Source organism: Agrobacterium sp. 5Ca50 (assembly GCF_055381905.1).
In genome coordinates, this window is sequence record NZ_AP026439.1 from 864,559 (window position 1) to 921,770 (window position 57,212).

55 protein-coding genes and 1 pseudogene (2 of these 56 only partly in view) are annotated in these 57,212 nt (G+C 53.8%); 27 read left to right on the forward strand and 29 right to left on the reverse strand.

Features of this window, described 5'->3' with window-relative positions; translation table 11 throughout:
• Positions 1–830: the beginning of a DUF4139 domain-containing protein gene (locus ACZ5FM_RS21450; protein WP_464040704.1), read on the reverse strand. It extends 1,111 nt beyond the left edge of the window; only the first 830 of its 1,941 coding nucleotides appear in the window; its start codon is at positions 828–830; its stop codon lies off the left edge, out of view.
• 240 nt (positions 831–1,070) lie between these two features.
• Here ACZ5FM_RS21450 and ACZ5FM_RS21455 point away from each other — a divergent pair, with 240 nt between their 5' ends.
• Together ACZ5FM_RS21455 and ACZ5FM_RS21460 are read left to right on the forward strand one after the other, a co-directional pair.
• On the forward strand, positions 1,071–1,382 hold the full coding sequence (locus tag ACZ5FM_RS21455; protein WP_464040705.1) for a hypothetical protein: 312 nt from the start codon (positions 1,071–1,073) through the stop codon (positions 1,380–1,382).
• A gap of 260 nt (positions 1,383–1,642) precedes the next feature.
• Entirely contained in the window at positions 1,643–2,716 is a 1,074-nt protein-coding gene (locus ACZ5FM_RS21460) for a cell wall hydrolase (protein ID WP_464040706.1), read from the forward strand.
• An 88-nt stretch (positions 2,717–2,804) separates the two neighbouring features.
• Here the strand turns inward: ACZ5FM_RS21460 and ACZ5FM_RS21465 are convergent, their stop codons facing one another.
• The 4 genes from ACZ5FM_RS21465 to ACZ5FM_RS21480 form a co-directional block, all read right to left on the reverse strand.
• Positions 2,805–3,545: a GNAT family N-acetyltransferase gene (locus ACZ5FM_RS21465; protein ID WP_464040707.1), complete on the reverse strand. Its 741-nt coding sequence runs from the start codon at positions 3,543–3,545 to the stop codon at positions 2,805–2,807.
• Between the two features lie 124 nt (positions 3,546–3,669).
• Entirely contained in the window at positions 3,670–4,143 is a 474-nt protein-coding gene (locus tag ACZ5FM_RS21470) for a nuclear transport factor 2 family protein (RefSeq protein ID WP_464040708.1), read from the reverse strand.
• A gap of 1 nt (position 4,144) precedes the next feature.
• The gene (locus ACZ5FM_RS21475; protein ID WP_464040709.1) at positions 4,145–4,762 is read right to left on the reverse strand and encodes a pyridoxamine 5'-phosphate oxidase family protein; all 618 of its coding nucleotides are present in this window, start codon (positions 4,760–4,762) and stop codon (positions 4,145–4,147) included.
• 119 nt (positions 4,763–4,881) lie between these two features.
• Positions 4,882–5,868, reverse strand: a complete 987-nt coding sequence (locus ACZ5FM_RS21480; RefSeq protein ID WP_259147388.1) for an MBL fold metallo-hydrolase — start codon at positions 5,866–5,868, stop codon at positions 4,882–4,884.
• Positions 5,869–6,167: 299 nt separating this feature from the next.
• Here ACZ5FM_RS21480 and ACZ5FM_RS21485 point away from each other — a divergent pair, with 299 nt between their 5' ends.
• Both ACZ5FM_RS21485 and ACZ5FM_RS21490 read left to right on the forward strand, forming a co-directional pair.
• A complete protein-coding gene (locus tag ACZ5FM_RS21485) occupies positions 6,168–8,069 on the forward strand; it encodes a PAS domain-containing sensor histidine kinase (RefSeq protein WP_259147033.1) in 1,902 nt (633 codons plus the stop codon).
• Positions 8,059–8,679: a response regulator transcription factor gene (locus ACZ5FM_RS21490; protein ID WP_312951339.1), complete on the forward strand. Its 621-nt coding sequence runs from the start codon at positions 8,059–8,061 to the stop codon at positions 8,677–8,679. Before ACZ5FM_RS21485 ends, ACZ5FM_RS21490 begins: the two co-directional genes overlap by 11 nt.
• 147 nt (positions 8,680–8,826) lie before the next feature.
• On the opposite strand, the gene ACZ5FM_RS21495 is transcribed toward ACZ5FM_RS21490, so the two are convergent.
• From ACZ5FM_RS21495 to ACZ5FM_RS21515, 5 genes are all read right to left on the reverse strand, one after another.
• Positions 8,827–9,228, reverse strand: coding sequence for a response regulator (locus tag ACZ5FM_RS21495; protein WP_259147037.1), 402 nt, complete (start codon positions 9,226–9,228; stop codon positions 8,827–8,829).
• A gap of 269 nt (positions 9,229–9,497) precedes the next feature.
• Positions 9,498–9,854: a hypothetical protein gene (locus tag ACZ5FM_RS21500; RefSeq protein WP_464040710.1), complete on the reverse strand. Its 357-nt coding sequence runs from the start codon at positions 9,852–9,854 to the stop codon at positions 9,498–9,500.
• Between the two features lie 189 nt (positions 9,855–10,043).
• Entirely contained in the window at positions 10,044–10,277 is a 234-nt protein-coding gene (locus ACZ5FM_RS21505; RefSeq protein WP_464040711.1) for a hypothetical protein, read from the reverse strand.
• Between the two features lie 208 nt (positions 10,278–10,485).
• Positions 10,486–10,707: a hypothetical protein gene (locus ACZ5FM_RS21510; protein WP_250984899.1), complete on the reverse strand. Its 222-nt coding sequence runs from the start codon at positions 10,705–10,707 to the stop codon at positions 10,486–10,488.
• A 197-nt stretch (positions 10,708–10,904) separates the two neighbouring features.
• On the reverse strand, positions 10,905–11,156 hold the full coding sequence (locus tag ACZ5FM_RS21515; RefSeq protein WP_192489141.1) for a glycine zipper domain-containing protein: 252 nt from the start codon (positions 11,154–11,156) through the stop codon (positions 10,905–10,907).
• 447 nt (positions 11,157–11,603) lie between these two features.
• Between ACZ5FM_RS21515 and ACZ5FM_RS21520 the strand changes: the two genes are divergently transcribed.
• Positions 11,604–13,019, forward strand: coding sequence for a phospholipase D-like domain-containing protein (locus ACZ5FM_RS21520; protein WP_259147046.1), 1,416 nt, complete (start codon positions 11,604–11,606; stop codon positions 13,017–13,019).
• Between the two features lie 162 nt (positions 13,020–13,181).
• Here the strand turns inward: ACZ5FM_RS21520 and ACZ5FM_RS21525 are convergent, their stop codons facing one another.
• The 7 genes and pseudogenes from ACZ5FM_RS21525 to ACZ5FM_RS21555 all read right to left on the reverse strand — a co-directional run bounded on the left by ACZ5FM_RS21525 (position 13,182) and on the right by ACZ5FM_RS21555 (position 20,035).
• On the reverse strand, positions 13,182–13,577 hold the full coding sequence (locus ACZ5FM_RS21525) for a c-type cytochrome (RefSeq protein WP_259147049.1): 396 nt from the start codon (positions 13,575–13,577) through the stop codon (positions 13,182–13,184).
• A gap of 68 nt (positions 13,578–13,645) precedes the next feature.
• Positions 13,646–14,203 carry a gluconate 2-dehydrogenase subunit 3 family protein gene (locus ACZ5FM_RS21530; protein ID WP_464040712.1) on the reverse strand — a complete coding sequence of 186 codons (558 nt, stop codon included), beginning with the start codon at positions 14,201–14,203 and terminating at the stop codon, positions 13,646–13,648.
• Positions 14,203–15,888, reverse strand: a complete 1,686-nt coding sequence (locus ACZ5FM_RS21535; RefSeq protein WP_464040713.1) for a GMC oxidoreductase — start codon at positions 15,886–15,888, stop codon at positions 14,203–14,205. Before ACZ5FM_RS21535 ends, ACZ5FM_RS21530 begins: the two co-directional genes overlap by 1 nt.
• Before the next feature lie 132 nt (positions 15,889–16,020).
• Positions 16,021–16,875: a sugar phosphate isomerase/epimerase family protein gene (locus tag ACZ5FM_RS21540; protein ID WP_464040714.1), complete on the reverse strand. Its 855-nt coding sequence runs from the start codon at positions 16,873–16,875 to the stop codon at positions 16,021–16,023.
• A 736-nt stretch (positions 16,876–17,611) separates the two neighbouring features.
• Positions 17,612–17,743, reverse strand: a pseudogene (locus ACZ5FM_RS21545) (phosphonate ABC transporter, permease protein PhnE); the annotation flags it as partial.
• Between the two features lie 29 nt (positions 17,744–17,772).
• Positions 17,773–18,954: a YeeE/YedE family protein gene (locus tag ACZ5FM_RS21550; RefSeq protein WP_464040715.1), complete on the reverse strand. Its 1,182-nt coding sequence runs from the start codon at positions 18,952–18,954 to the stop codon at positions 17,773–17,775.
• Between the two features lie 151 nt (positions 18,955–19,105).
• Positions 19,106–20,035: a sulfurtransferase gene (locus ACZ5FM_RS21555; protein WP_464040716.1), complete on the reverse strand. Its 930-nt coding sequence runs from the start codon at positions 20,033–20,035 to the stop codon at positions 19,106–19,108.
• Positions 20,036–20,440: 405 nt separating this feature from the next.
• Between ACZ5FM_RS21555 and zigA the strand changes: the two genes are divergently transcribed.
• Positions 20,441–21,670 carry a zinc metallochaperone GTPase ZigA gene (zigA, locus tag ACZ5FM_RS21560; RefSeq protein WP_464040717.1) on the forward strand — a complete coding sequence of 410 codons (1,230 nt, stop codon included), beginning with the start codon at positions 20,441–20,443 and terminating at the stop codon, positions 21,668–21,670.
• A gap of 27 nt (positions 21,671–21,697) precedes the next feature.
• Here zigA and ACZ5FM_RS21565 read toward each other — a convergent pair whose 3' ends face one another.
• The 5 genes from ACZ5FM_RS21565 to ACZ5FM_RS21585 all read right to left on the reverse strand — a co-directional run bounded on the left by ACZ5FM_RS21565 (position 21,698) and on the right by ACZ5FM_RS21585 (position 27,100).
• Positions 21,698–22,612: an SMP-30/gluconolactonase/LRE family protein gene (locus tag ACZ5FM_RS21565; RefSeq protein ID WP_250984908.1), complete on the reverse strand. Its 915-nt coding sequence runs from the start codon at positions 22,610–22,612 to the stop codon at positions 21,698–21,700.
• A gap of 48 nt (positions 22,613–22,660) precedes the next feature.
• Positions 22,661–23,608, reverse strand: coding sequence for an ABC transporter permease (locus ACZ5FM_RS21570; RefSeq protein WP_250984909.1), 948 nt, complete (start codon positions 23,606–23,608; stop codon positions 22,661–22,663).
• Positions 23,605–24,546 carry an ABC transporter permease gene (locus ACZ5FM_RS21575; protein WP_250984910.1) on the reverse strand — a complete coding sequence of 314 codons (942 nt, stop codon included), beginning with the start codon at positions 24,544–24,546 and terminating at the stop codon, positions 23,605–23,607. The genes ACZ5FM_RS21570 and ACZ5FM_RS21575 overlap by 4 nt, the downstream gene beginning before the upstream one ends.
• Positions 24,546–26,006, reverse strand: coding sequence for an ATP-binding cassette domain-containing protein (locus tag ACZ5FM_RS21580; RefSeq protein ID WP_464040718.1), 1,461 nt, complete (start codon positions 26,004–26,006; stop codon positions 24,546–24,548). Before ACZ5FM_RS21580 ends, ACZ5FM_RS21575 begins: the two co-directional genes overlap by 1 nt.
• An 83-nt stretch (positions 26,007–26,089) precedes the next feature.
• The gene (locus ACZ5FM_RS21585) at positions 26,090–27,100 is read right to left on the reverse strand and encodes an ABC transporter substrate-binding protein (RefSeq protein WP_192489130.1); all 1,011 of its coding nucleotides are present in this window, start codon (positions 27,098–27,100) and stop codon (positions 26,090–26,092) included.
• Between the two features lie 298 nt (positions 27,101–27,398).
• Between ACZ5FM_RS21585 and ACZ5FM_RS21590 the strand changes: the two genes are divergently transcribed.
• The gene (locus tag ACZ5FM_RS21590; protein WP_464040719.1) at positions 27,399–28,637 is read left to right on the forward strand and encodes a sensor histidine kinase; all 1,239 of its coding nucleotides are present in this window, start codon (positions 27,399–27,401) and stop codon (positions 28,635–28,637) included.
• Entirely contained in the window at positions 28,638–29,360 is a 723-nt protein-coding gene (locus ACZ5FM_RS21595) for a response regulator transcription factor (protein WP_250984914.1), read from the forward strand.
• 183 nt (positions 29,361–29,543) lie between these two features.
• Here ACZ5FM_RS21595 and kduD read toward each other — a convergent pair whose 3' ends face one another.
• The 4 genes from kduD to ACZ5FM_RS21615 form a co-directional block, all read right to left on the reverse strand.
• Positions 29,544–30,299, reverse strand: a complete 756-nt coding sequence (kduD, locus tag ACZ5FM_RS21600) for a 2-dehydro-3-deoxy-D-gluconate 5-dehydrogenase KduD (protein WP_250984915.1) — start codon at positions 30,297–30,299, stop codon at positions 29,544–29,546.
• 10 nt (positions 30,300–30,309) lie between these two features.
• Positions 30,310–31,158: a 5-dehydro-4-deoxy-D-glucuronate isomerase gene (gene kduI, locus ACZ5FM_RS21605; RefSeq protein ID WP_464040720.1), complete on the reverse strand. Its 849-nt coding sequence runs from the start codon at positions 31,156–31,158 to the stop codon at positions 30,310–30,312.
• A 21-nt stretch (positions 31,159–31,179) separates the two neighbouring features.
• Positions 31,180–31,851, reverse strand: coding sequence for a GntR family transcriptional regulator (locus tag ACZ5FM_RS21610; protein WP_312948597.1), 672 nt, complete (start codon positions 31,849–31,851; stop codon positions 31,180–31,182).
• A 148-nt stretch (positions 31,852–31,999) separates the two neighbouring features.
• The gene (locus ACZ5FM_RS21615; protein ID WP_464040721.1) at positions 32,000–32,962 is read right to left on the reverse strand and encodes a helix-turn-helix domain-containing protein; all 963 of its coding nucleotides are present in this window, start codon (positions 32,960–32,962) and stop codon (positions 32,000–32,002) included.
• A gap of 165 nt (positions 32,963–33,127) precedes the next feature.
• Between ACZ5FM_RS21615 and ACZ5FM_RS21620 the strand changes: the two genes are divergently transcribed.
• From ACZ5FM_RS21620 to ACZ5FM_RS21675, 12 genes are all read left to right on the forward strand, one after another.
• The gene (locus ACZ5FM_RS21620) at positions 33,128–33,499 is read left to right on the forward strand and encodes a family 4 glycosyl hydrolase (RefSeq protein ID WP_464040722.1); all 372 of its coding nucleotides are present in this window, start codon (positions 33,128–33,130) and stop codon (positions 33,497–33,499) included.
• Positions 33,496–34,380 carry a carbohydrate ABC transporter permease gene (locus ACZ5FM_RS21625; RefSeq protein ID WP_192489122.1) on the forward strand — a complete coding sequence of 295 codons (885 nt, stop codon included), beginning with the start codon at positions 33,496–33,498 and terminating at the stop codon, positions 34,378–34,380. Before ACZ5FM_RS21620 ends, ACZ5FM_RS21625 begins: the two co-directional genes overlap by 4 nt.
• Before the next feature lie 2 nt (positions 34,381–34,382).
• Entirely contained in the window at positions 34,383–35,288 is a 906-nt protein-coding gene (locus ACZ5FM_RS21630; protein ID WP_464040723.1) for a carbohydrate ABC transporter permease, read from the forward strand.
• Positions 35,289–35,292: 4 nt separating this feature from the next.
• Positions 35,293–36,402, forward strand: coding sequence for an ABC transporter ATP-binding protein (locus tag ACZ5FM_RS21635; protein WP_464040724.1), 1,110 nt, complete (start codon positions 35,293–35,295; stop codon positions 36,400–36,402).
• A gap of 41 nt (positions 36,403–36,443) precedes the next feature.
• On the forward strand, positions 36,444–37,715 hold the full coding sequence (locus ACZ5FM_RS21640) for an ABC transporter substrate-binding protein (RefSeq protein WP_275642199.1): 1,272 nt from the start codon (positions 36,444–36,446) through the stop codon (positions 37,713–37,715).
• Between the two features lie 62 nt (positions 37,716–37,777).
• On the forward strand, positions 37,778–39,289 hold the full coding sequence (gene pglA / locus ACZ5FM_RS21645; RefSeq protein WP_464040725.1) for a polygalacturonase PglA: 1,512 nt from the start codon (positions 37,778–37,780) through the stop codon (positions 39,287–39,289).
• Positions 39,286–40,410, forward strand: coding sequence for a glycoside hydrolase family 88/105 protein (locus ACZ5FM_RS21650; RefSeq protein ID WP_464040726.1), 1,125 nt, complete (start codon positions 39,286–39,288; stop codon positions 40,408–40,410). Before pglA ends, ACZ5FM_RS21650 begins: the two co-directional genes overlap by 4 nt.
• 294 nt (positions 40,411–40,704) lie before the next feature.
• A complete protein-coding gene (gene ytfQ / locus ACZ5FM_RS21655) occupies positions 40,705–41,664 on the forward strand; it encodes a galactofuranose ABC transporter, galactofuranose-binding protein YtfQ (protein WP_464040727.1) in 960 nt (319 codons plus the stop codon).
• A gap of 260 nt (positions 41,665–41,924) precedes the next feature.
• Complete coding sequence (locus ACZ5FM_RS21660; RefSeq protein ID WP_464040728.1) at positions 41,925–43,457, forward strand: sugar ABC transporter ATP-binding protein; 1,533 nt, start codon at positions 41,925–41,927, stop codon at positions 43,455–43,457.
• Positions 43,457–44,497: an ABC transporter permease gene (locus ACZ5FM_RS21665; protein WP_464040729.1), complete on the forward strand. Its 1,041-nt coding sequence runs from the start codon at positions 43,457–43,459 to the stop codon at positions 44,495–44,497. Before ACZ5FM_RS21660 ends, ACZ5FM_RS21665 begins: the two co-directional genes overlap by 1 nt.
• Complete coding sequence (gene yjfF, locus ACZ5FM_RS21670) at positions 44,494–45,474, forward strand: galactofuranose ABC transporter, permease protein YjfF (RefSeq protein WP_076846325.1); 981 nt, start codon at positions 44,494–44,496, stop codon at positions 45,472–45,474. Before ACZ5FM_RS21665 ends, yjfF begins: the two co-directional genes overlap by 4 nt.
• Before the next feature lie 149 nt (positions 45,475–45,623).
• Positions 45,624–46,523: a LysR substrate-binding domain-containing protein gene (locus ACZ5FM_RS21675; RefSeq protein ID WP_464040730.1), complete on the forward strand. Its 900-nt coding sequence runs from the start codon at positions 45,624–45,626 to the stop codon at positions 46,521–46,523.
• A 102-nt stretch (positions 46,524–46,625) separates the two neighbouring features.
• On the opposite strand, the gene ACZ5FM_RS21680 is transcribed toward ACZ5FM_RS21675, so the two are convergent.
• Positions 46,626–46,892, reverse strand: a complete 267-nt coding sequence (locus ACZ5FM_RS21680; protein ID WP_192489112.1) for a CBU_0592 family membrane protein — start codon at positions 46,890–46,892, stop codon at positions 46,626–46,628.
• 241 nt (positions 46,893–47,133) lie between these two features.
• On the opposite strand from ACZ5FM_RS21680, the gene ACZ5FM_RS21685 reads away from it, so the two are divergent.
• The 5 genes from ACZ5FM_RS21685 to ACZ5FM_RS21705 all read left to right on the forward strand — a co-directional run bounded on the left by ACZ5FM_RS21685 (position 47,134) and on the right by ACZ5FM_RS21705 (position 54,177).
• Positions 47,134–48,696: an ABC transporter substrate-binding protein gene (locus tag ACZ5FM_RS21685; protein ID WP_464040731.1), complete on the forward strand. Its 1,563-nt coding sequence runs from the start codon at positions 47,134–47,136 to the stop codon at positions 48,694–48,696.
• The gene (locus ACZ5FM_RS21690) at positions 48,696–49,643 is read left to right on the forward strand and encodes an ABC transporter permease (RefSeq protein ID WP_192489110.1); all 948 of its coding nucleotides are present in this window, start codon (positions 48,696–48,698) and stop codon (positions 49,641–49,643) included. The genes ACZ5FM_RS21685 and ACZ5FM_RS21690 overlap by 1 nt, the downstream gene beginning before the upstream one ends.
• Positions 49,640–50,464: an ABC transporter permease gene (locus tag ACZ5FM_RS21695; protein ID WP_464040732.1), complete on the forward strand. Its 825-nt coding sequence runs from the start codon at positions 49,640–49,642 to the stop codon at positions 50,462–50,464. The genes ACZ5FM_RS21690 and ACZ5FM_RS21695 overlap by 4 nt, the downstream gene beginning before the upstream one ends.
• Entirely contained in the window at positions 50,461–52,077 is a 1,617-nt protein-coding gene (locus tag ACZ5FM_RS21700) for an ABC transporter ATP-binding protein (protein ID WP_464040733.1), read from the forward strand. The genes ACZ5FM_RS21695 and ACZ5FM_RS21700 overlap by 4 nt, the downstream gene beginning before the upstream one ends.
• 96 nt (positions 52,078–52,173) lie before the next feature.
• Positions 52,174–54,177 (forward strand): CocE/NonD family hydrolase, encoded by a 2,004-nt coding sequence (locus ACZ5FM_RS21705; RefSeq protein WP_464040734.1) that lies wholly within the window; start codon positions 52,174–52,176, stop codon positions 54,175–54,177.
• Between the two features lie 43 nt (positions 54,178–54,220).
• On the opposite strand, the gene ACZ5FM_RS21710 is transcribed toward ACZ5FM_RS21705, so the two are convergent.
• A complete protein-coding gene (locus ACZ5FM_RS21710; protein ID WP_464040735.1) occupies positions 54,221–54,838 on the reverse strand; it encodes a nuclear transport factor 2 family protein in 618 nt (205 codons plus the stop codon).
• A 71-nt stretch (positions 54,839–54,909) separates the two neighbouring features.
• Complete coding sequence (locus tag ACZ5FM_RS21715; protein ID WP_464040736.1) at positions 54,910–55,746, reverse strand: tetrahydrofolate dehydrogenase/cyclohydrolase catalytic domain-containing protein; 837 nt, start codon at positions 55,744–55,746, stop codon at positions 54,910–54,912.
• A 126-nt stretch (positions 55,747–55,872) separates the two neighbouring features.
• Between ACZ5FM_RS21715 and ACZ5FM_RS21720 the strand changes: the two genes are divergently transcribed.
• The gene (locus ACZ5FM_RS21720) at positions 55,873–56,454 is read left to right on the forward strand and encodes an NAD(P)H-dependent oxidoreductase (RefSeq protein ID WP_192489105.1); all 582 of its coding nucleotides are present in this window, start codon (positions 55,873–55,875) and stop codon (positions 56,452–56,454) included.
• Positions 56,455–56,493: 39 nt separating this feature from the next.
• Positions 56,494–57,212: the 5' portion of an ABC transporter ATP-binding protein gene (locus ACZ5FM_RS21725; RefSeq protein ID WP_464040737.1), read on the forward strand. Its footprint extends 61 nt past the window's final position; the window shows 719 of its 780 coding nt (coding positions 1–719); the start codon lies at positions 56,494–56,496; the stop codon falls past the right edge of the window.

Here is a 57,212-nt window from a genome sequence, read left to right on the forward strand (position 1 = left end):
ACTGGCACCTCTATGCGCTCATGCATGAAGTGCCGATGGAGCGCCTGTTTGAGAGTGACCGGCTTGCCGGACGACAGCGTGACGCCAACACTGTTCCAGTCCTCTCCGGAGGCATTTTCAAACACCGCCCACGCCTGTAGGCGCACCTCACCTTCCTTGCTGGTGACAAGGCGATAAGATGTCTTCCAGATGGGCGCTGGCACGACATAGGAGATATCAACCTCCCTTTGGGCTGCGCCATCCAGTTTCAGGGTCACGGTTCGCGCGCCATCCGTGTTGCCCTTGGCAATCACATCCATTGCGGTCTTGAGTTTGTCTTTGACGGCAGCATCGAGAATTTCAACCTTGGTGCCGGGTATCGCCGCCATGGCGATTTCGCCGTCATCGGTCATCAGTGATAGTTGCCAGCTCTTTGCCGTCTTTTCATTTTCACTAGCCGTGACACCAAGAACAACGCCCTGTTTGTCGCCGGCCCTCACCCGCGTTCCCTTGATGGCATCCAGTAGCTTCGGCATGGAGGAGAGATCGGATGCCTTGAACGGCAATGTGCGGAAGGTTTCTTCTAGTGGGTTCGGGCCAGCCAGCGACAGGTTCTTGACCCTGCCCTCCTTGTCCCGAACCACAAGGCTTTTGAGAACATCATCGATCTGGTCGAGCGGCACCTCAATGGTGATCTCAGAATCCTGCCCCACCTCAGCGGACCGGACAATTTCCGCCAGTCCCCCGGACGACAGCGTCACTGACTTGACGGGTCCATTGACGGCAGCAAAGGCTGTGGTTGAAACAAGTGCGAAAAAGACGACTGGAAGAATGCGTTTGGTGGCGATCATAAAAACTCCCCGACTGTGATTATGGCAAAAAGCCACGCAGCTCCCAGCTGCATTCATCCCATATGATTGTAGGTTTTGGCGCAATTTGAGGCAAATAAAACCGCAAGCAGCTGTCATCGACCTGTTTTGATAACATAGCATTGGTGCTCCTGCGCAAAGAGAGCTGCAGCGGTACAACCGGTGGAACAAATCGGTCGAAATTGCCGTTCTGTTTGGTGATAATTCCTTTGGAGACATCAGATGAAACTGAAGCTTGTTTTAAGCGTGGTATTGGGTGTTGGCCTTTCGGCAGCAGCGGCTCAGGCGCACAACAACTGGCATCTCTACGGCGCTGTTCCGGTGGCGGGTGATCCAGTGCTTGAAGCCGCCTATCGCGCCGCTCTCGACCACTGCAGCTATGAGGGATATTACAGACATCAACGGGTTGGTTTTTACGGTGGAGACTACGGTTCTGCCGAGATACGCCGGTGCATGTCGCGCAAGGGCTTCATTCTGCAAGATGGCCAGCCCCACGCCTACCCCGCAAGTAAGGCATCCTACCACGTGAGGTAAAAAACCACGTAGTTTGTGGTTTTGCATCTTCAGGCGTGTCACACTTCTCCGAAACGTATGCCACGTTTGGGCAGCAATAGTGTGGTTGCGACAGTGTCGTTCCGCTCATTTATAGACTCATCAAATAGTTGCAGCATGATGACGCGGTTCGATCTCCATAAGTCGGGCGAACTTCTTAAGGGAATGGAATTTCAGATATTTTTGCGTTTCTGGTAGGGCATTGATAAAGTTTTAGCTTTTAGGTATGTTATTCCTACCACGTGTATATTCTGAAATTTTTGGGCGGCACGATGATAAAGTTACAGACGGCTGTTGCCAGGGCAGCTTTATGCCTTTCGACAGCAATGCTGCTTTCTGCATGCACGAGCGCACAGACCGTTTCTGTGGACACCAGTCACCAGTCGACCAAGCTGCCCGTTGAGGGTCAAAAAACGGTTTACAGCTATACGAACAAAGATCGTGAATGTTTGAAGCGCGCGATGTACTTCGAGTCGAAACGGTCAAGCGAGAACGGGTTCCTTGCTGTCGGTAGCGTCATTATGAACCGGCTCACATCCGGCATCTATCCTGAGAGCATCTGTGGCGTTGTCAGCCAGAAGAATCAATTTGCACCTGGTGTGATGACACGCAAAATGGATGAGTCCACCGCACCCAGCCTCAACATTGCTGCAGATGCTGTTCTTAAGGGCGCCCGCCATCCTGACGTGAAGAATGCCATGTTCTTCCATACCGAGGGGTACACTTTCCCCTATAACAACATGCATTACGTTGCTGCAGCAGGCGGTAATGTATTCTACGAGAAGCGAGACGAAGACGGCAATCTGCAAACCGTAGCGCCCAAGCCTGCCAACAGCTACATACTTGCCTACTCGTCCAATGATCCAGAGCAGAACCCTGCCCTATCTTCATCGATCATTGCAGAAGCGTCAGCTGCAGCCACGACAGGGACACAAGTGGCGAGCGCGTCGGTGACACCGACCCAGACACAGGCAGTGACACCACTGGAAAACAATGCTTCTGCTGATGCTGATGCTGATGCTGTGCAGGTCGCTTCTGCATCACCGAATCCAGCGGCGGCGCCGGTCATTACCGAAGAAATTATACGTTCAGGCATAGAAGAGACTTTTGCGACCGATCACGCAGTGCCGCAGAATTCCTCCTATAATTCTGGTGGACTTCGTCAGGTCAGCCTTCAGAGCGGAGCACGCGTTCCATTGCCGGCAGCACGCCCGGATGCGCAGAACCGGCCAGTTGCGGGAAGCGCAGCGGCAAATGGTTCACCACGCCTTAGTCAGGCAAATTGGGCTTTACGCACAAGCAACAGCTGGCAATAGACTCACACCGTCTTCTATCGTGGCTTGAATGTGTCTTCGTCGTTGTGCTTCAAGACTGACGTGTTCTGTCAGGACGGTCAGTTCTGAACTACAGCTTGAAATTCTTACGATCGTATGCGTGTCGAAATCCAATTTTTCTCAGGTTTTCATAGGAAATGTTGGGTCTGCCAATTGATGGCGCCTCTGTTTCAACCACGAATGTAGACACGCCATTCGCGATACCCTCGTTAATGCGAGCCGCGATGAGCGCCTTTTGAGCGCCGCGATTTCGAAACTCAGGCACTGTCGTACCTCCTCCCAACCATGCATATGAACCTGACACATAGATGGCGCCGGTGCCGACAGGCGTTTCACCGTCCAGGGCAAAAAAACACAACCATCCTTCTTTCCCGACGATGGCCGACCAAAAGGCCGACAGAGTCGGTGGAAAGCTGAACCCGCTACACATCATTGATCCGAACTGCGGAGCTTCGGCGGCGCGCACCGTTCGGGTGCTGACACGAACTGGCATATCGATGCTGTGTAATGACGCGTCTAGGGTAAGCTTCGACCAGCCGGGACCATGTTCATGAAGTCCCTTTGTGCTCACCCAGCTTCTCACATCATCCGCAACGGCTTCAAGGTTCAATTGCAGATACCTGTTGCCGGCCCTGCCCTGCATCCAGTCATATGCCTTATCCAGATCATTGACCGTACCCAAGCCGAGAATACGATTGAGACCTATTGCAGGGGCATTTGGCAGAGAGATTGCGCATCCGCCGTTGATGGTGATGCAGTCAAAAACTTCCCTGGCACGGAAACTGTTCGGTGAGAGCTTGTGCAGGCTCAAGAAGGCCGCGGCCTCGATAGCCTCTTCAGCCGTTGGGACAAAGCTTTTTGAAGACTGAAAATTCAAGACAGGCTCCTTAAGCCGTAACGATTGGGGTCATATGAGCGTTAGCAGGGTACTTCGATTAAAAGCCAAGTTCACTGAGACTGGGATGGTCATCGGGTCTTCGGCCGAGTGGCCAGTGAAAGCTGCGGTTCTGGATGCTGATCGGCAGGTCATTGATGCTGGCGTAGCGTTTTCGCATCAAGCCACGATCATCGAACTCCCAGTTCTCATTGCCGAATGATTGGAACCAGTTGCCACTGTCGTCATGCCACTCGTAAGCAAATCTAACTGCGATCCGATTATTGTCGAAAGCCCAGAGTTCCTTGATCAATCTGTAATCAAACTCTCTCCGCCACTTCGTCGCTAAAAACGTCTGTATTGCATCCCGGCCAGTCACAAACTCGGCACGGTTCCGCCACCGGCAGTCAACGGTATAAGCCAGTGAGACCCTGACAGGGACTCTGCTGTTCCAAGCGTCTTCAGCCAACCTGACTTTCTGGGCCGCACTTTCTGATGTAAACGGAGGATTAGGTGGTCGTTCAGCGTCGCTCATCTCAAAGGTCCTCCAGACGTGCCCGCAAGGCGGCGTTCTCCGCTTCCAGTTGCTGCAGTCGGTCGCGAAGTGGAGCGATTGCTTGTCCGACCTCGTGCTCGGTGTAGCGCGGGGTGATGTGCTGCGGGCAGTTCCAATCAAAGGCCTCAAGTCGCAGCTTGAAGATACGCTCTGCCCTACCCCTGTAATCCGGATCGGACACAAGTTTTGTGAGTTGCTGGTCCGCATCCAGTTCCACTTGCTCCACATAGGCATAGATTTTGAGCCGGGCTCTCCGGACATAATCCATTAGAAACAGGCAGGTGCGATCATTGGCTGCAAAATTGCCAGCACTGATGTACTGGCGATTTCCGCGATAGTCTGCGAATGCCATGGTCTGCTGGTCGACGACCTTTAGGAAACCGGCTTTGCCTCCTCGATGCTGAACATATGGCCAGCCCGTTTCGGAGACGGATGCCATATAGAAGCTGTCTCGTGTCGCGATGAAAGCGATTTCGGCGTCTGTCAGGATATCTGAAGGGCGGTCATGAGACCCCAGCCAGATCTGATCCGCGCCCATGTCAGCCTGAACTGCCCTGACACTCGGTGTCACGGCAACCTCAAGGAAATGATATGGCATGCCTGATCTCCCTGTTCGGCCAGGCACGTATCGATTTAGAACGATGCGTGCCTGGATATGTCTTTCGGCAACGCCTCTCGTTACGTACTTTCTGTCCTCCGAGGCTCCGAAAACAAAGATTACTCCTGCAAGGCCCAGTCCGCCACCTGCCAACGCATCTCCCCACGATCAGCCACGACGCGACCGAGACCGGGAAAAGGCATGTGGGTTGCGGCGATAAGCGCACCCTCCGATGCCACAAGCGGAAAGAAACGATCGCGCATGGCTTTTGCTGCGACACGGTCCTGCTCAAACAGGAAGAACACATCGGTAGCGGCGGGATGTACAACCGGGAAAATCATGTCCGAAACCATGATCAGGCTCTTGCCGCCATCTTCGATCCGCACGCCGATGTGGCCCGGCGTGTGGCCGGTCAGGTCAACAATCGAAACGCCCGGTGTGATCTCGCGCTCTCCATCTATTGCCTGGAGTTTCGGATAAAGCCGCACCACCTCTTCTGCCATGTTGAAACTTGGCTGCAGAAAATCAGGAGCACCGTTTTTCTTCGCTGGGTCGGTCCAGTGGGTAACGTCGCGACGATCTATAAAGAGTTCGGCGTCAGGGTAGTTGTTCTTGCCTGCCAGTACCAACCCGCCCATATGATCCTGGTGCATATGTGTCACGATGATTGCGTCGATCTGATCGGGTCGAAGACCATAGTTGGCGAGCGCTTGTGGCAGTTTTCCTGTCTGGCCGATAGAGCCCGCCGCACCGGCGTCAATCAGGATGCGGCGCTCACCATCTTCGACGAGATACTGATTGAAGAGGAACCGTACCCCACTTGGTCTGGCGGTAAATTGTGCGCTTGCCGCTTTCTCGACATCCGGGGCTGACCGTCCCGGGAAGTAGTCATAGGGCATATCGGCATATCCATCCGTCAGCGCCGTGACAGTGAAGCGACCGATCCGTATCTGTGCTGTTGGGGTTATGGCAGCAGGAGGTTTGTCGGCTGCCTGCGTCGCGGCTTGGACAGACGAAACACTAACCAGCCCCCCGCCGAGAAGACTTCCTCCAACGAGGCCAAGAGGCAAGGCACTGGCAAATGCACGGCGTGAAAGTTGAGGCATGGCGTCTTCCTTCATATCGATTGATGATGTCGTGGCGTCGCCGAATGTGCCGGTATATTGGCTGCGATCGGTAAACGGGTTTTCGCCCAAGCCGTCATTGTTCGGCTCCAGGTTCAACCATCCTGTTTTATGAATATGTCGGTTCAAGCCCGCCCTCAATTGCGATCTAGGTCGCAGCAAACTAGACCAAGGCAGTGCGAAAATAGACCATCGTCTATCAATCTCGCCTAACACGGTGGCGAGAAACAGCGTAACCTGAGATGGGGCGTTTACGCTCAGCGAAATGGTAGGGGACCAAGTTGGACAAGCATAAGGACACCGATGCGATCATCGACCTTATCCCTGCAATGGCGTGGTCGACGACGTATGACGGCATGCTCGATTTTGCTAATCAGCATTTTCTCGAATATGTCGGTTTGCCGCTTGCAGACATTGCTGGTGAAAATTTTTACCGGCTATTCCACCCCGATGACACAACTCGGCTTGCTTCCGAGTGGCGCGCTATCATGATCTCCAAAATAGGGAGGGAAGTCGAAGGCAGGTTGAGGCGTGCCGACGGCGAATATCGCTGGTGTTCGCTTCGGCAAAAACCCCGGTTCGATTCTGACGGAGATGTCATCAAATGGTACGGTGTCGTTCTCGATATAGAAGATCGGAAACAGGCTGAAGACTCTCTCAGAGAGACCAAATCTGCGCTTGCTGCAAGTGAAGAGAACCTGAGGCTTATCATCAATTCGCTTCCAGTCCTTGTCTGGTCCGCACGCCCAGATGGAAGTGCGGATTTCGTGAACCAGAATTGGCTTGATTATGCCGGATTACCAGCCGCCGAAATTCTCGAATGGGGCTTTCTGGACCTCTATCATCCCGACGATATTCCAGAGATGGTGGAAATCTGGAAACGAGACCTCGAACATTCAGATCATACCCGACTGAAAGGTCGCATTCGTGGGGCAGATGGAACCTATCGCTGGTTTTATTTCGCGGGACGAAAGCTGATAGATGCAAACGGTGTCGTGCGCTGGTTTGGTGTCAATATCGACATTGAAAACCTGCAATGCGCCGAAGATGCCCTTCGAGAAAGCGAAGCGGCGCTTAGGGAAAGTGAACATAAGCTCAGCCTCATCATCAACACCATTCCTGCCATGGCCTGGTCCTGTACGCCGGATGGCCGACTTGAATACTGGAACCAGAATCTGATCGATTTTGTGGGCCTGCCATTCGAAGAGATTGTCGGATTCGGTTTCTACCGCATGTTTCATCCCGATGATGTCGAACGGATGCGTGAGAGTTGGGAAGAGGTTGTCACGACGAAAAAACCCAAACCTGTTGACGCCCGGATCAGAAGATTCGACGGCCAATACAGGTGGTTTAATCTGCGACAAAGCCCACTTCTGGATACTCACGGCAACGTCGTTCGCTGGTATGGCATCGTTGTCGACATTGAAGACCGCAAACGTGCAGAGGACTCACTTCGTCAGAGCCAAAGTCAACTCGCACATGTTACGAGAGTGACGACGATCGGAGAGCTTGCCGTATCGATTGCTCATGAGATCAATCAGCCGCTCATGGCAATTGTAACCAATGCAGGCACCTGTCTCAGATGGCTTCAGGAGGGACACACCGATCTTGAACAAGCGCGATTGGCCGCCGGACGGATCGTTCATGACGGTCATCGTGCCGGCGAAATCGTAACAAGCATTCGCTCCATGGCGCAGAAGACGCCAGCACAAATACAACGCACGGATTTCAGCCTCGCGCTAAGGGATGTTTTGGATCTCTTACACGGCGAATTGCGGTCGCGTGGCTTGGGCGTCATTGTAGAACTGCCGGCTGAACCTATTGAGGTTCTCGGCGATCGTACTCAACTTCAGCAGGTCCTGGTAAATTTGATCATGAACGGCGCTGAGGCGACATCACGACGTCCGGAAGCTGTTATCAAAATCAGTTGTAACGTGGGCCAGATCGGTGACGTTGAGGTCAGTGTTTCCGATTTCGGCAATGGCATACCTACTGACGAACTCGATAGAATATTCGAGCCGTTTTATACGACAAAATCTGATGGGATTGGGATGGGCCTCTCCATCTGTCGCTCAATAGTTGAAGCGCATGGAGGACGTATCTGGGCAACCGCTAACGATCCGTGTGGAAGCACGTTCACCTTCACGCTCTCTCATTTTAAGGAAACACCCGTTGATCGATGAACGGAAGAACCGGCAACCCACCGTCATCGTCATTGATGACGATCAAAGCGTACGCGAAGCGCTGAAAGGGCTGTTCGAATCCGTGGGGCTTGCTGCCGAAACGCATGGTTCTGTCACGGAGTTCATGGCGGCAGATGATCCTGAAAAAGCCGGTTGTATCGTTCTCGACATCCGGCTTCCCGGGCAAAGCGGCCTGGAATTTCAGGAAGCGTTGGCGAAGAGCAACCTTCCGCGGTCGATCGTGCTGATTAGCGCCCATGTTGATGTGCCCATGGCAGTGCGGGCCATGAAAGCTGGCGCCATAGACGTTCTCAGTAAGCCGGTTCGAGAACAGGATCTTTTGGAGGCGGTAAACCGTGCGATCGCCAACGATGCTGCGCGCCGCGACGAAAGAAAAGCAAAAGCTTTGACCCATTCAAGATATATGACGCTGACGGAACGTGAGCGCCAGATCATGACATTTGTCATTGCCGGTAAGCTGAATAAGCAGATCGCGGCAGAGCTGGAACTGGCCGAGCCTACGGTGAAACTTCACCGAGGGCACATGATGCGGAAGATGAAAGCGACATCGGTGGCGCAACTTGTCAAAATTGCCGATGGGCTTGTATAGGCCTAATAGAAGGCTGTTATGGGCTCCGGTGAAATCTAGCTTGTAGCGGAAAGTATAGGGTTCGACCACGGCGCCGCAGCGCCGATAATCGGTCGTTCATGGTCGCAAACTCGTGCGCCAGGATACTGCTGTAGAAGGTGGCGAACCTCAGGCTCCTCGACCGACTACGCGTGATGGTTGATTTTCACCCCAGTGGGAAAGCAGCTCACTCAGCGTGTTGATAAGAAAACCTACGTCGTAAGGTTTTGGAATAAATTTCACACCGTTTGGCAGCTCGTCAGCGCCGATAGATCGGCCACCCGAAGTCACGATAACGGATATGCTGGCTTTGGTGGACCTTATGTGTCGGGCGAGATCGACGCCATTGATGCCGCAGGGCATTTCTACATCAGTAATAACAGCATCGACTTGGCGCGCTTCAAGGGCGACGATCGCTTCAAGAGCGTTTTTGGCTTGGATTACTTGGTAGCCCTCGTCTTCGAGGACTTCAGTGAGCATTATTCTAATCAGAGGCTCGTCATCGACGATAAGCACGGTACGCAGAAACATGGGTCGGCTCCATTGTGATCACGCATACAACGTGCGTGTTCAGATTAAGATCGCCCCCATGAGGTAGTCTTTGGGAACAAACTTAATAAAATACGAACAATCTCATCGTTTGTCCGTTATCCACAGCCGGCACCCTATTATTGCTTTCAAATATTTTGGTGGATTGACCCCTGCTCCACATTTCTCACGGATTATTGGCCAAGAACGTTATAACCAGACGAGATCAGCTGAGGATACGTTCGATCTGTGGCTCACCCATCAGCCCGAACTCAAGCCTGAAATTCTTCGTCGGCACGGCCCTCGCCCGAGATGTAATAATATCTGGTGCTTTGGATCATGATAGCTGGTCCATCAAGGCGGTGAAGCTCGCCATTCAAGTACCATTGTTGATCACCGTTAGGCCACTCTATTGCAGGCCCGTCCTTGCGATGGCGTTTTCCATCAAGCCACCATTCACAATAGCCATTTGGAGAAGATAGGGCTGGACCATCAACACGGTGATGTCGGCCGTTTACCAGCCATTCCTGTTTGCCATTATTGTAACTGATGGCAGGCCCATTCTCGTTATGGATCTGGCCATCTGCATTATACCATTCCGTTCGGTTCTGAAAAATCTTTCTGTTCAACCTGTTTCCTCTCCACGGATCCGCTTTACCGCGGTGTTTTAGAGATGAGTATGAATGGCCCGGAAACATTTGCAAGGCACGGATCATCTCAATCGGTCTCGGTACGTCAAAGGACAATCGACTGGCAGTATGCCAAGAATTGAGGGGAATGCCGCAATCGCGGCAATTGGCTGCGATCATCCTTATGCTTTACGCCGGGCGCTCGTAACGTGGCCTCCACCCGCGAACCATTCCATGGCTCATGACCTTAGAGGCTCGATATAATTGATCGCGCAAGAAGTCGGCATCTGCCATAAGGTTTCTGATTGCAGACAGCGCATCGCCGTCATGAGCCGCCAGCACGGCTGCAGCTAGATCGACTTCGCCGGAGACGGGCCCGATGATGTCATCAGGATAGATATTAAAAGCGAGTTGTTGAGACATGGTGAACTCCCGAGAATAACTTCCGCGAATGTTCTCATTTTGTTCTATTTTCACGCAAAGTCAAGCCGGAGCAACTGGACGCCGATGAAGGGCAGGCAGCCGAAGCGGTCACCATGGACCTCGAATGTCACAAAAGTCGTACCCCGGGTCGCTGTATTGACATTCGGCAAGCCAAACCTGTCAATGCTAGGCCTGTTAATTCTACAAATTATGGAAGTGCCTTGAGTACCGACAGCCTGTTACCCGGTAAAAAGGCAAGGACTTTATCTTGTTCGAGCGCATTCAGGACAGCCGTAATTTCGTCGTCGGTGAACCCATCGGCCTTTAATGGCTCAGCAATATCAGGTCGATTGAGCGTTTTGTCAGGCTTTGCCTTCAGTGCTTTGAGTCGCTGGGAAATGGCGATCTCAGTATCTTCAAACCGGCTCATGAGTGGCTGTTGCCTTGTAGATTGTCCTGTTGTCGAGACAAGCTGATAATCTCGTTGTTGATATTGGATTCAAGGGATGCACTGTCGCTTTGATCTCTCATTGCACACAATAGTGCAATACACGCCGATGTAGATATAGCCACCCGCACAAGCTTATCTGCGGGTGGCTATACCATTGTGGCGGTGTTGAAAGTTGATCAGCAACGATCGATGTAACGATTTCCGTTGCGGTCGCGGTAGTAGCACTGGCCTGGCTGGTCCGCGACGCTACCGATCAATGCGCCCGAAACACCGCCGACTGCCGCACCGACAGCCGCACCGCGCAGATTGCCGGTTGCTGCGCCACCTATAATGGCTCCGCCTGCTGCGCCGACGGTTGCACCGCGCTCAGTTGAGGAACATGCTGCCAGCGACAAAGCAACAAGAACTGGAATAATGATTTTTTGCATTGTGGTCTCCTTCTCTCAAAAACCAAACCATGCCAGAGGCGTTTTGTTCCGATTATTTTAGGTTTGGACTCGAAAGCAGCAGCCGATCATTTTCAAAAAAATTTCAAAAACAAGGAAGTAGCGATATTTAAGACGTCTGGAAGTTTTCTCAACTTTGCCAGTTATAACCTGCTTGGAAGCAGCCATTCTCTCCTTTGTCGCAAGGCATGCAAATGGTTGTCCTGTAATATTGATATTTGCATGTGATCACTGATCGGAAGAGGGAACGATTTTGCTGTTCTCCCGTTCACATCGCGGTCGTACGCGCGTGGGGTATTCACGCACCGAAGGTCCCTAATCGAGATTGAAGTCGAAGTGTCATTCCGGTCGTGACGAGCAGTTTATGTGTTAGCATTTTAAAAAGGTGGCAAAGTGTCGATTTTGGTGGCTGGCGAAACATGTTGGCGCTTGGATAAGGCAGATCGCGCTTCGGTGATCGTCGATGCGGACAAATTCTTCAGGCATGCACGCAATGCGATGCTGAAAGCCAAACGCAACATCATGTTGATCGGTTGGGATTTCGATACCCGGATCGAGCTTGCACATGACGGCAAGGATGATGAAGCGCCTGTGAAAGTAGGGCCGTTGCTGGATTGGCTGGCGGCGCGCAATTCCGATCTCGAAATACGGATTCTGAAGTGGGACCTCGGCGTGATCAATTCGCTGGCCCGAGGAGAGACGCCCTTCTACGTTTTGAAATGGATGTTTTCCAATCAGATCCACCTGAAGCTCGACGGTGCGCATCCCGCAATGTCGGCTCATCACATGAAACTTCTTGTCATTGACGATGAGCTCGCATTTTGTGGCGGGATCGACATGACTGTTGGGCGTTGGGACACAACTGACCACCGCGATAATGAACCTCGACGTCGATCACCCATGGGCTTCGCGCAAGGTCCTTGGCATGACGCCACGACGTGCGTGTCAGGCCCGGCGGCGGCAGCGCTGGGTGAATTGGCTCGAACTCGTTGGTATTATGCGACAGGTGAAAAGCTTTCGAAAAGCGAAGGTGCAGATCAAATCTGGCCGGATGGTCTCGATGTTGACTTGCGTGGTGTCGAGATCGCCATTTCCAGAACCGCGCCGCAGTACGAAAGCAGACCGCAGATCAGCGAAGTTGAGACAGTCAAACTTGCAATGATCGCGTCGGCGAGAAAATCTCTGTACATCGAAAGCCAGTATTTTGCATCGAGGCGCATAGCAGAGGCGATTGCTGCGCGTCTGGGAGAGCAAGACGGCCCGGAGGTACTGGTCATCAATCCTGAAGGCGCAGGAGGTTGGCTCGAGGCAAAAACGATGGATTCTGCTCGCGTTCGGTTGATGAAGCTTGTTACGGATGCCGATATTTTCGACCGCTTCCGGGTGTTGTACCCGGTGAATGAAAATCGCTCGCCGATCTACGTCCATGCAAAGATCATGATTGCCGATGAGAATATTCTGAAACTTGGTTCAGCCAATCTCAACAATCGTTCAATGGGTTTTGATACGGAATGTGACATCGCGATTGAAGCAAATGATCTCGCAACGCGTGCAACAATCTCCAGAATAAGAGACACGCTTATTGCCGAACACCTCGGATGCGCGGTTGAAAGGGTGTCTGAGGAGATCAAAGCCTCAGGCTCATTGATCAAGGCTGTCGAGACCCTCAATCAGCCTGCAGGCCGCGGCCTGATCCCTGTGCCTATCCGAGAACTCACCGCTGCCGATGAGGTGTTTGCTGAATCAGAATTTGCGGATCCGGAAAGACCTGCGGGAGTGCGGTACAAGACGGCAAGTTTTCTGCAACAACGTTTCCGTCGTCCTACACCGCTGTCGCTCAGTTAAGGTCGAGCGCAAAAAAAAGAGGCACGTCCTGTTGAAAGACGTGCCGAGGTCGCATCGAGAGCCACACCCCGGGGGGAAGACGAGGTTTGGCTGTGTCCAAACTTTCGTTTCGACATTTTGTTCCATGCGTCCCCAGGCGGTTTTTATCAAATCCTGGCGTGATTAGTCTGCGGACGACTTCGATGCGCTTTCAATGTAAGCGATGAGATTGTCGAGGTCTGCCGGTTTGCTCACCCCGGCTGAAGACATTTTGTTGCCAGGTATTTTCTTTTTGGGAGCGCTCAAAAACGCCTTCAATTCTTCCGAGGTCCAGATCTGGCCTTCTTCACCCGCCTTTTTCATAGCGTTGGAATAATTGTAGTCCGGCAAGCTGCCAGCAGTACGGCCAATGACAGCATTGAGTTGGGGCCCAACTTTGTTTTTGGCGCCCTCCCCGATGGCATGACAGGCGGAACAGCGTTTGAATACTGTTTCACCCTTGGCAACATCGCCCTCGGATCGCGCCGGCATAGCGCTCGCAGCCATCAACACCGCTGCCAACAATATTGAAATACGCATTCTTTCATCCTTGTCTTGCAAATAAAAAGTCCCGTACGCGGGGGCGCACGGGACGAACGGACATAAACTCAGGCTGTGCCCCAAGCGGGCGTACCCTTTTTGTAAGGGACACAGGTTTCGTATTCTCCCGGGATTTCGTCATAGACAAGAACTTCGGTTGCACCGATTTTCGATGTGAAAAAGCCGAACAATGTCAGCTGCTTGACGAGGGTGAATGCCTGTGTATTGGTTGGGGTCTGTTCTGCCCTGGCCTTTTTGTCCAAAGCCAGAATGACATCCTCCCGCTCTTTAGCTGTTAGGCTGAGAAATGGCTTTTTATGTTTTTCCTGGCTGCTGCCTTCAATCTGGGAAATTGCAGAATGGAAGAGCTTCTTTTGGTCTTCCGTATAACAATCGGCAGCATAAACAGCCATGAAGGTGCCTACCTCGGCGTCTTTCGCGCCGGGGGTGGATGTCCGAGGAATGATGGTTTCAGCAACCTCATCCAGAAAACGGATGTCTTCCGGAGTAAAAAGTTGGTCGGGCTTTGCCGCAGCGGCTTTATCCAGACTGAAGGCAACATCAGCGCCGACCAGGGAGATGCCTGTCGCAACCGTGATAAGTCTTAGCAGTTCACGTCTGTTCATTACAGATTTCCCTTCTTGAGCTCTGACACCGCAAAATCGGCAGCACGTGCCGTCAGTGCCATGTAGGTGAGAGACGGATTTACACAGGCAGCAGACGTCATGCAGGCACCATCCGTCACGAACACGTTAGGGGCATCCCACACCTGGTTGTTGCCATTTAGAACCGAAGACTTTGGATCGCGGCCCATGCGCGCAGTTCCCATTTCGTGAATACCCATACCGGGTGCGTAGCTGCCTCGGGTCGGTTTGACGTTCTTGATGCCGACGGCCTCAAACATTTCGACAGCGTCATTCACCATGTCTTCACGCATATCGAGTTCGTTTTGTTTCAACTCGACATTCATTGAAAGGACCGGCAACCCCCATTTATCCTTTTTGTTTTGGTCAAGCTTCACGCGATTTTCGTGGTAGGGCAGCATCTCGCCAAAGGCTGTCATGCCGATTGTCCAGCCGCCTGGTTCGGTCAATGCGTCTTTATAATCTGCTCCAATATTCATCTCGGCGATTTCGCGCTCCCAGCGGGAGCGGCTTGCCGAACCCTGATAACCAAAACCACGCAGATATTTACGCTTTTCATCGCCGATGTTGCGGAAGCGAGGAATGTAGAAACCTGCCGGGCGGCGTCCCTTGAAATAGAACTCGTCAAATCCTTCGACTTCACCCGTCGCACCCATGCGGAAATGATGGTCCATGACATTATGGCCGAGTTCGCCGGAACTGCTTCCCAATCCCCCTTCCCACACGTCGGTGGCTGAATTCATCAGCACCCAGGTCGAATTCAACGTTGAGGCATTCAGGAAGATAATGTCCGCAGTATATTCGTAGGTCATGTTGGTTTCGGCATCGATGATCTCGACGCCGCGGGCCTTCTTCTTGTCCTTGTCGTAAAGGATCTCCTTGACGATTGAGAACGGACGCAGGGTGAGATTGCCGGTCGCGACGGCCGCAGGCAGGGTTGATGATTGTGTGCTGAAATAACCGCCGAACGGACAGCCCAACCGACACTTGTTTCTGAACTGACAGCGTGTGCGATCCTGGTCAGGAAGTTCCTGTGTGATGTTGGCGCAGCGGGAATTGATCAGGTGACGCGTGCCCTTGAAGCTGTCCTTCAGACGACGCGCCACATCTTCTTCGACGCAGTTCAAAGGGATTGGTGGAAGGAATTCACCATCAGGAAGGATATCGAGCCCTTCTTTGCTGCCGGAAATGCCCGCAAACCGTTCAACGTAGTCGTACCATGGCGCAACATCCTGGTAACGAATAGGCCAATCAACAGCGATGCCTTCTTTTGCATTGGCCTCAAAATCGGTCTGTGACCAACGATAGGTTTGACGGCCCCAAAGGAGAGAACGACCACCCACGTGGTACCCACGGAACCAATCGAAACGTTTTTCTTCGACGTAAGGCGTTTCTTGTTCGTCAGCCCACATGCCGAGTGTGGCTTCTTCCAACAGATAATCGCGGCTTAGAACCGGATACTTTGCCTTCATTTCCTGCGTGGCACGATTGCGGTGAGGGTAGTCCCACGCTTCCTTGTCTGCATTCTGGTAATCGGTGATATGTTCGATGTTTCTGCCACGTTCAAGAAGAAGAACTTTTAGACCCTTTTGTGTGAGTTCTTTTGCGGCCCAGCCTCCGCTGATCCCCGAACCGACAACAATCGCGTCGTAATGATTGTTAGCCATGATAATCCCTCTAACTGTTGTTTGGAAAAAAGGCGCAACTCACCGGTCCGGCCGAGATATCGACGGGAAACATTTTGTTCAAAAGCGCCTGTTATTCCCCGGTAGTGTCACCACCGGGGAATGGTTGTTGCATTACTGAATTGTTGGCAGGTGTTCGTTGAGGAAGGCGTTGCCCTTGGTCAGGACGGCTTCGGCATCAAGCGGCATGTCGTGTTCAAGGATGAACCATTTCGCACCGGCCTTTTTGGCCGCTGGCAAGATTGTTTTCCAATCCAGGACGCCGGTGCCGAGGGTGGCAAAGCCACGCTCATTTTCCGCGGTCCCCGCAGGTGCATTATCCTTTGCGTGGATCGCAAATACACGGCCATTCAATGTGCCGAGAAACTCTGCCGGGTCTGTGCCGCTGCGTGCTACCCAGGCGACATCAAGCTCGCTCTGCAGCTTTGGACCGGCAGCATCGAGCAGAAGCTCAAGCGCTGTCTTGCCGTCAAACTTGACCATTTCAAAGTCATGATTGTGGTAGGACATGGCCAAACCGGCTGCAGCCAGCTTGTCTGCGTAACCACCAAGCTCCTTGCCAAAGGCCGTCCATGTAGCAGCATCCGCTGGGCGATCTTCCGGCTTGAGGAAAGGCACGGTCACAACAGGGTTGCCAACGGCCTTCTGCTCGGCAATGACGTCGTCCAGATTGCCGCGCAGCTTGTCGATCGGCACATGTGACGAGATCACCTTGATCTTGTGTTTCTCAAGCAGTGCAGACAGTTCTTCTGCGCTGACCTTCTGCATGTCGACGGTTTCCACCGCCGAGACGCCAGCGCGGTTGAGAATGGCAAACTGCTCTTCAAGCGTGCCTGCATCGCGCAATGTGTACATCTGCGCTGCGATTGGCAGGCTTTTGTTGTCGTCAGCCACAACCGGGTTTGCGATACCTGCCGCCATTGCTGCGACCAGTGCCATACCTGCGAATGTTGATTTCAAGGATTTCAAACGCGTAACTCCCTTTTCGTTTGAGCGATAAACGACACGCAAGCGCCACCCTCCCCGGCCCTGCAGCCGGAGGTGAAAAAGCAGCCTCCAATGTGTGGTGTCGTCTGTTTCAGATAGACTGCGGGTTAAATGTCGATCCCGACCCAAGACGTGGTCTGGCTGGACCGTACTGCCGCATCAATGAACAAACGTCTGCCCCAGCTGCCATTACGTCGAGGACGAAATGGAAGAAGTTGGGACAACAATGTCAAAAGCGGACGTTAGTCTGCGCAAACTTTTGTTGCAGCAAACCTCAAGTGAATAGACATGAAAATTTTGCTCCTCCAAGCAACGGATTTTCCAATGAAACCGTTTACATCGATAAATGTAACCGGTTTCATATATGTGTCAATCTACAAATTTTGGTTTATCAGTTCTTGGCTCATAGACCGGGAGCCGACGTTGTACAGAAATCGGTTCTACACACTGAGTTTCAAGGGATAATGATCAAGATGGCTTGAGCACATTTTTTTTGGTCGCTCGTTGCTCAACGTTGCATTCCAGTGGGCCACGGTTGCTCCCAATTTTCAATGCGCCGACCTATTTTGAGCTGTGCCAGATGATCACATAATTGCCTATGTCGCTAATGCGAATCTAAAGTTGTTAAAAGACCGCGCCAACGTCAGTTGTCACGGTCATCCTTCTGGCGCTGGGTGTTTGGGCTGTTATATTTTTTCGGGATTTGACGCCCGATGCATCAGGTGATTGCCTTTCTCACCCCGGCAGAAATCGATTCAGACACAACCACGGTGGCAAGAATGACGACAAAGATCGTTGTGACTTGTGGCCATGCCAGCATATTCAGTGATGACTGCAGCTTTAGACCGAGACATAGGTCTGAATGGCAACTTCTGGGGATCAAAGCCAACCGCGTCTGAGGGTGAATAGGCCAACAGCCGCGCCGAGCGAACAAAAGACAAGGAAAACCCAGCCAGAGACAGCGCCTGCCTGAATGCCGGAAAGCAGAACGCCGATTGTGCAACCCAGTCCGGTCATCGCCCCCCAACCCATCAGCACCCCACCAATGAGCCGACGCGCCAAGCCCTTTGCATCCGGCCAGGACGGTTGGAACTGTCTGGCATTTACTGCGCTTGCAAAAGCACCGATGACCAGACCGATGACAAACACGCCATTGGGAGACAGGAGTGTGCTTTTAACGGCCGAAACACAGCCTCGTAATGTATCGAGACCGCTGAGTGTTTCCGGCACGAAACCGGCAGGTGTTGCGGCTGTGCGGACCAGGCTGCCGAGTTCTGCGGTGACGCCGATAGGCGCAATTCTGAGATAGGCGAACGCGCCGATTGCGGCAACGAGGATGCCTGTCAGGACCGGCGGCCATCGGCGTGAGAAGACCGCCTGTCCTGCTAATGACAGGTAGTTTTTGTTGTCATCGGAAGGAGGCTCTGGTTGCCGTTTGCCAATCCACAAGGTGATGATGATGAGTGCAACCACGCCGATAAGTCCGGCGATGAGTGCGCCGCCATGCCCGAATATATGGGTTAGCCACAGAGGAGGATCATCATACACCGCCAATGTGAACAGACTGTTCCATGTCAGGAAGCCGATCAGAAAACCCAAGGCAGCGCCAAGGATGGCAATAATGGAGCCGAAAGCACCCTCGCCAATCCGGTAGAGATGTCCTGACAGGCAAGAGCCTGACAATCCTGCGCCGAAACCAAAGGCAGTAGACGCAAGTGCCATAACCCAGCCAACCGGACTGATGTGGGCGTTAGGAGGTAGACGATCTGGCTGAGGCACAGGCACCCAGGCCATGATGATCACAGTGTAAAAAACGATGCCAAAACCGAGGGCGATCAGAATGGATAGAACACCATCTATTTTACGGCGCTCGATAAAGTCTCTGAAATTGCAGAGAAAGCAGAAACGTCCGCGCTGAAGGACGATGCCAAAAAGCAAGCCAAGAATAAGAGACAGCGAGAGTATTCGGCCAGTGGCATCTGTTGCAAGAGAAATGGACCACCAACTGACCATAGCGATCAGCAACAGAGAAATGGCCGCCCGGCCGATTGATGGGCTCATAAACACTCTCATTGTGCTTTCAGAGCCACTTTACTGCATAAGGTCCGCGTAGACCGCTCTGATCAATCGAATTTACACATTGACGAGCGGCGCAGAGATCACTCCGCTCGTCGTATTGAAACGTCCGTAAAAAGCTCAGGCCGAAATGTGTTTATTTGCCAGTCCAGACGGTGCCGGATGGATTGCTGATGGGAACGCCAACGGCATTGCCATATTCCGTCCAGGAGCCGTCGTAGTTTTTGACGTCGTAACCGAGGATCTTTTTCAGCGCGAACCATGTGTGGCTGGAACGCTCACCAATGCGGCAATAGGTAATGATGGGCGCACTGCCATCAACACCTTTGTCTGCGTAAATCTTTTTGATTTCATCAATGCTTTTGAAGGTGCCGTCCTGATTGACGATGCTGCCCCAAGGCACGTTGACCGCGCCGGGAATATGACCGGCACGTACGGACAACTCTTTAACGCCTTCGGGGGCGAAAATCTTCCCGGAATACTCATCCGCCGAGCGGATATCGATGAGCTTGATGTCGTGCTTTCCTTCGGCCACGGCGACGACGTCTGTAAAGCGGGCACGAATTGCGGTGTCACGCTCCGGCAGTGCCAATGTCGTTGGTGTCTGTTCCGTCGCTGCAGTATCTAGAGGCAGGCCCTTGGCTTCCCAGAGTTTGCGACCACCATCGAGCAATTTTACCTGCTGACCAAGACCGTAGGTTTCGAATATCCATGCGCCCCAGGCTGCAAACCAATTGTTGTTGTCGCCGTAGAGGATGATCGTTGTATCCTTGTCGACACCAGATGCTTGCAGAAGCTTTTCAAAGTCCTCTTTCTTGGCGATGTCACGACGTTCCTTGTCGACCAAATCTGTATGCCAATTGATATTCAAAGCACCGGGGATGTGACCACGTTCATAAACGCCGGTATCAACACTTACTTCGAAGACACGCACCTTTGGATTGTCGAGGTTTTTCTGTAGCCAGTCGGCGTCAACCAGTGCGTCTGACGCGGAAGCCTGTCCAGCCAGCAAGAGCGCGGCAAGAGTTGTCGTTGCGATGATGCCCGGCTTCGTAATTGTTGTCATGGTGTCTCCTCAATGTGCGTGGTGTGATTGGTCAGTCCTCCAAAGCATCGATGAAACAAGGTGCAGGTTGAAGTTATAAAATTCTATAGTTTGTATCGATTTTGAACATTCATGATGCACAAGTGACGTTTTGCGGAAAAACACGCAATGATAGCAAAAGTGACAAAAAGTTTGATCGGTACGATATATTGCTTACGAATTGCAACCTATTGTGATTTCCTGATGGACTGTTAGCTGCACAGGGTGAGGCAAAGAACATACCTTGCCCGTTCTGGGCACCGTGACAAACTGCCCTCTTGTCTGGTCATCAAGGCCAATTTTCCAATCGATATACGTTTGCAACTTGACAGTTCGTCAGGTTCGAATAATTAAATGTAACGTTATAACATTTTAGAGAGATAGCCGATGCCCACAGCAAATATCATTGATCGCAGACTGCCGGTGACAGTGCTCTCCGGCTTTCTTGGTGCGGGAAAGACGACACTGCTTAATCACATTCTCAACAACCGTGAAGGAAAGCGCGTTGCGGTTATTGTGAATGATATGAGTGAGGTAAACATCGACGCTGAACTGGTTCGTGAAGGCGGTGGCAACCTGTCGCGTTCGGAAGAAAAGCTGGTCGAGATGACGAATGGCTGCATCTGTTGCACATTGCGTGACGATTTGCTTGTTGAAGTTCGTCGCTTGTCAGAGGAAAAACGTTTCGACTATCTTCTAATCGAAGGGACAGGGATTGCAGAGCCTTTGCCGGTTGCTGCAACCTTTTCATTCCGCGACGAAAATGACTCCAGCCTATCGGATATTGCGCGGCTGGACACCATGGTTACGGTTGTTGATGCGATCAACCTGCTGAAAGACTACGGATCGAATGATTTTCTGCGCGAACGCGGTGAATCCAACGGCGATGCTGATGAACGGACGATTGTGGATTTGCTGGTTGAGCAAATCGAATTTGCCGATGTTATCGTCCTCAACAAAGTTTCCGATATCAGCGAAGAGCAACGCGATGTCGTGCGCAAGATCATCATGGCCCTTAATGCTGATGCACGGATTATTGAAACCGACTTCAGCAAAGTCGCATTGAGCGACGTTCTCGACACCGGCTTGTTCAACGAGGAAAAGGCCGAGACACATCCTTTGTGGTTCAAGGAGCTGTATGGCTTTGCCGATCATGTGCCTGAGACTGAAGAATATGGCATTCAGAGTTTTGTCTATCGTGCACAACAGCCCTTTCACCCGGAGAAATTTCAAGAATTTGTCGACAAGACATGGCCCGGTTTGATCCGTGCCAAAGGACATTTCTGGCTGGCGACCCGCCCGGAATGGGCTGGCGACTTTTCGTTGGCCGGCGCCATTGCCCGCGTGTCGCCCATGGGGCGTTGGTGGGTGTCGGTGCCAAAAAACCGCTGGCCGGACCATCCCGATTTTCTCGATGCAATGGAGAAGCACTGGCATCCGGTTTGGGGTGATCGCCGACAGGAATTGGTATTTATTGGTTCGGGTATGGATGAACAGGCCATTCGTGCTGCGCTTGACGCCTGCCTTGTCGGAACGGATCTGCAGCATCTTGAAGCCGAGATGTATCGCGACCTGCCCGACCCGTTCCCGATCTGGGGGCGTCCGCAGGCTGCGTGAGCCTGCGGTTACCTGAAATTTCAGGCGTCAAACGGCTCCGGTCACCGCAACATAAACCGAATAAAGCGATTTGGTTGCGGTGATGAACAGGCGGTTCTTGCGGGGGCCGCCGAAAGTGACATTGGCAACCGTCTGCGGCACCAAAACCTTGCCGAGCAGTTTTCCTTCTGGCGAGAAGCAGTGCACGCCATCGGCAGCGCTCGTCCAGACATTGCCGAGCGTATCGAGGCGGAACCCGTCTGGCAGACCATTGTCCAGTGCGCAGAATTCCCGGCCATTCGCCAGGGTCTTGCCGTCAACAACGTCAAAGACGCGGATATGGCGCGGGCGAGTGATGTCGTGGCTGGATGATGAATCCGCGACATAAAGCTTTGTTTCATCTGGCGAGAAGGCCAGGCCGTTCGGCTGGCCAAAGTCATCCACCACGATGGTGATTTCACCGGACGCCGGGTCGAGGCGGTAGACATTACGTGTCTGCTGTTCGGGTTCTGCCTTGTAACCCTCGTAGTCGGAGAGGATGCCGTAGGTCGGATCGGTAAACCAGATCGTGTCATCTGAGCGGACGACGACGTCGTTGGGTGAGTTGAGCCGCTTGCCGTTATAGCTATCAGCCAGAACGGTAATCGATCCGTCTATTTCGGTGCGTGTGACACGTCGGCCGCCATGTTCGCAGGATACGAGCCTGCCCTGGCGATCACGGGTGTTGCCGTTGGTGAAATTGGACGGCTGGCGGAAAACCGAGACATGTCCATCTGGAACCCAACGCAGAATGCGCTGGTTGGGAATATCGCTCCACAACAGGCAATCCATGTCGGCAAACCAGACAGGGCCTTCTGCCCAGCGGCAGCCGGAGTAGAGTTCTTCCAGTCCGGCATTTCCAACAATGTACTGGCGGAAACGCTCGTCACGGATGTCATAGGGGAACGAAGGGTCGAATTGCATGGCTTTATCCATATTGTCTTTCGCAGTCAGTCGCGCAGGGTCGCCTGATCAGCGGTTAGGTTTGGGCCCGCCGGCCAGCAGGATGACGGAGATGATGATGAGACCTGTCAGAATGAGGCGTATGCCAGCCCCGAAACCATAGGTGTTGAGCATCGAGACCACGAGGAACATAAACAGCGAGGCTCCCCAGATGCCCGGCACGTTGGAATCTCCACCTGCCACGGCAGTGCCACCAATCACCACGACGGCAATCGACATCAGCAGATATTCCGAGCCCATATTGAGGGCCGCGCCACCGGAAAAGCTGGCAAGCAGGTAACCGGCGACAGCGGCCAGAACGGCGCAAAGCACATAGGTGACAAAACGTGCGCCATCGACGGGAATGCCGGTCATGCGCGCTGCAAAGGTGCTTTGACCAATGGCAGAAATCCAGCGGCCATAGAAGCTGCGATCTAGCAACAGCCACGCAATGATGGAAAGCAGAAGCGCAACAAGCGCGACATTCGGAATGGCAATCGTGCTTCCTGTTGCAAAGCTGGCAAGGCTTTCCGGCGGCTTGATGCGAAGGCCCCGGTTTGACCAGATGGCAATCGACTGCACGATAAAGCTCATGGACAGTGTCGCAATGATTGGCGGAATGCGCAGCGCCTTGATGAGCAGGTAGTTGCCAATGCCAACGCCGATGCCGATCAGCACGGCGATCAGCAGACCTGGGAGGATCAGACTGTCGGAAACATCCATGAATTTCAGGGCAAGCGTGCCTGACAGTGTCATAGTCGCGGGCACGCAGAGGTCGATATTGCCGGGACCGAGCGTGATAACAAACATCTGGCCAATACCGACAATCACCGAAAATGCAGCAAATGTCAGAGCCGCGTGCGACAGGCCGAATGAACTAGCACCGCCAGTGAACATGACCGTTGCCAGCCAAACCACGATTGTTGCCGCAAAAGACCAGATCCAGGGTTTGCGTGAGATGGTTTGAAAAGCACTCATTGATTTTTCTCCCGCTTTTCAAGCCGGTTGAGCAGAATACGCAGCGCCAGGACAACGATCAGGATGGCGCCCTGTGCACCGATCTGCCAGTCCGGCGAAATGCGCATGAAGGACAGGAAGGAGCCGGCAAGTGTCAGGGTCAGCGCGCCAATAACCGCACCAACCGGCGACACGCGGCCGCCCACAAATTCACCGCCTCCGAGGATCACACCGGCAATCGACAACAGCGTATAACGAAGTGCGATATTGGCATCGGCCGACGTCGTCAGACCGACAAGTGCGATACCGGCCAACACTGCGAAAAAACCGGCAAGCGCGAAGGTTGCAGCGCGAATACCAACCACGGACCAACCTGCCCGTTCCACCGAGCGGAAATTGCCGCCCACACCGCGCATCAGCACGCCGAAGGACGATCGGCTGACGATCAGATGGGCAATGATGGCGATCAGAATACTGGCAACCATCGCCACTGGAATGAGCGGTGGCTTTGACGTCATCAGCCAGCGGATCCAGCCCGGTGCCGTGCCGCCGGGAGACGGAAGGATAAGAACAGCAAGGCCACCCCAGACGAAACTCATACCGAGTGTCACCACGATGGATGGCAGCGAGCGTATGTGAATGATGGCGCCGATTGCCGCGTAAACCGCGATTGCGCCTGCGAAAATCAGAATGCCGACCACAGGTGATGTTTGCAAAAAGGTCGCGGTGACGCAGGCGCAGAAGCTGACAAATGTGCCCATCGACAAATCAAGGTCATTAACCGACATGATCAGCATCTGGGCGATGGTCGCCAGAATGATTGGAACGGCCAGATTGAACAGCAGGTTCAGGCCTGTGTAGCTCATGGCCCGCGGCTGCATGTAAAAGACTGCGGCCAGCAGCACGGCAAGGGATGCCGCCGGAATGACAAGACGCATGGTATTGGCAGAAATTTTCATCACTGGCCTTCCCCTGCAAAGGACGCTGCAAGCACGTTCTGTTCAGTGATGTCGTCACCGACGAGTTCCGCGTGGATGACGCCGTCGCGGAAGACGTAGACGCGATCACAAAGCCGGATTTCGTCCATCTCGGTCGAGTACCAGACGAAGGTACGGCCATGGCGCGCTTCGGTACGCAGGATTTCATAGACTTCCTGTTTGGTGCCGATATCGACACCACGCATCGGGTCATCCATCAAAACGGTTTCGGCTGTCGTGGCTAGCGCGCGGGCAAAGAGCACTTTCTGCTGGTTGCCGCCGGACAGCGACAGGATCTTGTTGCCCATGTTGGGCGTGCGAATTTCGATGCGCTTTTTCCAGTTGTCGCCAAGTTCGTCCTCACGCTTGTGGTTGACGAGACTGAGACTGGAGAGGTCGCGTAGCGATGCAATGCTAAGGTTTTTCAGAATGCTCCACAGCGGGAACGTGCCATTCAGGCTGCGATCGCCGGCAACAAAGGCAATGTCCTGCTGTCTGTTCGGAAACCAGTTGCTGTTGCGCGACAAATAAAGATCGAGCAGTGCTTCGGTCTGGCCGTGGCCGCCCAATCCTGCGAGACCAATGATTTCACCTCTATAGGCTTCGAACATATGCCCCTCTCCCTTGCGGGCAGGCATGGATAGAACAGGTTGTCCGGTTCTTTGAATTGTCGATCGCTCCCAGCCGCTTTCCTTCACCACGCTGCCCATGGTTTCGACAAGGCTGCGGGTGCTGAATTCTGGTGCTGGACGATCGGCAACGACCTTGCCGTCCTTCATCACAACGATGCGGGTGGCGGTTGAGAGGATTTCTCCAAGGATATGGGAGATCAGCAGAACAGAGCCGCCGGAGCGCACAAAACGACGGACATAATCCATAAGCTGTTCTGCAAGGCCGGCATCAAGTGACGAGGTCGGTTCATCGAGAATGACCAGCCTTGGCTTGTTTTCGACACCTGCGAAATTGATGGCGATTTCGACCATCTGCCGTTCGGCAATGGAAAGTTCGCTAATGGTTGCCGTGCAGTCAATGCCGCTGCCGGGGAAAATATCGTCGAGTTGCTGCTGAATGAGGCTGGTCGCGCGACCGCGCCATCTGCTGCCTTTCATATCGGCATGCATGATGCGGACATTCTCGCCAATCGTCAGATTGGGACAAAGAGACAATTCCTGAAACACGCAGCGTACGCCATTGGCTCGTGCCACGGCGATACCGTGTTCTCCCTGACCACCACGATAAGACAGGGTGCCTTCATGAGGCGTAAGATTGCCGTTGATGACGTTGACGATGGTGGACTTGCCGGCACCGTTGTGACCGACGAGACCAAGACATTCGCCAGAATGAATAACGAGGTCGGCACCATCCAGTGCCTTTACGGCACCAAAGGTCACCTTGACGCCACGTGCGGCGACAACCTCTTCTCTCGACAGGATTTCGTTCATCAGCACGACACAGATTTATTGGGATAGGCGGTACACGGCGCCTTCAAGCGGCGCCGTGCGGTGATATCGCGGTATCGAAAAAGTTATTGAGCGATAACTTTCTGGGCGTCTTCCTGCGAATATTCGATGTTGGAAACGCCGCCCTTTTCGGTCTTTGCCAGACCGTCTTCAAGGTTTGCCTGATCGATCCGCAGAACCGGAACAACCAGATCCTTCTTCACGTCCTTGCCGTCGAGGATTTGCTGTGCAACCCAGAAAGCAAGTGTGGAAACGCCCGGTGCGATCGAAACGGACATGGTTTCATAACCGCTGGCATCCTTCTGCTGTTTCCACCAGACCAGCTCGTCTTCACGGTTACCCATGACGATGGTTGGTGTCGGGCGTTTTGCTGCTGCAAATGCCTGTGCTGCACCGTAACCATCACCACCCTGTGTCACCACAGCGGTGATTTCCGGCAGGCTTGGCAGAATGCCAGCAACGGCACGCTGTGCAACGTCCTGCGCCCAGTCACCGTTTACAGAACCGGCAATTTTGAAGTTTGGATGCTTGGCAATGCCGGCCTGGATACCTGCGTGGATTTCATCGTCCACGAACACCCCGGCCAGACCGCGGATTTCGAGGAGGTTACCGCCATTAGGGTACTTTTTTGCCAGGAAGTCGACCTGGCTTTCGCCCATGGACTTGAAGTCAACGGCGATGCGCCATGCGCAAGGCTCGGTCACCACACCGTCAAAGGAAACGACGGTAATGCCGGCATCACAGGCTTCTTTTACGGCACCGTTGAGCGCAGTTGGCGAAGCCGCGTTGATGACGATTGCGTCATAGCCCTGAAGAATAAGGTTCTGAATTTGCGCGGCCTGTTCGGTCGCCTGGTTTTCAGCTGTTGTGAAAGCGTCTGCAGCAGCAACCGTTCCCTTGGATACAGCCTCTTTGGTGATCTTGTCCCAGCTGGTCAACATGGCCTGACGCCAGGAGTTGCCGGCGTAGTTGTTGGACAGTGCGATTTTCTTGGCGGATGTGTCCGCCTGTGCCACCATCGGCAAGGCAGCGCATGCAAGCGTGACTGAAGCCACAAGCATTTTTTTGATAGCCATTGATTTCCTCCCTGATGGCTCACAAAACTATAACCGGGGCATAGAGATCCCTCCGCAAAAGTCGCGGATTTTCAACGGATTTTTATGGCCCTGAGGCTCCTCCCCCAGTAAACGCCAGCATGACCAACAAAGGCGCAGTTGTATAGGCTGATCTTGGCAAACCATTTGCGGGAACCCGCACATAATGTGCGCAAAAATGCAGGACGAGGCTCGTTACAAGGCGCACAATGACGGATAGAAGCATGGTTCTTCGCATGTGTTGAAAACTGTGCCGCAGGTGCTTGGGAGGGCGCCGAGAATGCTTAATTCCCTACGTAGTTCGTTATTCGAGCATTATCTCGGTATTTCCCGTTTGCTGGCGGGGCAGTTGGAGTTCAACTCCATCATTCAGGCTGTTGCGACGGAAATATCCCATATCATTCCGCATGATCATCTCGACGTCTGTATCAAGCTGGTCGATGATAAATATCACATTGCCTATGAAAGCGGTCTGGAAAGCGACTGGAGCAAACATCCGCCCGCGCTGTTGACCGGGAGTCCAATCCGTTCGTTGCTGGCTGGCGAGGTAGAGTTTCTGCTGAGTGGCAATGCTTGTGTCGATCCGCGCTTTCATTTCGAAGGAGCGTTTTCCAGCCCGATCATTACGCTGTCGCTGCACAGCCGATTGCATGTTCCCTTGAAAGTGCATGGCGACATCATCGGTGCGTTGAGTTGTTCGTCTCACACGACAGACGCTTACACGATGGATGATGTGTTTAACGCCCGTGCGGTGGCAGACCTGTTGGCGCCCTATTTCTTTGCAATTCGCGCTGCCGAACAGGCAAAACGGTCTGCCATTGAAGAGGCAGAAGCGACCGCACGTGAAGAAGGACTGCGCTCCGGTGCCTTGAAACTTACCCAGGCATTGGAAGCGGAAAGGCAGCGCATCGGCATGGATTTGCATGACCAGACGCTGGCGGATTTGACACGGCTCACCCGGCGTGTCGAGCGCATGACCCATCTGCCTGAAGTAAGCGGTGAAATGCTGGAGCCGCTGGCGCGCAGTCTGCAATTTTGCATGCATGATCTGCGTCAGATCATCGAAGAGGCAAAACCTTCGATCCTGCAACTCTTTGGAATGGTGCAAGCGATTGAAACATATCTCGACCGATCGGTTCGCGATAGCGGCGCATCAATTGCTTGGGAAATTGCCGATGATAGCAAGGGCATGGTCGATGAGCTGGAGCAAGGTGTCGCGACTTCGTTGTTCCGGATCGTGCAGGAAGCAATCAATAATGCCATACGACATGGGCAGCCGGATCGTATTGTGGTGACGCTTCGCCGTCGCGAGGACTGGCTGACGGTTGAGATAAACGATGACGGAGCCGGTCTTGATGCATCTGGCAACTCAACTGGCCATGGCATTGGCAATATGAAAACCCGAGCGAGGCTGATATCGGCCCGTTTCGGGATTGGAAAAAATCGCAATGGCCCGGGGACTTGCGTCAGTGTCAGCGTAAAACCTGGTTTGGCGGGAAAAACGGCGGAGGAGAGTTAAATGGACGTGCTGATCGTTGAGGATGATGTTCTGCACCGTGCTTACTTGAATGAAGTCGTGCGCAATGCTCTGCCGGAATGCGCAAGGGTGCTAGAGGCGGAGAACGGTAAGGTGGGCGAAAAACTGGCGCGGGAAAACCGTACAGCCCATATTGTCATGGATTTGCAGATGAACGAACGCAACGGCATCGAGGCTGCCCGCACCATCTGGAAGGAACGCCCCGATACCCGCATCCTGTTCTGGTCGAACTATGCCGATGAGGCCTATGTTCGCGGCGTGTCCCGTATCGTTCCGGAAGGTGCGGCTTACGGATATGTTCTTAAATCCGCATCTGACGAACGTTTACGGTTGGCATTGCGCGGTATTTTCATCGAAGCACAATGTGTCATCGACCGTGAGGTGCGTGGTCTGCAGGAAAAGAGCCTTGGCAAGGTCAATGGCGTCAGCGATTCCGAATATGAAATTTTGATCGATATCGCGCTGGGTCTGACCGACAAGACGATAGCGCGGCGGCGTAATCTCTCGCTTCGCAGTGTGCAGAACCGTCTTCAGGCGCTGTATGAGAAGTTGAACGTCTATCAGGCAACCGGTGAGGATGAGCCCGACGGTCGCTATAATTTGCGCACACGTGCTGTCACCATCGCAATCCTGCGCAAGCTGTTGAATTACAACGCCTTGGAAAAAGCAGAAAAAGAACTGGCGGAATGGGTCAGCCATCACTGATGGCGTGAATATCCGCCATCTTCTATGAAATCATGATGATGAGAGGCATAAAGCCCCCACTCCAACTCCAGCCATATTGCCCAACATGGCTGGATATGCCCCTCATCACCTTCCCGCCCCCCTTAAGTGGCAGGAATTCCATACATACCTTCAATCACCGCGATTGAAAGTGTTTTTTACAACTTAACGTGCCATCCACCCGCCATCAACGGCAAGAATTTGGCCTGTGACGTAGCTGCTTGCTGGTGCAGCAAAGAACAACAGTGCAGTATCGAGATCAGAAGGGGTGCCCCAACGTGCGGCGGGGATACGCTCCATGATGCTGCGGTTTCTGTCAGGGTCGTTACGCAGTGCTTCCGTGTTGTCTGTTTCCATATAACCCGGTGCAATGGCGTTGACGGTGATGCCTTTGACAGCCAGTTCGTTGGCCATCAGGCGTGTAAGACCGGCAACCGCATGTTTGCTCGATGTGTAGGAGGCGACTCGAATGCCGCCCTGAAATGACAGCAGCGAAGCAATGTTGACGATACGGCCAGCAATTTTCTGATCCGTCATATGGCGCACGACCGCCTGCGAGAGCATGAAGATGCTTTTGAGATTGATGTTCATCACATCATCCCAATCCTGTTCGGAAAACTCCGTAAAGTCGGCGCGACGGATTTGGCCGGCATTGTTGACCAGGATGTCGATGTTGCGGCCGTCCGTGGTGAGAGATGTGACCACATCCGCCAGTCCCGACGGGTTGGTGAGGTCGTAAACGACCTCCTCAAACTTGCGTCCGAGCGCCTCAACTTTTTTACGGGTTTCAGGCATTTCCTGTGAGCCAAGCGCAATGATGTCAGCGCCAGCTGAAGCCAGGGCAAGAGCCAAGCCCTGGCCCAATCCCTTGCGCGCGCCCGTCACAAGCGCACGCTTTCCGGTGAAATCAAACAGGGTCATTCGACGCTCCTTACTTCAGGTCGCCCATGGGCACGAAGTCCATGTCCTTGAAGGACTGGTTGTCACCGGCCATGCTCCAGATGAAGGCGTAAGAGCCGGTGCCGGCGCCGCAATGGATGGACCAGGACGGAGAAACCACAGCCTGCTCACTGCGAACGATCAGGTGGTTGGTCGCCTGTGGGCGCCCCATCAGATGTACAACAAACGATTCTTTCGGAATTTCGAAATAGAGATAGGCTTCCATGCGGCGGTCGTGCAGGTGGGCTGGCATTGTGTTCCAGACGCTACCACCTTCAAGACGTGTCAGACCCATCAGCAATTGGCAGGTTGGGAGAACATCCGGGTGCAAGTACTGGTAAAGTTTGCGCTTATTGGATGTCGCGCTATCGCCGAGATTGTTTTCGATGGCTTCCGTTACGCTGACGGTCCGCGATGGATACGTTGCATGGGCTGGTGCGCTGTTGATGTAGAACTTTGCTGGTGCTGCTGCGTCAACGCTTTCGAAGCTGATTTCCTTGGTGCCCATGCCAAGATAAAGCGCGTCCTGGAAACCGATGTCGTAGGTCTTTCCGTCGGCAATCACGCGGCCTGCGCCACCGATGTTGATGAGGCCAAGCTCACGGCGTTCGAGCAGGAACGAGGTGCCAACCGTTTTGGCAATCTCTTCGCCAAAGCTCAAGGACGAGGCAAGCGGAATGACACCAGCCAACAGAAGGCGGTCGTAATGGGTGTAGACGGCATTGACTTCACCGGCGACAAACAGGCTATCCATCAGGAAGTTTTCGCGTAGTTCGCCGCTCGTCATGCGTTCCGACTGGGTGTAGTGAACGGCGTGAAGTGTTTCGATTTTCGTTGTCATGGGTTTTGAACCTCCCTTGGTTTACTCAAAAAGATCAGGATGTTTTGCTTCCAGCCTTGGCAGGTCACGAAGCAGTTCGGAAAGGTGGGCTGTCATCGCTTTTTCTGCAGCCATTTCGTCTCGAGCATCAATTGCGGTGAGAATGGCGCGATGTTCGCCGATGAGCCGCGTGAAGGAGGACGCATCGTGGATCGACAGGCTGCAGGCCCGGTCAATATGCGCCTTCAAATCCTCGACGACCGGCCAGGCCATTGGAATACCGGCCCCCTCGGCTAGAATTTTGTGAAACAGATCGTCGTATCGGCGAAATTCGACATGGTCGCCAATCTCGGCCGCCCTTTCTTGCTCCCGCAGACAGTCTTCCATTCGTGAACGGGCATGGAAGTGAAAGGTACGGCTGGCGGTCTTTGCGACGGCTGTCTCTATCGTTTCGCGAATGAAGGCGGCTTGCATCAGCTTGGCGACCGAGATTTTCGCGATAACAGCGCCACGCTGCGGCAAAACCTCGACCAAGCGGCTTTTGGTAAGTGCAATCAGCGCTTCGCGCCCCGGTTGGCGTGAGGAGCCGTACCGCTCGCCGATTTCCTGTTCGGAAATACGGGAGCCCGGCGGCAGGGCAAGCGAAAGAATATCGCCACGCAATTGCCGCTCCACCTTGTGAGCCATGCTTTCTGACGCTGTTTTTCCGCTCATGGCGTTCGCTTTCGATGAGGCCATCAATAATTGACGACACTTCCATACAATGAACGACAATACCATGCAACTGCGGTTAAACGCATTTTGCACGGCCCGCCGCTTTCGGCGTGCGTGTCCAGTCTCGAGCACCTTTGCCTTGGGGATTTCAATCGTGACTAAATTTATCGGCCATTCGCAAATCCTGCAGCGATGGCTGTGTTCGATTTATTTTGGGGTAATTGACCTGCCCATCTTCTTCGCCGCGCGGGAACTGTCCGTCCCTGTTGCGCCGTTCGGCGGCCTTGTAGCCGGCTGGACTGACACCGATATATTGGCGGAACATGCGTGAGAAATAATAGCTATCGCTATAGCCAACCAGTTCTGCGGTTTTTTTGACCGAACTGCCACCCGCCAGAAGCCCCATGGCACGTTCCATGCGCTTGAATTCCTGATATTTTGCTGGCGTTAGCCCTACTTGTTTCCTGAACATTCGGCGGAAATAGTCGGGATTGTATGGCGTTGCCGTCAGCGATTTTTCCACGATCTCATCGTCGAGTGGCTCAGCTGCGATCTGGCTGGCAGCCACCATGATCGCCAGTGACAATGCATCCGGATTGTCTACGGGAGCCTGTTTCTGCTGTCGCCAGCCGATAAATGCTGTTTCGAGAAAGTCGATCAGAAAAACCATGAATTGGTGATGCTGAACAAGTGTGGTCGATGACAGTGGCACGGTTTCGCGAAAGTGCCGTACCAGCGGTTCCAGCATGTGCCAGCGTGGCATCATCACCCAGCGGCGCTTTTCCATCTGTGAAATCAGGTCGATGCGGCCAAACACATCCAGCGTGAAATGTTGCGCGACGCCGGTGTATAACTCCCGAGACAAGGCTTGACCGACGAAACGGGTATTGGCCTCGATCAGCATGGCGCAGCCGGGCTCCATCACCACTCTTTCACCCTCGATTTCATACTCCGCACGACCGGTCAGACAGATGACAAGGTCATGAACACTATTGGTTTTATCGATTCGCCAGCTTGATGAGTGCTCCATCTTGATGGCGGAGCGCGTCAGGGAAAGGCTGAGCGCCTGAACAGGAATACTGCTGAGAATGCCTTGTTCGCTTTTGTCCATCTTTTTGTCCTGAAGAATCTATTCTTTTTCACAAAACATCGGCTGATATTACCCGCCAAGTGTCAGATTGACCAGATTGACGGCCTTTTCAATGGGAGGAGCGAGGCTGTTCTGGGAAATTACCCTGTGTGGGGTGATTCTCCTTGTTCAGCCATCGAAGTGAGGATGCACAATTCGGAATATACAAACCCTGTCCGTATCGTCTGTATAGGCGGCGGATCTCTCAACTGGGCGACGAAACTGATGGGCGACCTCGCCCATGACGGTACTATCCCGGCAACAATCAAACTCCATGACATCGATCATTCGGCTGTTGAGCGAAACGCGGCAATCGGCATGCGATATTCTGCGGCGTCGGACGGCGCGAAGGTCGAATATCACGCAGAGCGTGCCGAGGACATTCGTGCGGCAGATGCTCTTTCCGATCCGCTTGTCCAGCCTGTCGGGCTAGACAAGACCACTACAATGTTCCGGGAAAGGGTGACCGATACACGTCACTACCTGCCGGAAGAACTGACCTCCGGAGTTGCTGCATGAGTGGAGACAACCGTTTTCTCGGGCTATTCTATCTGACGCCCTACATCATCGGGTTGCTGGTCTTCACGACCCTGCCCTTTGTTGCATCGCTCTATTTGAGCTTTACGAACTACAACCTGCTGGACTCGCCGACGTTCACCGGACTTGCCAATTACATCAAGCTGTTCACCAGTGACCGTACGTTCCGCAAGTCGCTGTGGGTGACACTCATTTATGTGTTCACCACGGTGCCGCTGAAGCTGGCTTTTGCGCTCTTCATTGCGGTGATCCTGAACTACAAGCTGAAGTTCATCAACTTCTTCCGTACGGCCTATTATGTGCCGTCTATCCTCGGCGGCTCCATCGCGATCGCCGTTCTGTGGCGTTACATCTTTGCCGACACCGGTCTGGTTAATATGGGCCTTGCGGTATTTGGCATGGAGCCGATCAATTGGTTTGGAGACCCCACAAATGCGTTGTTCACCATCACCATGCTGCGCATCTGGCAGTTTGGTTCAGCCATGGTGATCTTCCTTGCTGCCCTTCAGAGCGTTGATAATTCGCTTTACGAGGCGGCATCGATTGATGGAGCGGGCAAGTGGAAAACCTTTGTCCACATTACCCTTCCGCTGATCACGCCGGTAATTTTCTTCAATCTAATCATGCAGATGGTTCAGGCATTCCAGGAATTTAACGGTCCCTACATCATCACACAGGGCGGCCCGTTGAAGTCGACTTATCTTCTGCCGCTGTACATCTATGACGAAGCCTTCAAGCGGTTCGATATGGGGTATGCCTCGGCAATCGCATGGGTGCTGTTCGTCATCATCATGGTTCTTACGGTTGTTGCCTTCTGGTCGTCGCGCCACTGGGTCTATTACGCTGGCGACAAGAGGAGCTGATTATGGTCGATCAGACTGTTTCAAATATTCAGGGTGTCACGGAAGCAGAGCGCATTCGCGACAAGGAAGTCCGTCGCCAGCGCATCGGTGCAGTCCTTCGTTACGCCATGTTGGGTGGCGTTGGTTTGCTGATGCTCTACCCGCTGATCTGGCTGGTTGGTGCATCCTTCAAGACCAATGCCGAGATTTTCAATAATCCAGGTTTTTGGCCAGAAAACCCAACCCTTGATGGCTATGTCAACGGCTGGAAGACATCGACGCCGTACACATTTGGCACGTTCTTCTTGAATACGCTGTGGATCGTATTGCCAAAGATGATTGGTACCGCGATCTCCTGCACGGCGGTGGCTTACGGCTTTGCCCGGTTTGATTTTCCGTTCAAGAAAATCCTCTTCGCAACGCTGATCGCGACACTGCTTTTGCCGAATGTCGTCACGCGCATCCCGCAATACCTGCTGTTTCGTGATCTCGGCTGGCTCGACACTTACCTGCCGCTTTGGGTGCCATCTGCTTTTGCTGGCGACGCATTCTTTGTGTTCATGCTGGTGCAGTTCCTGCGCGCCATCCCGCGCGATATGGAAGAGGCTGCGCGTGTTGATGGCGCGTCCACCATGCAGACATTGCTGTTCATCGTCGTGCCACTTCTGATGCCGGCGCTCATATCGGTGTGCCTGTTCCAGTTCATGTGGACAATGAACGACTTCCTCGGTCCGTTGATCTATCTCTCATCGGTCGAAAAATACCCCGTCTCGCTAGCCCTCAAACTATCGATCGATACGACAGAGGCATTTGACTGGAACCGTATCTTGGCCATGTCGGTCCTGGCCATCACCCCTGCACTCGTCGTGTTCTTCGTCGCGCAGAAATACTTCATCGACGGCATCTCTGCTGGCGGCATCAAAGGATAACGAAATGGCTCGTCTTCAACTCAGAAATCTCGAAAAAGACTACGCTTCTTTCCGCGCCGTGCATGGCATCAACCTCGACATCGAGGACGGTGAATTTATGGTGCTGGTGGGTCCTTCCGGCTGTGCCAAGTCGACGACCTTGCGGATGATTGCCGGTCTGGAACGCATTACCGGCGGGGAAATTCGCATCGGTGGAGAACTCGTCAATGACAAGCCGCCGGGCGAGCGTGGCATTTCGATGGTCTTCCAGAACTACGCCCTTTATCCGCATATGAAAGTTCGCAAGAACCTGTCGTTCAGCATGCGCTTGAAGCGTCGCCCAAAGGACGAAATCGAAAACGCAACGCAGGACGTTTCCAAAACGCTGGAAATCGAAGCTTTGCTGGATCGCCTGCCCAAACAGCTTTCCGGCGGTCAGGCGCAGCGCGTGGCGGTGGGCCGCGCATTGATCAAAAAACCGCAGGTTTTCCTGTTCGATGAGCCTTTGTCTAACTTGGACGCAAAGCTGCGTGCCTCGATGCGGGTTCGCATCACCGATCTGCACAAGCGCCTGAAGGCTGAGGGGCAGCAGGCAACCGTTGTTTACGTGACCCATGATCAGACCGAAGCCATGACGATGGGTGACCGGATCTGCGTCATGAAGGAAGGCCACATCATGCAGGTGGCTGATCCGGTGACACTGTACAACAAACCAGCCAACTCATTCGTGGCAGGTTTCATCGGTAGCCCGGAGATGAACCTGATCGATGCGACGCTTGATAGTGACAGGTCGATCGATATTGCCGGTCAAAAACTGCAACTTGGTCCGCAGTTGATGGATCGCTTGGCAGCAAATGCGCCAAAGGACATCATTTTGGGCGTACGTCCGCAGCATTTCAGTCTTGCTGCACCAGATACCGCCAACGCGTTGTCCGGCAAGATCAGCCATGTCGAATTCATGGGTCATGAAGTCTATTTGCATGTGCAGGCCGGTAAAAATCGTCTGATCGCGGTTGTTCCGTCGCATGCCTATGACCGCAAAAGCCTTCGCGATGATCAGGTTTGGCTGAGCGCCGATGCTGCATCGGCCCACATTTTCAACCGCCAGTCCGGTGACAACATTAGTCTGGACTGACCCATCCATCATTCAACAGTCATTCCTTGGGAGGAGTTATTATGAAAAGAGTACTTATTACAGCGGTGCTGTTTGCTGCCACGAGCCTGAGTAGCGCCACTGCTGCCAATCTGCGCATGTCGTGGTGGGGCAGTGATGACCGCCATCTTGCGACGCAGGAAGCGCTGAAGGTTTGCGGCGCGAAGTTCGGTCACACGATTTCGCCAGAGTTTACCGGTTGGGGCGGGCACCAGGAAAAGATTGCAACTCAGCTAGCTGGACGCACCGAAGCTGACATCATGCAGATCAACTGGCCATGGTTGCCGATTTTCTCCAAGGGCGGTGAAGGTTTTGCTGACCTCAACCAGTACAAGGATGTAATCGACCTCAGCCAGTGGACAGATGCCGATCTGGAAAGCGGCGCCGTCAAGGGCAAGCTCAACGGCGTGCCGGTCTCAACGACTGCCCGTATCTTCATGTTCAATAAGACTACCTATGAAAAAGCTGGTGTTGCCCTGCCGACCACCTGGGATGAGCTGTTCGCATCCGCTCCTGTTCTTAAAGAAAAGCTGGGAGCGGACTATTATCCGTTTGAGGCTGCTCCTTCTGAAGGGAACGGTCTGAATGCACGTATCGTCGTTATCCTGCGCGCAACGCAAATGACTGGCAAGAGCTTCATCGACCCTGAAACCAACAAGGTCGCATGGTCGCCTGAAGAACTGACCGAAGCGCTGAACTTCTACCAGTCCATGGTCGACAAGGGTGTTATCGAATCCTGGAAGAGTTCATCGGCTGGGGGTAACCGACCGCTGTTTGAAAACCCGAAATGGGCAAATGGTCGTTATGCCAGTTCCTACCAGTGGGACAGCACCTACGGAAAAATTGCCGGTCCGCTTGAAGCGGGTCAGGAACTGGTCCCAACCAAGTCGCTGACCTCAGAGGGCGGCAAGACCGAGGGTATCTACCGTAAGCCGTCCATGCTGCTCGCCATTTCCAAGAACAGCAAGGAACCAAAGGCCGCTGCGGAGATCATCAATTGCCTTCTCAACGATCCTGAAGCTGTCACCATTCTTGGTGCGACACGCGGCATTCCTTCCAGCAAAGTTGCAATCAAGACGCTGACCGATGCGGGCAAGATCAAACCCGTGCAGGCCGATGCCTACAAGATCGTAATGGAATCGGAAGGTCCGAGCGTTTCACCTCTCAATGAACATCCGCGCGTCACGGATGCCTTCGATACCAACCTCGAAGCCTTCGCCTATGGCCAGCAGTCTGCGGAAGACACGGCGGCAGAAATTATTGCAAGCGTCGATGACGCCCTTGGCGGCATCTAATGCAGAAATTGCGGTGGGCTTTAGATAGCCCACCGCATTGAATGAAAAGGAATTTAAACAGCATGGCGCGCATAGATCTGTTAACCGCAACGGCACGTACCGCCAATTTCGCCTTTGGTGCTGGCCAGTATCTGCATGCCCTGACCCAACCGGTGGTCTGGTCTTTGCTGGGTGGTGATGGTCAACCGCTCGCCAAAGGGGAAAGCGATACCGTTGTATTCACTCTGTGCGATCTTGAGCCGAAATCGACATACTGGCTGGAGATGGGCGGAGAGAAAATCACCTTTGACACGGCTGCGGAAAGCCGTGTGATCGATATCTCCAAATTCGGCGCCTCACCCCAATCGCCCGACAATACAGCAGCCATTCAAGCCGCCATCGACGCTCTGCCGGATTATGGTACTTTACGAATTCCAGCTGGCGAATGGCAAAGCGGACCATTGTTCCTGAAAAGTCGTATGACGTTTTTAGTCGAGGATGGTGCCGTGCTAACTGGCCTCTCGGATCGCGCGGCCTATCCAATCCTGCCACCAAGACATGATGATGGACGTGTGCTTGGCACATGGGAAGGTGTTTCTGAAGCCTGTTACGCAAGCCTTGTTACGGCAATCGACTGTGAAGACCTGACAATCACCGGTGCCGGCGTAATCGATGGCGGCGGAGATCGTGGCGACTGGTGGACATGGCCCAAGGAAACACGAGATGGCGCACGCCGTCCACGCACGATTTTTGTCTCTGGCAGCACCCGCGTAACGATATCGGGCATCGTGGTGCGCAATTCCCCTGCATGGACGGTTCATCCGGTGTTGAGCCGGGATATCAGAGCTATCGGGCTGACGATAGAGAATGATCCCAACTCACCCAATACAGATGGACTTAACCCGGAATGCTGCACCAATGTTTTGCTGCAAGGTATTCGTTTCTCGGTTGGAGATGATTGCATCGCTATCAAGGCTGGCAAACGTGACCCAAAAGGTGGGCTGGACCAGCCGTGCGAGGATATCCGCATTGAGAATTGCCTCATGGAACGTGGGCATGGCGGTGTCGTCATTGGCAGCGAAATGAGCGGTACTGTCCGCAACGTTCAGGTTCGGCGCTGTGAGATGGTCGATACTGACCGCGGTCTGCGCATCAAGACGCGCCGCGGGCGTGGCGGCCTTGTTGAGAATATCAGCGTTGAGGACTGTGCCATGCGCGGTGTTCAGGCGCCGCTGGTCATCAATGCATTTTATTTCTGTGATGAGGATGGGCGATCGGATTACGTACAAAGCCGGGAGGCTTTGCCGATCAATGATGCGACCCCGCGTATTTCGGGAGTTACCGTGCGCAACGTCGTGGCCGATCGTGTTGCGATTGCCGCCGCTGCCTTCTACGGTCTGCCGGAAGCGCCGGTTGAAAAAATCACTATCGAAAATTATCGCGTGACATTTGACCCTCACGCGATCGCCGATGCCCCCGACATGGCTTGCCATATGGAGCCTGTCCGCCACGCGGGCATCATCAGTGAAAACGCTGCATTCCTAAAAAAGGAAGGCATCGTCTTGTCGACTATCAGCCAGAGTAGTGCCGTATGACCCTCAATCTTGATGAATATTTCAACGCCTATGCCAGTGACTACAGCTATTACAAAGGCGGAAGCTGGTGCTACGAGGATGGTTGCCTCTATCGCGGGCTGATCGCCCTTTTTGGGGCAAGCGGAAACCGGCAATGGTTCAGCCATATGAAACGTCTTGTCGATGGTCAGATCAGCGACAATGGAGAACTGCGTGGTTATTCCATTTCCGAATATAATATCGATCACATTCTGCCCGGCCGGGCACTGATTACACTCTACATGGCAGATCCACAGCCCCGCTACCGTAAGGCGCTGGACCACCTGCTTCGCCAGTTGCAAAGTCATCCGCGCACATCGGCGGGTCCGCATTGGCACAAGCTGCGTTATCCGCATCAGATTTGGTTGGACGGCCTTTATATGGCCCTGCCGTTCAAGGTCGAATATGCCGCGCTTATAGGTGACAATGCCTTGGTGGATGAGGCGCTGGATGAAATGTTGACAGCGCTCGAATTGACCTTCGATGCGCCGAGTGGTCTTTTCCGTCACGGCTATGATGAGGAACGTCTGCAAGCATGGGCAAACCCGCAGACCGGACTTTCGCCGGCCCATTGGGCGCGGTCGATTGGCTGGCTCTGTATGGCGCTTGCCGACACGATCGAGGTTGCGCCGCCCAGTGAAAAGCGCGATGCCTTGTCTCAGTGGTTTGCAAGCCTTTTGGTGCGGCTTGAGGCATTGCGGACAGCCGATGGTCGTTGGCTGCAGGTTATCGATCAACCGCAACTTGACGGCAATTATGCCGAGAGTTCCGCAACGGCAATGTTCGCCTATGCCTTCATCAAGGCGGCACGCCTGGGCGTCAAGAATGGTGACGCGACGGTTGGGATAAAGGCACTCACAAGTCTGGAAGAGAATGCCCTGAAGCCAAATGCCAGCGGGCGTATTGTTCTTCAGGATATATGTTGTGTGGCGGGTCTTGGTGGTTTCGAAGGCAACTACCGTGACGGGACGCCTGCCTACTATGTTTCTGAAACCCTGAGGGATGACGATATCAAGGGTGTTGCTCCGCTAATGATGGCACATGCGGAGCGTTTGCTTGCAATGGTTGGTGTCTCGGAACAGACAGCACGTATAGCCAGCTAACCCTACTGTTCGTCACACAATAGCAATCTATACAAAACGCCGGTGAAGAACCGGCGTTTTTTTGCCTATTTATCATACTTTTAATTCGTGACCGCGTAGGTTTTCGTGCTGTTGTCGTTGAAGGTTTTTGTTGCAAAAGTCATACTAAATATCTGTTTTTATGTTGTTTTGTTTTGCATTTTTTTGAATTGTCGCAGGAATTGTTCGGAGGCACATAAAAACTTCTTCCCAAGAGTAATACTATATGCTCATATGGTTGTGTCATTGCTACTATCATCTCTGGGAGGATTTAAGGTGAGAAAAGCACTCGCGGCATTTACTGTCGCTTTTTCCGTGTGCCTTGCATCAGGCGTTTCGGCTCAATCGCTTACAGTTGGCTTCTCGCAGATCGGATCTGAATCCGGTTGGCGTGCTGCTGAAACTACCGTCACCAAGCAGCAAGCGGAGAAGCGTGGCATCACACTGAAGTTCGCTGATGCCCAGCAAAAGCAGGAAAACCAGATCAAGGCCGTGCGTGGCTTTATCGCGCAGGGCGTTGATGCCATCCTTATTGCGCCGGTTGTTGCAACTGGCTGGGATGCTGTTTTGAAGGAAGCCAAGGAAGAAAAGATTCCGGTAATCCTTCTTGACCGTCAGATCGAAGCTCCGGATGACCTTTATCTGACTGCCGTCACCTCGGATCAGGTTCATGAAGGCAAGGTCGCCGGTGAATGGCTGGTCAAGGATGTTGGCTCCAAGGACTGCAAGGTGGTGGAGCTTCAGGGCACAACCGGTTCGTCCCCTGCCATCAACCGTAAGAAAGGCTTTGAAGAAGCCATTGCTTCGCAGGCAAACATAAAGATCGTGCGTTCGCAGACAGGTGACTTTACCCGTGCCAAGGGTAAGGAAGTCATGGAAAGCTTCATCAAGGCTGAAGGCGGCGGCAAGGACATCTGTGCCGTTTATGCGCACAATGATGACATGGCTGTCGGTGCCATCCAGGCAATCAAGGAAGCTGGCCTCAAGCCTGGTACGGACATCAAGGTCGTATCGATCGATGCCGTGCCGGATATCTTCAAGGCAATGGCTGATGGTGAGGCCAACGCGACAGTCGAGTTGACGCCTGACATGGCTGGCCCTGCCTTTGATGCGCTGGATGCGTATCTGAAGGACAAGAAAGAGCCTGCAAAGTGGATCCAGACGGAATCCAAATTGTACACCGCTGCTGATGATCCGATGAAGGTCTATGAAGCGAAGAAGGGCCTCGGCTACTAAGTCGCAGGAACTTCCCGTCGAAACAACAAGACAAAAGATAGGGCATTCCCGTGATGCGGTTTTGAGCGGGAGTGCCCTACCTGCAATCGAGAGAGATGCGGTGGGTCAGCTCACCGCGTCTTCCCTACAGTGCGAGGACAATGCCGCGCCGTTTGTGCGTGCCGCAGCCCTGGCTTTGTAACGTGTTCGAAATGCTGCGTAATCCCTGGTTATCCGCGTACCCAAGGGTTTGATGCAGGCAGTTGGCAGGAACCTGATATATGGCAGTAAAGGCCCCACTTCTTGAAGCGCGCACCATTGGAAAATCATTCCTTGGTATTCCCGCGCTGGATGGAGTTGACTTCACGCTGAACGAAGGTGAAGTCCATGCCCTTCTGGGTGAAAACGGTGCAGGAAAATCCACTCTCATCAAAATTCTGACTGGCGTTTACACGCGTGATCGCGGTGCGATTTTTTTGGATGGCGATGAAATCTCCCCCTCCAATGTCGGTGAGGCCCAGCTTCTGGGGATCGGTACGGTGTATCAAGAGGTAAACCTTCTTGAGAACTTGACTGTCGCCGAAAACCTGTTTCTCGGACGCCAGCCACGACGTTTCGGTCTGGTTGACCGCAAGGAAATGAACCGCAGAGCGACTGTTTTGCTGGCCCGCTACGGTCTGTCGATTGATGTCACGTCATTGCTTTCCAGCTATTCTGTCGCCGTACAGCAGATTATAGCCATTGCACGTGCTGTTGACCTCTCAGGGAAAGTGTTGGTGCTTGATGAACCGACTGCCAGTCTCGACAGCCATGAGGTCGAGATGCTGTTTGCGGTGCTTCGCCAGTTGCGTGATGAGGGCCTTGGTATCGTTATCATCACCCATTTTCTTAATCAGGTGTATGACATTGCTGACCGTGTGACAGTTTTGCGCAATGGTCGTCTGGTTGGCTCTCGCGAGATTGCCAGTTTGCCGCGCTCGGAACTTATTTCCATGATGCTGGGACGCGAGTTGCAGCAGGTCACACATCACAGCCATGCGACGGAAGAAACCGTTGCGGATGGCACGGCGCCGATCCGGTTTGAAGGATATGGAAAGCGCGGCAGTGTTGCGCCGTTCAATCTGTCCATTCGCCCCGGTGAGGTTGTTGGCATTGCCGGTTTGCTGGGATCAGGCCGCACTGAAACGGCATTTCTACTATTTGGCGTGGATAAATCCGATAGTGGCACTGCCACGGTTGACGGACAGCAGATCACCCTTTCGACACCGGAAACGGCGATTGCACATGGCTTTGGCTTCTGTCCCGAAGAGCGCAAGACCGACGGCATTATTGGCGATTTTTCAGTCGCTGATAACATCGCGCTTGCCTTGCAGGCACGGCAGGGTTGGGCAAAACCATTGTCGCGACGCCAGAAGGCTGCCTTGGCAGATGATTTTATCAAGTCACTGGACATCCGCCCTGCTGACCGTGAGCGCCCGATCAAGTTTTTGTCCGGTGGCAACCAGCAAAAAGCCATTCTGGCACGGTGGCTTGCCACCAATCCACGGCTGCTGATTCTGGATGAGCCGACACGCGGCATCGATATTGGTGCGCATGCGGAAATCCTGAAAATGATCGAGAGGCTCTGCGAACAGGGCATGTCTCTGGTCGTCATTTCCTCCGAACTGGAAGAACTGACGGCGATTGCGCATCGTGTCATCGTTCTCTCTGATCGCAAGCACGTCGCCGAATTGAGCGGTGATGCCGTCAATGCGGATGCCATCATGCAGGCGATTGCAGATGCCGCTGCCGCATCTAGAACGGAGGCCGCGTGATGACCATGATTGTTTCGCGCTTCAAACGTCTTGCGCCGCAGCTTTGTGCGCTTGCCATTATCCTCGCAGTCATTGCGGTCCTATCACCTGGTTTCCTGACGATCTCATTTCAGCAGGGCCGCCTTTATGGCAGCTTGATCGATATTCTGGTGCGTGCTGCGCCTGTCGCACTTCTCACCATTGGCATGACGCTCGTGATTGCGACGCGAGGTATCGATCTTTCGATTGGGGCAGTGATCGCGATCTGCGGCGCAGTTGCCGCCACGCTCATCAGTGATGGCCACTCGTTGCCTATGGTTATTATCGTTTCATTGGCGGTCGGCATTGCTTGCGGTCTCTGGAACGGTCTACTCGTGGCGGTTCTCGACATCCAGCCGATCATCGCCACACTTATACTGATGGTTGCCGGGCGTGGCATTGCCCAGCTGATTACCGAGGGTGTTATTCTAACCTTCAACAACGACACCTTTGCAGCCATTGGATCCGGGTCATTTGCAGGCGTTCCCCTGCCCGTGTTGATCTGGATCTGTGCGGCGCTCATCATCGGCATTCTTGTGCGGCGAAGTGCGCTAGGCTTGTTGATTGAAGCGACCGGCATCAATCGCCGGGCTGCTTCACTTGCTGGCGTCAAAGCGCGTGTGTTGTTGTTTTTTGTCTATGCTATTTCCGGGCTCTGTGCGGCACTGGCAGGACTGATTGTGACCGCCGATATCAGAGGTGCGGACGCTAACAATGCCGGCCTGTGGCTGGAATTGGATGCAATCCTTGCCGTGGTTATTGGTGGCACCTCACTGAATGGCGGTCGTTTTTCTATCGCTGCGTCATTGATCGGCGCCTTGATTATTCAGGCGATCAACACCGGCATTCTGGTTTCCGGTTTCCCGCCGGAATTCAACCTGATCATCAAGGCCGGGATCATCATCATCGTCCTGACGCTGCAGTCGCCGGCGATCTCGACTTTCATCAGTTTTCTGAGACCTGAAAAATCAAAACAAAAGACAGCGACATCAAATGTTACCAGAGAAGGGCCGGCACAATGATCCACACCCGCAATCTGCCCTTTCTGGCTGCTTTGGTAATCTTTCTCATCGCTTACGCGCTTTGCGTGGCGCAATTCCCCAATATGTTGTCGACCCGTGTTATCGGCAATCTTCTGACGGATAATGCGTTTCTCGGCATTGCCGCCGTTGGCATGACCTTTGTCATTCTGTCCGGCGGTATCGACCTTTCCATCGGCTCTGTCATTGCCTTTGCCAGTGTCTTTGTCGCGGTGCTGGTTGGATCGTATGGCGTTCATCCGCTGGTCGCTTTCGCAGCGGTTCTGGTCATTTCGACGCTGTTCGGATGCTTGATGGGCGGCATGATCCGCTTTCTCGGCATTCCCCCGTTTGTTGTAACGCTGGCTGGCATGTTTCTGGCGCGTGGTGCTGCCTATCTCATCTCCACCCAGTCGGTGCCGATCTCACACCCGGTTATTGATGCCATTCAGGGCTTCTATTTCCGTTTTCCTGGTGGCGGCCGGCTGACTGCGCTGGCAATCGTCATGTTGCTGGTGTTTGCAGCTGGCATCATCATTGCCAGCAGAACCCGCTTTGGCGCCAACGTTTATGCGCTGGGGGGCAATCAACAGTCGGCGGAATTGATGGGTGTGCCGGTTGGCGCTACCACCATTGGCATCTACGCTCTGTCCGGCTTCCTGTCGGGTTTGGCAGGAATTGCCTACACGCTTTACACATCGTCCGGTTATTCACTGGCAACCGTTGGTGTTGAGCTGGATGCTATTGCGGCCGTAGTGATTGGTGGCACACTTTTGACAGGCGGGGCCGGTCTGGTGGCGGGCACCTTCATTGGCCTGCTCATTCAGGGATTGATCCAGACTTATATCGTGTTCGAAGGGACGCTGTCGTCGTGGTGGACAAAGATTGTCATCGGCATTCTGCTGTTTGTCTTCATTGTCTTGCAGCGAGGAATTGTCTGGTACTCCAACCGCAAGCTGACTGCAGCAGCGCATGCCTGATAGGTAACGTTCCCGTTGCAGGCCCTTACTCTTGACAGTTGAAAATTAAGGCCGTCCAGCCGTATAAGGCTGAATGCATGAGCGGGGTGCTGAATTAGGGCTAAAAAGGCAACCCAGGCCATGATTTGCTTCAAATCTGGAGATGGCACATGGGAACGGCAACTCGGCTTCCGCCGCTGGAGGCGCTGGTGGTTTTTGAAACCGCTTCGCGGCTCGGCAGCTTTTCCCGTGCGGGCATTGAATTGGGCCTGACGCAGAGTGCCGTCAGTCGCCAGATCAGCAAACTGGAGGCATTCATTGGTTCCAAGTTGTTTGATCGCGTACCGACTGGTGTCCGTCTGACGACCATGGGTGAAAACTATTCGATCGACGTCTCACGGCTCATTTCCGAAATAGCCAGCGTGACGGATAGTGTGCGCTCATGGTCTGGCGCACGACAGATCACCATTGCCTGTTCACGCGGTATTGCTGACCAGTGGTTTTTACCCCGCCTCTCGAAACTGAAGCAGGACATCGCCGGTGTCGAACTTAGACTGCGGGTGACCGATGATGTCGCGCATCTGCGTCTTGATGAATTTGATTTGGCAATTTTCTACCGCAAGGAACGCCCGATCGGTGTCTGGTTGTCCGAACTTGGGCGGGAGGAAGTGGTGCCGGTTTCCAAGGGGGGGATGCCTGACCTCATGGACCAGAAAGCGCCCGTTCTGATCTCGATTGAAGATTCGATGCGCGAATGGCAGGACTGGCGCGACTGGTGGCATTCATCACAGATCACCCCACCGCAGGACGCTATTCAATGGCGGCTTGGCGACTACGGTCTTTGCGTTGCTGCGGCATCGCAAGGGCTTGGAGTAACCTTGGGCTGGACATGGCTTATCCGCGATCAGTTGGATAGCGGCGCGCTTGTTCCCATGCATTCGCACACGATGCGCTCTGAGGGAAAGTTCTATCTTATGCGTCCGTCAGATCGCCATCAGCGCAAAATTGTGCGCGAGGTTTCAGATTGGCTTATCGCCAATAATCAGGAAACTACACGGGAACATTTGTAATACGGCGCAGTTGCGCTGTTTGCTAAAACCATACGTAGAAACCAAAGCGCACCCTGTCTTTGATGCGCTTTGGTGGCGGTTGACATACGTCAACGATCAATCCTAGACAGGCACAACACGGGCTTTACGACGCTTTTCCATCAGGAAACGCGTGTAGCCGATAATCGTAAAAATCAGCCACGCTACCTGCGAGATGAGTGAGCCGATATTGAAGTTCCACATCAGCGAATAGATGAGTGCAACACCGCCCAGAACATTGAGAAGCGTGTAACGCCCGTCTTCAATCGTCAGGAAGCGCAGCTGCAACAGAGCATAGGCGAAGAGATAGAAAAAAGCTCCTGCAAGGCCAACAAAATCAGCAAGCCCCATGGTTCACTCCATACGCGATAACCCCTGTGTCTCAGGGGAATAATGACACCGGACAGGCTCCGGCGTTGCTCATCTACTCCGCTTGAAAAAGAAACCAATACATTGAGATTTCATGCCCCCATGCATAAAAATCATACCCCCTCGGAGCGTCGCTTAGCTAGTACCGAACGATGGAGTACGATAGGGCAATGGCCTCGGCCGAGCCTTGCTGCGGCTTGGATAAAAACAGGGAACCCATAGTATGACGTCTTCACCCTTTTCCTTTGCAATCAATCGGCGAGGCTTCCTTGCTGGTGCCGCCGGTTTGACTGCGCTTTCTGCCGGTTTCATTACCGATGCGCGCGCCCAAGGTTCCGAAACTCCGAAAAAAGGCGGTGTTTTGAAGCTTGGTATCGGCGGTGGCAGCACGACTGACAACCTCGATCCGCGCATTCTGAAAGACTGGGTTCCCGTCAACCAGGCCTTCATGATCATGAACGGCCTTGTCGAAATCGATGCCAACAATCAGGCTGTTCCTGAACTGTTTGAAAGCTGGGAAGCGCAACCTGGTGCGGTTGAGTGGACCTTCAAACTGCGTCAAGGTGTCACGTTCCACAACGGCAAGGCCCTGACAGTTGAAGACGTCATCTACTCGATCAACCTACACCGTGGTGAAACCACCTCCGCTGCTCGCTCGGTTGCGGCAGCCTTGAAGGCAGTCGAGAAGGTCTCCGAAAGCGAAGTGAAGATCGTGCTGGAAAGCGGCAACGCTGACCTGCCTTACATTCTGTCCGATTACCACTTCCTGGTCGTTCCCGATGGCTGGACGGATTTCAGCAAGCCTGTTGGCACTGGACCGTTCGTTTACGAGAGCTATGATCCGGGCGTCCGTTCGCGCTTCACCCGCAACCCAAACTACTGGAAGCCGAATGCTGCCCACGTCGATGCGGTAGAAGTTATCGTTATCAATGACATTTCGGCCCGTACCAACGCCATGATGTCCGGTCAGGTTCATGCGATCAACCAGCTCGACTTCAAGACCGTTGACCTGCTGCGCCGCAACCCGAACCTCAATATTGTTCAGTCGGCCGGTGGCCAGCACTTCACATTTTTGATGGATTGCACACAGGCGCCTTACACGGACAACAACGTCCGTCTGGCGCTGAAGCACTCGATCGACCGTGAGCAGTTGCTGAAAACCGCGCTGCGTGGGTACGGCCGCATCGGTAACGACCATCCGATCCCAAGCTCGGACCGTTTTTATGCGGCGGACCTGCCACAGCGTCCATACGATCCCGAAAAGGCGAAGTTCTACCTCAAGCAGGCAGGTCTCGACAGCCTAAAGGTTGAGCTTTCTGCTTCTGAAGCTGCCTTCTCTGGTGCTGTTGATGCGGCTGCGATCTTCCGCACAGCTGCTGCTGCAAGCGGCATCGAAATTTCGCTCAAGCGCGAACCGGCTGATGGTTACTGGGATAACGTCTGGATGAAGGCGCCGTTCTGCATGTCCTATTGGGGCGGCCGTCCGACTGCAGACCAGATGCTGACCATCGCCTATGCCTCGACCTCGGCACAGAACGATACGCATTGGAAAAATGACAGCTTCGACAAGAAGCTGGTCGAAGCGCGCGCATTGCTCGATGATGCAAAGCGCAAAGAAATCTACGCTGAACTTCAGGGCCTGATTTCCGATGACGGCGGCGCGATTATCCCGATGTTCGGCGATTACCTTGACGCTGCTTCCAAGAAACTGAAGGGCGTGACCACCCACCCCATGTTCAACTTCATGGGCGCACGCCTTGCTGAAAAGGTCTGGTTGGAAGAATAATGACAAAACTTATCCTGAAGCGCGTTGCTTTGGGTATTTTGACGCTACTGCTGGTGTCGGCGCTTATTTTCGCCGGCACTCAGCTTCTGCCCGGTGATGTGGCGTCAGCGATACTCGGCCAGAACGCTACGCCTGAATCCCTTGCCGTCCTTCGCGCCGATCTCGGTCTGGACCAGCCTCTCCTGCAACGCTATTTCACTTGGCTCGGCGGTTTTGTAACCGGCGATCTCGGAAACTCTTTGGCCAACCGTCAGCCTGTCGCGGATCTTCTGTGGCCACGCTTTTGGAACACCATGGCGCTGGCGCTTTATGCCGCTCTCGTCAGTGTACCCGTTGCCATCCTTCTCGGCCTCCTCAGTGCTATCTGGCGCGGTAGCCTTTTCGACCGGATCGTCAATGTCGTTGCGCTGGGATTTGTTTCCCTGCCAGAATATTTTCTCGGCCTGCTGCTAATCCTGTTCGTATCGGTGCATTACAACCTGCTACCAAGCCTTGCTGATATCTATCCTGGCATGAGCTTTACCGATTGGTTAAAGGCGACAACATTGCCAGCCTTGACGCTGGTCCTGGTTACGGTTGCCCAGATGCTGCGTATGACCCGTACTGCCGTTCTGGCGGTTATGGATCAGGCCTACGTGGAAACGGCATACCTCAAGGGTTTGCGTACCAAACGTGCCGTGATGCGTCACGCGCTTCCCAATGCTGCGGCCCCCATTGTCAATGTTGTCTCGTTTAACATTGCCTATCTCATTACCGGTGTAGTGCTGGTGGAAGCGGTGTTCAACTATAACGGCCTTGGCCGGTTCATGGTTGACGCTGTTTCGAAACGCGATTTGCCTCTGGTTCAGGCGGCTGCATTGGTCTTTGGTGCCGCTTACGTCATTCTGAACATCATCGCCGATGTTTCGGCAATCGCCCTCAACCCGCGTTTGAGGCATCCACGATGAAAACCATTCGTTCCATCACTCCGACCGCATGGGTCGGTCTGTTTATCATTTCCGTCAACATCATCCTGTTTGTTCTGGGGCCAAGCATCGCACCATTTGGACAGGAAGAAATTGTCGGCGCACCGTTTGACGCTCCGTCGGCTGCCCACTGGTTCGGCCTTGATCAGAACGGTCGTGACATGCTGTCGCGTCTGCTTGCCGGTGCACAGATTTCGATCGGTGTTTCCCTGGCGGCTTCACTTATGTCGTTTACCATTGGCATCACCTTCGGTTTTATTGCTGCGATTTTCGGTGGCTGGCTGGATACCGTTCTGTCGCGCATTGTCGATACGGTCATGTGTATACCGGTTCTGATTTCGGCACTGGTGGTTCTTCAGGCGCTTGGTTCATCCATTCCGGTGTTGATCATCACGATCGCGCTGCTGGATTCGACCCGTGTGTTCCGTCTGGCCCGCATCGTGGCGCAGGGTGTTAACGTGCTTGAATATGCCGAAACGGCGCGTCTGCGTGGTGAAGGTCTGTTGTGGCTGGTTTTCAAGGAAATCCTGCCCAATGCCTTGCCTCCATTGATTGCTGAATTCGGTCTGCGTTTCTGCTTTACCTTCCTGTTCGTTGCGGGTCTGTCCTTCCTTGGACTTGGCGTGCAGCCACCATTCGCCGACTGGGGCGGTATGGTGAAGGATAACCAGCAGGCTATTCTTTATGGTCTTTACGCGCCGCTCTATCCGGCTGCTGCCATTGCCATTCTGACGATTGGCGTCAACCTCGTGGTTGACTGGTTGCTGGCTGGCCGCAGTTCAGTTCAGGGAGCAGACAGATGAGCGATAGCAATGTTCTGCAAATCCGTGGCCTCAAGGTTGCGGCTCCGAATGGCGCCATTCTCGTCGACAATGTCGATCTCGACTTGAAACGCGGCGAGGTAAAGGGACTGATCGGTGAATCCGGTGCGGGTAAATCCACCATTGGCCTTGCGGCCATGGGCTATGGCCGTAACGGTTGCCGTATCGTCGACGGTGAAATTCTCGTCGACGGCGTGTCGCTGATGAGGGTAACGCGTGCAGGCCGCGAGGCTGTGCGCGGTGCACGGATCGCTTACGTGGCACAGAGTGCTGCTGCGGCTTTTAATCCGGCCATGAAAATTGGCGAGCAGATCATGGAAGGTCCGCTTTATCACGGTATCATGAACCGGCAGGAGGCGCAGGCCTGGATGCTGGAACTGTTGCAGACGCTGCAACTGCCGGATTACCAGAACTTTGGCAACCGGTATCCGCACCAGGTGTCCGGTGGTCAGTTGCAGCGTGCCATGGTTGCCATGGCCATGTCCTGCCGCCCGGATATTCTGGTTCTGGACGAGCCGACCACAGCGCTTGATGTAACGACGCAGATCGAGGTTCTCGCGCTGCTACGTAGTCTGATCCAGCGGTACAACACCGCGGCACTTTACATTACGCACGATCTGGCTGTTGTTGCGCAGATTGCCGACAGCATTACTGTTCTTCGTCATGGAAAACAGGTTGAAGCAGGTTCTGCCGAACAAATCCTGGAGCATCCGCAGGAGGACTACACGCGTCGTCTTGTCTCGGAGCGTGAAGCCAGCATTGCCGGCAGTGGTGCGCACCACAAGGGCGGTGAAGTGCTGCTCGATGTGCGTGACGTCACAGCCTACTACGGCAAGAAGAAAGTGCTGACTGACGTAAATTGCCAACTTCGCAAGGGCGAAACGCTTGCGGTCGTGGGTGAATCCGGATCGGGTAAATCGACCCTCGCCCGTGTCATTGCTGGCCTGCCTCCACACTCCTCAGGTGTTATCTCTCTCGCTGGCCAACGAGTTGCCGACAACTACACCAAGCGCAGCCGTGAAGAATTGCGTCGCATCCAGCTGGTTTACCAGCTTCCGGATGTTGCGCTGAACCCGCGTCAGACTGTTGGTGAAATCATTGGTCGTCCAATGTCGTTCTACTTCGGCATGAATGAAGAGCAGCGCAAAGCAGAAGTGGCGCGCATACTCGACCTGATCGGTCTGCCGCAGGATTTTGCCGAGAGACTGCCAAAGGCGCTGTCGGGTGGCCAGAAGCAACGTGTGTGTATTGCACGTGCTCTTGCTGCACGGCCTGACCTCATCATCTGCGATGAGGTGACGTCGGCTCTTGACCCTCTGGTGGCTGAAGAAATTCTGAGACTTCTGCGATCCTTGCAGGACGAGTTGGGTGTTTCGTACCTGTTCATCACCCATGACCTTGGTGTTGTTCGCCGTCTGGCTGATCGCACCATGGTGATGCAGCATGGCCGCATCGTTGAAACCGGTACGACGGAGGAAATCTTCAAGCCTCCTTACCAGCCTTACACCGAACAGCTGATTACCTCTGTTCCGGAACTGCGCCGCGACTGGCTCGATGACGTGCTGGCAAAACGTGACGGCGTTACTGCTGCCTGATTTCAAGTGGCGGCTGCTCTGAGGATCGGCCGCCACTTCTGCTCTCCTTTCGCGGTGGCAAGCGCCTGACCGCAACAGCTTCAATTGGAATATCCCATGACAGTACATGTTGAAGAACATATCTGGATCACGATGAGCGATAGTGTGCGCCTTGGTGCCCGCCTCTGGCTGCCCGAAGATGCAGAAACGTCGCCCGTTCCGGCAGTTCTCGAATATATCCCTTACCGCAAGCGTGACGGCACCCGCGGTCGTGATGAGCCGATGCATGGCTATTTTGCAGCACAGGGTTATGCCGCCATTCGTGTTGATATGCGCGGAACGGGTGAATCCGACGGCCACATGGCGGACGAGTATCTGAAGCAGGAACAGGATGACGCCCTTGAGGTGATCGACTGGATTTCGCGTCAGCCATGGTGCAGCGGCAATGTCGGCATGATGGGCAAAAGCTGGGGTGGCTTCAACAGCCTTCAGGTTGCCTCCCGCCGTCCACCGGCATTGAAGGCAATAATTACGGCCTATTCGACGGATAACCGTTACACCGACGACATCCACTACATGGGTGGTCTGTTGCTCAACGACAATCTGTGGTGGGGCACGATCATGCTTGCCTACCAAAGCCGTCCGCTTGATCCAAAAATCGTTGGTGACAGCTGGCGTGACAGCTGGCTGGAACGGCTTGAAAAGCTGCCGTTTTTCCCGGCTTTGTGGCTCGAGCATCAGCGCTACGATGACTACTGGAAGCATGGTTCGGTTTGCGAAGACTGGAACGATATCCAGTGCCCTGTTCTGGCAATCGGTGCCTGGGCGGACAGCTATACAAACCCGGTATCTCGCCTGCTTGAAAACCTCACAGTTCCGCGCCGCGGCATCATCGGTCCATGGGGTCACATCTATCCACAGGACGGGGTGCCTGGCCCGGCAATCGGTTTCCTGCAGGAAGCGACACGCTGGTGGGATCATTGGCTGAAGGGCAAAGAAACCGGCATCATGAATGAGCCGATGATGCGCGCCTTTGTGTGCGACACCATTGAGCCGACCGGCACCCGCACCACAACCAATGGTCGTTGGGTTGGTGAAGCCGAATGGCCGTCGCCAGCGATTTCACCCAAAAAACTGCATCTTGGTGCAGATCGCAGCCTGACCGAAGCGGCGACAACAGAAGGTGTTCTGTCCATTCGTTCACCGCAGAGCCACGGCAAGGCTGCTGGCGAGTGGATGTCGACCGGTTGCCCGGGTGAACACCCTACGGATCAGCGCCTCGACAATGGCGGCGCGCTTGTTTTTGAAACCGCGACATTGCAGGACGATCTCGACGTGCTTGGAGCGCCTGTTGTGCGCCTGCGCATTGCTGCAGATTGCCCTGTTGCGCAGATCAACCTGCGTCTTAACGATGTCCTGCCGGATGGGCGCGTCTCCCGCACCAGCTATCAGGTGTTCAACCTGACCCACCGTGACAGCCATGAAAATCCGGAAGCGCTTGTCCCAGGTCAGTTTTATGACGTTGCTATCAAGCTGAATGATTGCGGTTATCGTTTCGCCAAGGGGCACAAGATCCAGCTGGCAATTGCAACGGCCTATTGGCCGATGGTCTGGACCGCTCCTTATGATGCCACCTTGAGCATTTCGGTTGCCGAAAGCGCGCTGGAACTGCCGCAGCGTGCTGCCGGCGACGGCATTGCCGTTTCCTTTGCCGCACCTGCTCATGGCCCATTCACACCGGTCACACAAACAGATGCTGGCACGGTTCGCCGTTGGACCGAGCAGGACCATGAAACCGGCATCAATACCTACATTACTGAGGGTGTTGGTGGTCTGTTCGGAGAAGGTGTGCTGCGTTTCGACGAGATCGACACCGAGTTGAGCCATAGCTTGCGTCGCGAGTTGACCATCCAGGATAACGACCCGCTGACTGCAAAATACGTGCTGACGCAGACCTATGAAATGGGTCGTGAAGGTTGGCGCATCAAGGTTGAAAGCCGCACAGCAATGACCTCCGATAGAGACAATTTCTATCTAACAGGCACATTGACGGCTTACGAAAATGGCGCAGCGGTGAAGACTCGCGAGTGGGACGAGAGTTTCAAGCGCGATCTGATGTAAATGAATATCCCCGGACAGTTCCAGAAACTGCCCGGGGATTTCTTTAAGGACAAGTGTTGGTTGGCGCAGCCTTAACCAGCGGAAAACAGCCTTTCCATTGCTCGGTACGAGGTGGCCATGGCGTCAAAGTTTCAGGGCTTTCTTCAAGCTGCAAAACGCCCTGCGCCTGCAGGTCTTTGACCCGTCCGTCGAGATATTCCTTGATGACGCTGATCTTGCCGTTCTTGACGTGGGCGATCCAGACATCATTCACCACCTGGCGGTTGCCACTCTGAAACGTGCGGAACTGCAATTCGGCTGCGATACGACCCTTTTCCATGTCGATGAAGAATGCATCAGCCGGAAGGTAGATACTGGTATCCTTGGCATTTTTGCAGAACTGTGCGAGATCCTCCAACATCTTGTCACGGCCGGAAACATGATTGGTCGGGTAGGAAAACTCCACATCCTCGGCCACCGTGTTTTTCATCAGACTTGCGTTGCAGGATGCCCAAGCTGCGGCTAGGTCGAAAATGAGGTTCTGCATGGCAGCGCGGCCCGCATTCTTCTCGACTTCTCCGGCATATGTAACACCAGTGCGCACTTCAGCGGCAATGCCCATTGCAGGTATAAGCAGGCATACGACCGTAGCCGCTGCCATTGTTTTTATTGTCCCAAACATGTCGTATTCCTTCCAGCCTCACCCGCGAGCCGGGATATGCTCGACATAAGAATACGTTTCTTCGCTACAAATCAAACGATAGTCGAAGCTGCTTCTGCTGCTTCCAGAATATTTCGAAACAGGCATGCTGTGGTAAGGGGGCCAACGCCATCAGGCACATGTGTGATGACCGAGGCGATGCCTCTGAGTGCTGCCTGATCCGCATCTCCGACGAGTCCTGTTGCGGTGCGATTGATCGCAACGTCGATGACAATAGCGCCTTTGGCAACGTGGTTTGCATCAAGCAATTTTGGAACGCCAGCGGCCGTTATGATGATGTCCGACCGGAGTGTGTGTGACGGTAAATCCCGGGTTGCTGCATGTGTGATGCTGACGGTTGCTTCCTGATCCAACAACATCTGTGCAAGTGGCCGCCCGACAATGCGAGACGCACCGATAATGGTGACGTTTTTCCCGTTTAGAGAGCTCACCAGTTCCTGCGCCATAAGCACGCAAGCCTGCGCTGTTGCAGGAGCGCGGGATGGAACCCCAAGTGCAAGTCTGCCCGCATGAAGCGGGTGCAGACCGTCTATGTCCTTGTCGGGACCAAGGGCCAATGCCAGATCGACAGGTTCAACGTCTGATGGCAGTGGATAGAGAGTGGCAACGGCATCAACAACAGGGTCGTCCCTTAAGACGGTGATGCGTTCGAAGAGGTCCGCCGCATTTGCCGGGTATGTTTCGGTTTCCACCTTTATGCCCGCTTGCAGTGCCATCGAACGTAAGCGTTCTGCATAGGCATTCATGCCGGCATTTGCCTGATCCAACAGGATCGTGCAGCGCGGTGACCTTGCCATCGCTGATGAGCGCTTTAGCGTGTCCGCATTGATCCCCGCAGCGATTTCGAAACCGGTGACAATACTGGTCATGAAATTGGGCTCCACTTTATGCCTGTCACGGCTTCTGACGCGGTTTTGCTCTCTCGCGCAACAAATTTGATATCAGCCCTCTGAGGGAGATTTCCTTTTCCGGGATAATTTCTTAAAGCTTCGGCAATGAAAGTACATGTCATCTATGCTCACCCGTTGAAAGACAGCCTGAATGCCAGGCTGCATCAAGTCGTTGTCGAAAGTCTCAAGGCCGCCGGCCATGAAGTTGACGACCTCGATCTCTATGCTGAAGGCTTCGACCCCGTTTTGTCGGAAGCCGATCGTCGGGACTATCACGATGTCAGCATCAATCGCAGCCGCGTGGCACCTTATGTTGACCGGCTGAAAAATGCCGATGCGCTGGTACTCTGTCATCCAATCTGGAATTTTGGCTGGCCTGCCATTTTGAAAGGCTATTTTGATCGTGTTTTTCTGCCGGATGTGTCCTTTGTATTGAAGGATGGAAAACTCGGTCCCGGTCTTGCCAACATCAAGAAACTGGCGACGGTGACGACCTACGGATCACCGCGCTGGCGGGCAATTTTTCTCGGTGATACACCGCGTCGCAATGCGACCCGTTTTCTACGTGTTGTGTGTAATCCCCGCGTAAAGGTGAGTTATAATGCCCTTTACAACATGAACAACGCCAAGCCTGAACGGGTAGAAGCATTCATTGAAAAAATACGCAGGGACATGTCACGGTTCTAAGCGATAACAAGGCTATCTACCAATGAACCCATCAATGCCATGACGACAGGAGACAGCACCTTCCCGTCACATTTGCCACAGGCCAATACCGCTCTCGCCTTCGATCAGGTCTCGCTGCGCTTCCCTGATGGTGTGCAGGCGCTGCAAGATGTCACATTGTCCGTAAAGACCGGGGAGTTCGTTTCGATTGTCGGACCATCGGGTTGCGGAAAATCGACATTGTTGCGCTTGGCGTCCGGTTTAATCCGGCAGACGGCTGGCGATGTTTGGGTGGACAGGCAACAACTGGGTTACACTTTCCAGGATGCTACACTTCTGCCTTGGCGAAAAGTTCAGGCCAATGTCGAACTGCTGATGGAACTGAGGGGCTATTCCCTGACGGATCGCCAGAAGATTGCCCGTGAACAAATTGATATGGTTGGTCTTTCCGGTTTTGAGGATTATTATCCTAAAAGCCTTTCCGGCGGCATGCGTATGCGCGTTTCACTGGCAAGATCGCTCGCTTTAAACCCCAATGTCTTCTTGTTCGATGAGCCCTTTGGTGCATTGGATGAGATCACCCGCGAACGCCTGAATGATGAGGTGATGGCCCTTTACCTCAATCAAGGTTTCAGTGGTCTATTCATTACACATTCCATTGCAGAGGCTGTCTATCTCTCCAGCAAGGTAGCGGTGATGTCGAATAGACCCGGCCGCATTGTCGAAGTTTTTGATGTGGACTTCGCTTATCCACGCGAGCCGGATTTGCGTTACACGCC

Coding starts and splice junctions, on each gene's coding strand:
- ACZ5FM_RS21455 (WP_464040705.1), top strand. CDS start 1,071: ATGAAACTGAAGCTTGTTTTAAGCGTGGTATTGGGTGTTGGCCTTTCG.
- ACZ5FM_RS21470 (WP_464040708.1), bottom strand. CDS start 4,143: ATGAGCGACGCTGAACGACCACCTAATCCTCCGTTTACATCAGAAAGT.
- ACZ5FM_RS21475 (WP_464040709.1), bottom strand. CDS start 4,762: ATGCCATATCATTTCCTTGAGGTTGCCGTGACACCGAGTGTCAGGGCA.
- ACZ5FM_RS21480 (WP_259147388.1), bottom strand. CDS start 5,868: ATGCCTCAACTTTCACGCCGTGCATTTGCCAGTGCCTTGCCTCTTGGC.
- ACZ5FM_RS21495 (WP_259147037.1), bottom strand. CDS start 9,228: ATGTTTCTGCGTACCGTGCTTATCGTCGATGACGAGCCTCTGATTAGA.
- ACZ5FM_RS21505 (WP_464040711.1), bottom strand. CDS start 10,277: ATGTCTCAACAACTCGCTTTTAATATCTATCCTGATGACATCATCGGG.
- ACZ5FM_RS21510 (WP_250984899.1), bottom strand. CDS start 10,707: ATGAGCCGGTTTGAAGATACTGAGATCGCCATTTCCCAGCGACTCAAA.
- ACZ5FM_RS21515 (WP_192489141.1), bottom strand. CDS start 11,156: ATGCAAAAAATCATTATTCCAGTTCTTGTTGCTTTGTCGCTGGCAGCA.
- ACZ5FM_RS21525 (WP_259147049.1), bottom strand. CDS start 13,577: ATGCGTATTTCAATATTGTTGGCAGCGGTGTTGATGGCTGCGAGCGCT.
- ACZ5FM_RS21530 (WP_464040712.1), bottom strand. CDS start 14,203: ATGAACAGACGTGAACTGCTAAGACTTATCACGGTTGCGACAGGCATC.
- ACZ5FM_RS21535 (WP_464040713.1), bottom strand. CDS start 15,888: ATGGCTAACAATCATTACGACGCGATTGTTGTCGGTTCGGGGATCAGC.
- ACZ5FM_RS21550 (WP_464040715.1), bottom strand. CDS start 18,954: ATGAGCCCATCAATCGGCCGGGCGGCCATTTCTCTGTTGCTGATCGCT.
- ACZ5FM_RS21555 (WP_464040716.1), bottom strand. CDS start 20,035: ATGACAACAATTACGAAGCCGGGCATCATCGCAACGACAACTCTTGCC.
- zigA (WP_464040717.1), top strand. CDS start 20,441: ATGCCCACAGCAAATATCATTGATCGCAGACTGCCGGTGACAGTGCTC.
- ACZ5FM_RS21565 (WP_250984908.1), bottom strand. CDS start 22,612: ATGCAATTCGACCCTTCGTTCCCCTATGACATCCGTGACGAGCGTTTC.
- ACZ5FM_RS21570 (WP_250984909.1), bottom strand. CDS start 23,608: ATGAGTGCTTTTCAAACCATCTCACGCAAACCCTGGATCTGGTCTTTT.
- ACZ5FM_RS21575 (WP_250984910.1), bottom strand. CDS start 24,546: ATGAAAATTTCTGCCAATACCATGCGTCTTGTCATTCCGGCGGCATCC.
- ACZ5FM_RS21580 (WP_464040718.1), bottom strand. CDS start 26,006: ATGAACGAAATCCTGTCGAGAGAAGAGGTTGTCGCCGCACGTGGCGTC.
- ACZ5FM_RS21585 (WP_192489130.1), bottom strand. CDS start 27,100: ATGGCTATCAAAAAAATGCTTGTGGCTTCAGTCACGCTTGCATGCGCT.
- ACZ5FM_RS21590 (WP_464040719.1), top strand. CDS start 27,399: ATGCTTAATTCCCTACGTAGTTCGTTATTCGAGCATTATCTCGGTATT.
- ACZ5FM_RS21595 (WP_250984914.1), top strand. CDS start 28,638: ATGGACGTGCTGATCGTTGAGGATGATGTTCTGCACCGTGCTTACTTG.
- kduD (WP_250984915.1), bottom strand. CDS start 30,299: ATGACCCTGTTTGATTTCACCGGAAAGCGTGCGCTTGTGACGGGCGCG.
- kduI (WP_464040720.1), bottom strand. CDS start 31,158: ATGACAACGAAAATCGAAACACTTCACGCCGTTCACTACACCCAGTCG.
- ACZ5FM_RS21610 (WP_312948597.1), bottom strand. CDS start 31,851: ATGAGCGGAAAAACAGCGTCAGAAAGCATGGCTCACAAGGTGGAGCGG.
- ACZ5FM_RS21615 (WP_464040721.1), bottom strand. CDS start 32,962: ATGGACAAAAGCGAACAAGGCATTCTCAGCAGTATTCCTGTTCAGGCG.
- ACZ5FM_RS21620 (WP_464040722.1), top strand. CDS start 33,128: ATGCACAATTCGGAATATACAAACCCTGTCCGTATCGTCTGTATAGGC.
- ACZ5FM_RS21625 (WP_192489122.1), top strand. CDS start 33,496: ATGAGTGGAGACAACCGTTTTCTCGGGCTATTCTATCTGACGCCCTAC.
- ACZ5FM_RS21630 (WP_464040723.1), top strand. CDS start 34,383: ATGGTCGATCAGACTGTTTCAAATATTCAGGGTGTCACGGAAGCAGAG.
- ACZ5FM_RS21635 (WP_464040724.1), top strand. CDS start 35,293: ATGGCTCGTCTTCAACTCAGAAATCTCGAAAAAGACTACGCTTCTTTC.
- ACZ5FM_RS21640 (WP_275642199.1), top strand. CDS start 36,444: ATGAAAAGAGTACTTATTACAGCGGTGCTGTTTGCTGCCACGAGCCTG.
- pglA (WP_464040725.1), top strand. CDS start 37,778: ATGGCGCGCATAGATCTGTTAACCGCAACGGCACGTACCGCCAATTTC.
- ACZ5FM_RS21650 (WP_464040726.1), top strand. CDS start 39,286: ATGACCCTCAATCTTGATGAATATTTCAACGCCTATGCCAGTGACTAC.
- ACZ5FM_RS21660 (WP_464040728.1), top strand. CDS start 41,925: ATGGCAGTAAAGGCCCCACTTCTTGAAGCGCGCACCATTGGAAAATCA.
- ACZ5FM_RS21665 (WP_464040729.1), top strand. CDS start 43,457: ATGACCATGATTGTTTCGCGCTTCAAACGTCTTGCGCCGCAGCTTTGT.
- yjfF (WP_076846325.1), top strand. CDS start 44,494: ATGATCCACACCCGCAATCTGCCCTTTCTGGCTGCTTTGGTAATCTTT.
- ACZ5FM_RS21675 (WP_464040730.1), top strand. CDS start 45,624: ATGGGAACGGCAACTCGGCTTCCGCCGCTGGAGGCGCTGGTGGTTTTT.
- ACZ5FM_RS21680 (WP_192489112.1), bottom strand. CDS start 46,892: ATGGGGCTTGCTGATTTTGTTGGCCTTGCAGGAGCTTTTTTCTATCTC.
- ACZ5FM_RS21685 (WP_464040731.1), top strand. CDS start 47,134: ATGACGTCTTCACCCTTTTCCTTTGCAATCAATCGGCGAGGCTTCCTT.
- ACZ5FM_RS21690 (WP_192489110.1), top strand. CDS start 48,696: ATGACAAAACTTATCCTGAAGCGCGTTGCTTTGGGTATTTTGACGCTA.
- ACZ5FM_RS21695 (WP_464040732.1), top strand. CDS start 49,640: ATGAAAACCATTCGTTCCATCACTCCGACCGCATGGGTCGGTCTGTTT.
- ACZ5FM_RS21700 (WP_464040733.1), top strand. CDS start 50,461: ATGAGCGATAGCAATGTTCTGCAAATCCGTGGCCTCAAGGTTGCGGCT.
- ACZ5FM_RS21705 (WP_464040734.1), top strand. CDS start 52,174: ATGACAGTACATGTTGAAGAACATATCTGGATCACGATGAGCGATAGT.
- ACZ5FM_RS21710 (WP_464040735.1), bottom strand. CDS start 54,838: ATGTTTGGGACAATAAAAACAATGGCAGCGGCTACGGTCGTATGCCTG.
- ACZ5FM_RS21715 (WP_464040736.1), bottom strand. CDS start 55,746: ATGACCAGTATTGTCACCGGTTTCGAAATCGCTGCGGGGATCAATGCG.
- ACZ5FM_RS21720 (WP_192489105.1), top strand. CDS start 55,873: ATGAAAGTACATGTCATCTATGCTCACCCGTTGAAAGACAGCCTGAAT.